This window comes from Pseudoalteromonas gelatinilytica (assembly GCF_001641615.1).
Classification (GTDB): Bacteria; Pseudomonadota; Gammaproteobacteria; order Enterobacterales; family Alteromonadaceae; genus Pseudoalteromonas; species Pseudoalteromonas gelatinilytica.
The window spans coordinates 275735-333405 of sequence record NZ_LRRU01000019.1 but is presented as its reverse complement, the minus strand read 5'-3'; the positions used below and the strand labels follow the sequence as shown (position 1 = coordinate 333405).

General features: G+C 42.8%; 40 protein-coding genes (2 of these 40 running past the window's edge). 19 read left to right on the top strand and 21 right to left on the bottom strand.

Features of this window, described 5'->3' with window-relative positions:
* Both NH153_RS11835 and NH153_RS11830 read right to left on the bottom strand, forming a co-directional pair.
* A protein-coding gene (locus NH153_RS11835) for an SMP-30/gluconolactonase/LRE family protein (RefSeq protein WP_063704058.1) crosses the window boundary here: on the bottom strand, positions 1-20 show its 5' end (the start). Its footprint begins 823 nt before the window's first position; the window shows 20 of its 843 coding nt (coding positions 1-20); it begins with the start codon at positions 18-20; its stop codon lies off the left edge, out of view.
* 11 nt (positions 21-31) lie between these two features.
* The gene (locus NH153_RS11830) at positions 32-439 is read right to left on the bottom strand and encodes a hypothetical protein (RefSeq protein ID WP_063704056.1); all 408 of its coding nucleotides are present in this window, start codon (positions 437-439) and stop codon (positions 32-34) included.
* A 185-nt stretch (positions 440-624) separates the two neighbouring features.
* Between NH153_RS11830 and NH153_RS11825 the strand changes: the two genes are divergently transcribed.
* The 3 genes from NH153_RS11825 to NH153_RS11815 all read left to right on the top strand — a co-directional run bounded on the left by NH153_RS11825 (position 625) and on the right by NH153_RS11815 (position 2374).
* Entirely contained in the window at positions 625-1128 is a 504-nt protein-coding gene (locus NH153_RS11825; protein ID WP_063704054.1) for a GNAT family N-acetyltransferase, read from the top strand.
* A 9-nt stretch (positions 1129-1137) separates the two neighbouring features.
* Positions 1138-1554, top strand: coding sequence for a hypothetical protein (locus tag NH153_RS11820; RefSeq protein WP_063704052.1), 417 nt, complete (start codon positions 1138-1140; stop codon positions 1552-1554).
* A gap of 124 nt (positions 1555-1678) precedes the next feature.
* Complete coding sequence (locus NH153_RS11815) at positions 1679-2374, top strand: class I SAM-dependent methyltransferase (RefSeq protein WP_063704050.1); 696 nt, start codon at positions 1679-1681, stop codon at positions 2372-2374.
* 1 nt (position 2375) lies between these two features.
* Here the strand turns inward: NH153_RS11815 and NH153_RS11810 are convergent, their stop codons facing one another.
* The 3 genes from NH153_RS11810 to NH153_RS11800 all read right to left on the bottom strand — a co-directional run bounded on the left by NH153_RS11810 (position 2376) and on the right by NH153_RS11800 (position 5338).
* Positions 2376-3278, bottom strand: coding sequence for a diguanylate cyclase (locus tag NH153_RS11810; protein WP_082874045.1), 903 nt, complete (start codon positions 3276-3278; stop codon positions 2376-2378).
* Between the two features lie 94 nt (positions 3279-3372).
* The gene (locus NH153_RS11805; protein ID WP_063704048.1) at positions 3373-4041 is read right to left on the bottom strand and encodes a response regulator transcription factor; all 669 of its coding nucleotides are present in this window, start codon (positions 4039-4041) and stop codon (positions 3373-3375) included.
* Positions 4034-5338, bottom strand: coding sequence for a DUF4118 domain-containing protein (locus NH153_RS11800; protein WP_063704045.1), 1305 nt, complete (start codon positions 5336-5338; stop codon positions 4034-4036). Before NH153_RS11800 ends, NH153_RS11805 begins: the two co-directional genes overlap by 8 nt.
* 177 nt (positions 5339-5515) lie before the next feature.
* Here NH153_RS11800 and NH153_RS11795 point away from each other — a divergent pair, with 177 nt between their 5' ends.
* Positions 5516-6175 (top strand): potassium channel family protein, encoded by a 660-nt coding sequence (locus tag NH153_RS11795; RefSeq protein WP_054553462.1) that lies wholly within the window; start codon positions 5516-5518, stop codon positions 6173-6175.
* Positions 6172-7539: a TrkH family potassium uptake protein gene (locus NH153_RS11790; protein ID WP_063704043.1), complete on the top strand. Its 1368-nt coding sequence runs from the start codon at positions 6172-6174 to the stop codon at positions 7537-7539. Before NH153_RS11795 ends, NH153_RS11790 begins: the two co-directional genes overlap by 4 nt.
* 51 nt (positions 7540-7590) lie before the next feature.
* Here NH153_RS11790 and NH153_RS11785 read toward each other — a convergent pair whose 3' ends face one another.
* The gene (locus NH153_RS11785) at positions 7591-9525 is read right to left on the bottom strand and encodes a RecQ family ATP-dependent DNA helicase (protein ID WP_063704041.1); all 1935 of its coding nucleotides are present in this window, start codon (positions 9523-9525) and stop codon (positions 7591-7593) included.
* A gap of 259 nt (positions 9526-9784) precedes the next feature.
* Between NH153_RS11785 and NH153_RS11780 the strand changes: the two genes are divergently transcribed.
* From NH153_RS11780 to NH153_RS11770, 3 genes are all read left to right on the top strand, one after another.
* Positions 9785-11089 carry an NAD(P)/FAD-dependent oxidoreductase gene (locus tag NH153_RS11780; protein ID WP_063704039.1) on the top strand — a complete coding sequence of 435 codons (1305 nt, stop codon included), beginning with the start codon at positions 9785-9787 and terminating at the stop codon, positions 11087-11089.
* Between the two features lie 461 nt (positions 11090-11550).
* Entirely contained in the window at positions 11551-13335 is a 1785-nt protein-coding gene (locus tag NH153_RS11775; RefSeq protein ID WP_063704037.1) for a hypothetical protein, read from the top strand.
* An 85-nt stretch (positions 13336-13420) separates the two neighbouring features.
* Entirely contained in the window at positions 13421-13993 is a 573-nt protein-coding gene (locus tag NH153_RS11770) for a manganese efflux pump MntP (protein WP_062564755.1), read from the top strand.
* Here NH153_RS11770 and NH153_RS11765 read toward each other — a convergent pair.
* Positions 13990-16437 (bottom strand): two-component system response regulator, encoded by a 2448-nt coding sequence (locus NH153_RS11765; RefSeq protein WP_063704035.1) that lies wholly within the window; start codon positions 16435-16437, stop codon positions 13990-13992. The two genes, NH153_RS11770 and NH153_RS11765, sit on opposite strands and share 4 nt — an antisense overlap.
* A 146-nt stretch (positions 16438-16583) precedes the next feature.
* Between NH153_RS11765 and NH153_RS11760 the strand changes: the two genes are divergently transcribed.
* The 3 genes from NH153_RS11760 (at position 16584) to NH153_RS11750 (ending at position 22741) form a co-directional block, all read left to right on the top strand.
* Positions 16584-17534 carry a GGDEF domain-containing response regulator gene (locus NH153_RS11760; RefSeq protein ID WP_240494367.1) on the top strand — a complete coding sequence of 317 codons (951 nt, stop codon included), beginning with the start codon at positions 16584-16586 and terminating at the stop codon, positions 17532-17534.
* Positions 17535-17586: 52 nt separating this feature from the next.
* The gene (locus NH153_RS11755) at positions 17587-21108 is read left to right on the top strand and encodes an ATP-binding protein (RefSeq protein WP_063704031.1); all 3522 of its coding nucleotides are present in this window, start codon (positions 17587-17589) and stop codon (positions 21106-21108) included.
* A 127-nt stretch (positions 21109-21235) separates the two neighbouring features.
* The gene (locus NH153_RS11750; protein WP_063704030.1) at positions 21236-22741 is read left to right on the top strand and encodes a phospholipase effector Tle1 domain-containing protein; all 1506 of its coding nucleotides are present in this window, start codon (positions 21236-21238) and stop codon (positions 22739-22741) included.
* Between the two features lies 1 nt (position 22742).
* Here NH153_RS11750 and NH153_RS11745 read toward each other — a convergent pair whose 3' ends face one another.
* The gene (locus NH153_RS11745; protein ID WP_063704027.1) at positions 22743-23495 is read right to left on the bottom strand and encodes a substrate-binding periplasmic protein; all 753 of its coding nucleotides are present in this window, start codon (positions 23493-23495) and stop codon (positions 22743-22745) included.
* A 664-nt stretch (positions 23496-24159) separates the two neighbouring features.
* Between NH153_RS11745 and NH153_RS11740 the strand changes: the two genes are divergently transcribed.
* Positions 24160-24420, top strand: a complete 261-nt coding sequence (locus NH153_RS11740) for a zinc ribbon domain-containing protein (RefSeq protein ID WP_063704025.1) — start codon at positions 24160-24162, stop codon at positions 24418-24420.
* Positions 24421-24802: 382 nt separating this feature from the next.
* On the opposite strand, the gene NH153_RS11730 is transcribed toward NH153_RS11740, so the two are convergent.
* From NH153_RS11730 to arfA, 4 genes are all read right to left on the bottom strand, one after another.
* Complete coding sequence (locus NH153_RS11730; protein WP_063704021.1) at positions 24803-27436, bottom strand: glycosyl hydrolase family 18 protein; 2634 nt, start codon at positions 27434-27436, stop codon at positions 24803-24805.
* 65 nt (positions 27437-27501) lie between these two features.
* Positions 27502-29109 carry a lytic polysaccharide monooxygenase gene (locus tag NH153_RS11725; RefSeq protein ID WP_063704019.1) on the bottom strand — a complete coding sequence of 536 codons (1608 nt, stop codon included), beginning with the start codon at positions 29107-29109 and terminating at the stop codon, positions 27502-27504.
* 52 nt (positions 29110-29161) lie between these two features.
* Positions 29162-32326: a glycosyl hydrolase family 18 protein gene (locus tag NH153_RS11720; protein ID WP_063704016.1), complete on the bottom strand. Its 3165-nt coding sequence runs from the start codon at positions 32324-32326 to the stop codon at positions 29162-29164.
* 464 nt (positions 32327-32790) lie between these two features.
* Complete coding sequence (arfA, locus tag NH153_RS11715; RefSeq protein WP_054563243.1) at positions 32791-32982, bottom strand: alternative ribosome rescue factor ArfA; 192 nt, start codon at positions 32980-32982, stop codon at positions 32791-32793.
* Positions 32983-33217: 235 nt separating this feature from the next.
* On the opposite strand from arfA, the gene NH153_RS11710 reads away from it, so the two are divergent.
* Both NH153_RS11710 and NH153_RS11705 read left to right on the top strand, forming a co-directional pair.
* Complete coding sequence (locus tag NH153_RS11710; RefSeq protein WP_063704014.1) at positions 33218-35089, top strand: monovalent cation:proton antiporter-2 (CPA2) family protein; 1872 nt, start codon at positions 33218-33220, stop codon at positions 35087-35089.
* A gap of 949 nt (positions 35090-36038) precedes the next feature.
* Positions 36039-36359, top strand: a complete 321-nt coding sequence (locus NH153_RS11705; RefSeq protein ID WP_063704012.1) for a hypothetical protein — start codon at positions 36039-36041, stop codon at positions 36357-36359.
* A gap of 298 nt (positions 36360-36657) precedes the next feature.
* Here the strand turns inward: NH153_RS11705 and NH153_RS11700 are convergent, their stop codons facing one another.
* The 3 genes from NH153_RS11700 to NH153_RS11690 form a co-directional block, all read right to left on the bottom strand.
* On the bottom strand, positions 36658-39201 hold the full coding sequence (locus NH153_RS11700; protein WP_063704010.1) for a TonB-dependent receptor plug domain-containing protein: 2544 nt from the start codon (positions 39199-39201) through the stop codon (positions 36658-36660).
* Positions 39202-39517: 316 nt separating this feature from the next.
* On the bottom strand, positions 39518-40168 hold the full coding sequence (locus NH153_RS11695; protein ID WP_063704008.1) for a UPF0149 family protein: 651 nt from the start codon (positions 40166-40168) through the stop codon (positions 39518-39520).
* 82 nt (positions 40169-40250) lie between these two features.
* Positions 40251-41225: a sensor histidine kinase gene (locus NH153_RS11690; RefSeq protein ID WP_082874044.1), complete on the bottom strand. Its 975-nt coding sequence runs from the start codon at positions 41223-41225 to the stop codon at positions 40251-40253.
* An 80-nt stretch (positions 41226-41305) separates the two neighbouring features.
* On the opposite strand from NH153_RS11690, the gene nosR reads away from it, so the two are divergent.
* Together nosR and hemH are read left to right on the top strand one after the other, a co-directional pair.
* Complete coding sequence (gene nosR, locus NH153_RS11685) at positions 41306-42613, top strand: response regulator c-di-GMP phosphodiesterase, NosR family (protein ID WP_063704006.1); 1308 nt, start codon at positions 41306-41308, stop codon at positions 42611-42613.
* A gap of 78 nt (positions 42614-42691) precedes the next feature.
* Positions 42692-43714, top strand: a complete 1023-nt coding sequence (gene hemH, locus NH153_RS11680) for a ferrochelatase (RefSeq protein WP_063704003.1) — start codon at positions 42692-42694, stop codon at positions 43712-43714.
* A gap of 44 nt (positions 43715-43758) precedes the next feature.
* Here the strand turns inward: hemH and NH153_RS11675 are convergent, their stop codons facing one another.
* Together NH153_RS11675 and NH153_RS11670 are read right to left on the bottom strand one after the other, a co-directional pair.
* Complete coding sequence (locus NH153_RS11675; protein ID WP_063704001.1) at positions 43759-44907, bottom strand: benzoate/H(+) symporter BenE family transporter; 1149 nt, start codon at positions 44905-44907, stop codon at positions 43759-43761.
* A 142-nt stretch (positions 44908-45049) separates the two neighbouring features.
* Complete coding sequence (locus NH153_RS11670) at positions 45050-45997, bottom strand: ATP-grasp domain-containing protein (RefSeq protein WP_063703998.1); 948 nt, start codon at positions 45995-45997, stop codon at positions 45050-45052.
* Positions 45998-46192: 195 nt separating this feature from the next.
* On the opposite strand from NH153_RS11670, the gene NH153_RS11665 reads away from it, so the two are divergent.
* The gene (locus tag NH153_RS11665; protein WP_063703995.1) at positions 46193-46729 is read left to right on the top strand and encodes a protease inhibitor BamI-like protein; all 537 of its coding nucleotides are present in this window, start codon (positions 46193-46195) and stop codon (positions 46727-46729) included.
* 594 nt (positions 46730-47323) lie between these two features.
* On the opposite strand, the gene NH153_RS11660 is transcribed toward NH153_RS11665, so the two are convergent.
* The 4 genes from NH153_RS11660 to NH153_RS11645 are packed head-to-tail and all read right to left on the bottom strand — an operon-like array spanning position 47324 to position 54043.
* Positions 47324-48517, bottom strand: coding sequence for an alkaline phosphatase family protein (locus tag NH153_RS11660; protein ID WP_063703993.1), 1194 nt, complete (start codon positions 48515-48517; stop codon positions 47324-47326).
* A gap of 12 nt (positions 48518-48529) precedes the next feature.
* The gene (locus NH153_RS11655; RefSeq protein ID WP_063703990.1) at positions 48530-50287 is read right to left on the bottom strand and encodes a hypothetical protein; all 1758 of its coding nucleotides are present in this window, start codon (positions 50285-50287) and stop codon (positions 48530-48532) included.
* A gap of 17 nt (positions 50288-50304) precedes the next feature.
* A complete protein-coding gene (locus NH153_RS11650) occupies positions 50305-52620 on the bottom strand; it encodes a PEGA domain-containing protein (RefSeq protein ID WP_063703988.1) in 2316 nt (771 codons plus the stop codon).
* Positions 52621-52630: 10 nt separating this feature from the next.
* Positions 52631-54043, bottom strand: coding sequence for a glycerophosphodiester phosphodiesterase (locus NH153_RS11645; protein WP_063703986.1), 1413 nt, complete (start codon positions 54041-54043; stop codon positions 52631-52633).
* Between the two features lie 218 nt (positions 54044-54261).
* On the opposite strand from NH153_RS11645, the gene dgt reads away from it, so the two are divergent.
* Positions 54262-55719, top strand: a complete 1458-nt coding sequence (gene dgt, locus NH153_RS11640) for a dGTPase (protein WP_054563229.1) — start codon at positions 54262-54264, stop codon at positions 55717-55719.
* Between the two features lie 187 nt (positions 55720-55906).
* Positions 55907-57671, top strand: the 5' portion of a protein-coding gene (locus tag NH153_RS11635) for a hypothetical protein (RefSeq protein ID WP_167350240.1). Its footprint extends 410 nt past the window's final position; only the first 1765 of its 2175 coding nucleotides appear in the window; it begins with the start codon at positions 55907-55909; its stop codon lies off the right edge, out of view.

The window sequence follows — 57671 nt, the reverse complement described above, 5'->3', positions numbered from 1 at the left end:
AGTGGCTTAAGTTGTTTCATCGGTCTTCCTTTTACTCATTTAAACTCGTGTATACCGCTAAAATCGGGTATTCGTTTTCACCAAAAGATAAGGTCAAAGAACGCTTTTCGCCATCATCTAACTTAATACCTTCGTCAAAGCTCTGAGGATGCACACGACGCCCATCGGCAAATAGCGCCATAATATGGTCAGCCTGAAGAATTCGCGATCCCGATGCTTTGTTTTCAATCGTCACAACCGCTAAACGGCGACCGCTTTCACTGCTCATTAATACACTATGGACAATGCTAAATTGACTTTGCTTAGGGTAGCGCTTGGCATCATTCTCAAATGAAAAAGCACTGCCAGAGAGCATGACCGGATCCACTGATAATACATCAGTATTAGCTTGCAAAGAGGTTACAAAAACCGCTGCAATCAATAGAAAAACACGCTTCATATCAATCCTTTTGATAAGCTTAAACTAGATTTAGCATACACCGTTCCTAAACGACTGCCAATAAAGCGAAGCGGCATAAATCGTTATTAAAGGTGATTAAAAGTAACATTTGCTAGTATCCATTCTCATTCTTTGCTATCAATAACAAAACCATAAAAACAACCATTTTAGGTACAGATGCAATTGTGATTTCACTTCGCGACTTTCAACAACAAGATGCTGAACAATTAATTTCAATTTTAAACGACACAAACGTCACTCAGTTTCTTTCAAATAAAATCCCGAGTCCATATACCGCAAGCGACGCAAACTGGTGGATCACTGAAGGCAGTAGGAGCGAGCTTATAAAAGCAATCACGTTGGATGATCAATTGATTGGGTGCGTGAGCGTGCTCCCTGGTGAATTTGAATTTAATCGCTCAGCCGAGTTAGGTTACTGGTTGGCAAAAGAGTATTGGCAACAAGGGATCACTGCAAAGGCAGCGACTATGCTACTCGAAACGGTATTTACTAAAACGAATATCGTCAGAGTGTTTGCGTATGTGTGTGAGGATAACCCCGCCTCAATAAAGTTATTACAAAAGCTAGGTTTCAAGCAAGATGCCATTTTAAAAAACGCGATGTTCAAGCAACAGCAATTCTTTAATGCACATCTTTTTTCATTGATAAAACCTCACAATAGAAACTAAAGGACGAGTATGAGTAAAGCGTTAAAAATACTTTGGCATAGCGGTGCTGCTATTTTTTGGGGGTTTAGCACCCTAGCGTTACTTATTTGGGGTATTTCAGCTATCACACCAAATTGGTGTGGTGATGAGCAATATGAAGTGTTCTTATCACCAGATAAAGACAAACAAGCCGTGGTTTCAGTCATAAACTGTGGTGCCACAACAAACTTTGAAACACTGATATCTATCAGTCACGTAGCGCAACCAAACGAGAAAACTATCTTGCTATCACTAGACGGACACCCAAGTAACACCAGCTACAAAGTTACCTGGACATCGAATAACGACATTGAGCTAACTGATTTTGAATTTGCAAAGTTATTATCGTTTCATAGTCGAAACACTGTTGGCGATATAGCTCAGTCTCACATTCACCCTAAAAATTAAGCAAATTAATATGCTTAAATCAACCTAACAAATGAATGCCCCATTAAGTAACTTTTAAAGTTATCTAAAATAAAGTAAGCTAACCACTTCTGTAACACTTAAAGTTACCTAATGAGTTTTTATTATGCAACAACACGAAGTCACCGCCTTATTTGATCAACAAGCAGCTAATTACGATTCACAATGGCAAAACATGGCGCCTATTAGCCAAGCCTTGTATTTTATGATGTCGCCTTTATTCAGCAAACTGCTAAGCAATGCGCATATTCTCTGCGTTGGAGCGGGTACCGGAAATGAAATTTTGCATTTAGCACAGGCATTTCCCGCATTTCGCTTCACCGCTGTTGAACCCTCGACTGAAATGATCAAAGTATGCAAACACAATTTAACGCAAGCAGGGGTTGCACATCGCTGCCAGTTTCATAATGGCTATGTAGATTCACTCAAAAACTTGATGCCCTTTGATGCAGCGACAGCCGTGTTAGTGTCGCAGTTTATTGTGGATGAACCTAAACGAGTGGCATTTTTTGCTGATATTCACAAACGTTTAAAACCAGGCGGGTTACTTGTCAGCGCAGACTTAAGTGCCAATCAAAGTGGCGAAACTTACCCAGAGCAGCTTAGTCACTGGTTAAGTGTGATGTCATCAGCCGCAGTAAGCCCTGAACAAATTGAAAGAGTAAAACTAGCTTATGAAAATGACGTTGCTTTAAGAGAGACTCACGTCATTGAAAACATCATTACCGAGTCAGGTTTTACAGGCGTTTACCCGTTTTATCAAGCAGGCCTAATAAAAGCATTCACTGGTGTTAAAGCGTAGTTTAAGCCACAGACACTCGATTGCGGCCTGACTTTTTAGCTTGATACATGGCTTGGTCGGCCCTTTCGATTGCTGCTTCGATATCGTCATCGGCATTTATCAACGCAACACCAAAAGAGCCTGTCACATTAATGTGTTTACCTTTGCCAATTTCAATTTTTAAAACTTCAACGCCAGCTCTTAATCGCTCAGAAAGTGATTTGGCACCTTCTAGCTCTGTTTGCGGTAAGCAGACTAAAAACTCTTCGCCGCCATAGCGATACAATTGGTCGTACTCTCTTAGATGAGATTTAATGCATTTAACAAGGGCTATTAATACCTTATCACCTGCAGCATGACCAAACTCATCATTCACTTGCTTAAAGTGATCAAGGTCGATCATTATCAGTGCGCAGCTCAGCGATTTACGTTTGCAAAGCTCATGCTCTTTTTGCAGGTTTTCAACTAAATTTGTTCGGTTCGATGCACCGGTTAAAGGGTCTCGGGTGTGCAGCAGTTCAGAGAATTCATCAATAAGGGTTTCAAATAATTCATGCAAGCTATCTAAATCGGCATGAAACTGGTCCAATAAATTAGCCGGAATAACAGACTTAGACTCTTTTAACGATAACAGGACCGTGGCACCTTGATGCATTTTTTTATGTGCACAAGCGATTTCTGAAAAATATGGATGAAGGTTTAGGGTCTGCTCGGGAAGCTTATTAAACCATTGCCCAAAGCGACAGAGGTTATGAGCATTATCTGCTAAGTCTTGTTCATTTGCGGGAGTATCTGCAATTAAGCATCTTAATACATTTTTATACCATGACTGATGCCACTCTATAGCTTGCTCAATTTCTGCAATCACGTCTTCAAGCTGGGTATTCGACAGTGAACTAATGCCTTGCCCAGTGTTTTGATGCATAGCCAATGAAAGATTTCCGCTTTATTATTTTATTTCCCAAAACAGTACCTAAGGTCTGTGACAAACACAACTTAAAGCGTTGTTAAGCGATAGTTTATTCAACTAAGCGGTAACCTACGGCAGGCTCGGTTAAGATATGTTTAGGACTCGCCGCATTTTGTTCAAGCTTTTGTCTTAACTGACCAATATGTACACGAACATATTCAGGGCGATTAATATACTGCTCGCCCCACACCTCAGATAAAATGGCGTTATGCGTTAACACCTTGTCTTTTTGCTGAAATAACAACAGCAAAATAGCGTACTCTTTTTTAGTTAGTTTAACTTCTTCAGCACCTTTACGGACCACGTGCTTATGCGGGTCGATGTGAATATCGCCACATTGCAACGTTAGGCTTGGTGTTGTTTGTGTGCGCAGAAGCACCCGAATACGCGCTAATAATTCGTTTGCGCTGAATGGTTTAGTTAGGTAATCGTTGGCGCCGTTATCAAGGGCGGTGACTTTTTCTGTTTCGCCATCCCGTGCAGAAAGTACTAATACCGGGAGCAGACTCCACTGCCTAAACTCCACCAGCCAATCTTGCCCATCCATATCGAGTAAGCCTAAATCAAGCAGCACTAAATCAAACTGCTGCTGGCTTAAAAGTGCAAACGCATCAAGCCCTTTGGCGCACACACTGACTTCATGTTCACTGGCTTTTAATAGTGTTTTTAAAAAACTTTGCAGAGGCGGTGAGTCCTCTAAAACCAAAATATTAGCCACGACTGTTACTCCAAATTAATTTAGCTGTTGCCTGCTTTGTCTGCTCATTGAGGGTTAATTCAAAGCGCCCCTGATGACATTTAGCAACCACATCGCAGATCACACTCCCTAAGCCAACGCCTTCATCTTGACTTGTCTCGTGCTTATTCGCAAAAGGGTTAGTTAACACAATTTGGTATTCGTCTTGTGTTTCAATAAATTGCATGTTCGCCGAACCATTTCCGTAACGAGCTGCGTTTTCGAGCATATTGGCAAAGGCAATTTCCAGTAGGGTTTCATCGCCAAAACAGATGCTTTGTTGCTGAGCTTCGATATGCAGTTTAAAGTTTTGTAGTTGTTGCTGACGGCGTGATTTAGCTTCGCTGATTAAGGTCAAAATGGGTAGTTTTTGCCATTTAATATTCTCAGCTAACTTATTCACTTTACTGAGCTCCATGACTTTATCAAAGTGCTGGTTAAGAATTTTACTTTGCTCATAAATATTAGCAGCTTGCTCTTTGATAACCTCAGAGCTTAGTTGGATATCATCATCAGCCAACATGCTTGATGCGCCCATAATGGTCGCTAATGGCGTGCGTAAGTCATGGGATAAACTCCGTAATAAGGTGTTTTTTGACCTCTCTAGCTCCGCCTGTACTTTTATCGCCGCAGATTGCTCGCGTAGTAAAGTTTTTTCTTGAACCTGATACAGTAAAGAGCACGCTGTATTCGCCAAAGCCTGTTGCTCTGCATTAAGTGATTTGGCAAACGCGATGCCGCCAAATTCAGCTTGTTGCTCATTTAAATAAATAAACTGCTTAGACGCTGTTAACTGCCAATCACACGCAACCTTTAAATGTGCGGCCATGGTTGTTAAAAACAGCTGCTTTTGTTCCTCAAGGCTATCGAGATCATTAAGCTTTTTAGCTAATTCATACAATAAGCGACTATTACTTGCATGGGCTTGCACATCGCGAACCTTGGTATTGAGCTCCCCGGCTAAGTGGCTTATCACTAAACCCACAATCAACATCACCAAAAAAGTGACCACATATTCAATATTTTCAATATGAAAAGTAAAATACGGCACCACATAAAACCAGTCCGTGCAGGCAACACTCACTAAGGTGGTAAGCGCTGCAACACGACGATTACTGCGCACCGCAACCCATGTCACCCACAGTAGCTGTAGCATCACAATATCGGTGGTTGTAAACAGTTCTCGAAACGGAAATATCGCAAGCACCACCACAAGTGGCATCAACACACTTAAAAATGCGGCTTTTAAATACTGTATTTTGAATACTGACTGCATCATCTTTTCACTTATTTTTTGTCCCTATTAGATTAAAGGGTTTTCAATTTTGTCACTATAAAGTTTTTATAAAGTTTTTTTATCTCGGCATAAAATCTTTATAAAGCTTTCAAGCTCTCTAAAGACTTCTGTTTTTTTGCCATTAGCATGTAGCGCGTACCCACAACAGCGAGAAAGACAATGGCTCAGTTTGCAGTAATCGGATTAGGACGTTTTGGCGTAACCGCCTGTTTAGAACTTTCAAAACAAGGTCATACAGTGTGTGCTGCCGATATTAGCGAAAGCACCGTTAATCATTATGCCGACCAACTCAGTTTTACTGTGGTGGTTGATGCCAGTGATGAAACACAATTAGCACGGCTCGATTTACCTAGTTGCCAAGCCGTATTGGTGGCCATAGGCGAGAATATTGAAGCCAGTATTTTATGTGTATTGCATTTAAAAAACTTAGGCGTAAAGCAAATTTGGGTAAAGGCCTGTACCAAAAGTCACCATCAAATACTAAGTAAACTCGGCGTTGACCGCATCATTCACCCTGAAGAAGAAATGGGCGTGAGGGTTGCACAAGCGCTTAACTACCCAATGGTTAATCAATATTTCCCGCTTAACCAATCCACATTTATTGTTGAACTAGGCATTGATCTGCAGCTTTCAGGTCGCAAAATTGGCTGGCTACTCAAAGAGCGTAATAGCGATATTAAACCACTCACACTACGACGTGATGATTACTTCAATACAGAGCTGACTAACGATACCGAACTGCGCCACGGCGATAGTTTGGTGCTCCTGGGCTCTAAAACTTACTTAACTAAATTAGCAAAACGGTTTCGTGCATTATGATTAACTGGCAAGCCAATGTTTACCCTAAACAATTTAGCGGTGTAAAGTGCCGTAAGCGGCAAAAAATAAACCCACCTTTAGTGCTCACTATCGGCTTTATTGTGTTAATTATGCTCGGCACGAGCTTGCTTATGCTGCCAATGGCAAGCACCCAACCGATCAGCTGGCTCGATGCATTATTTACGGCAACCTCTGCGGTTACAGTAACAGGGCTGGTGGTCATCGACACCGGTACTGATCTGACTGTACTTGGTCAAAGCGTGGTCATGTTGCTGATTCAAATAGGTGGCATTGGCTTTATGACCGTGGCGGTGATTTCAATTTTAAGTTTAGGAAAAACCCTAGGCTTACAGCAACGCTTACTCGCTAGCCGCGCTTTTGACACCAACGATTTAACCTCGGTGATCAAGGTTGCTAAGTATGTTTTAGTGTATTCATTAGTGATTGAGTCGGTAGCATTTTGCTTACTCTTTATTAGTTGGTTCGATGACTATGGCGCACTAAAAAGCGCCTATCACAGCCTGTTTTATACGATTTCGGCGTTCAATAATGCGGGCTTTGCGTTAAGTGGCGATAGCTTATCGGCATTCAAGGGCGATATAACCGTAAACGTAGTGATCACCGCTTTGTTTATCATCGGCGGTTTAGGGTTTACCGTACTGATTGATATCTACAAACAAAAGCGCTGGTCATTACTATCAACCAATACCCGCCTGGTGTTAATTGCCACCTTAGTGCTCAACTGCATCGCATTTATATTGATTTTTTTCTTTGAACACGCCAATCCTGCAACATTAGCGCCGCTATCAACGTCTGAGCAAATATTAACGGCTTGGTTTCAAGCGGTGACTCCTCGTACCGCAGGATTTAATACCCTACCAATTGATGGTTTGAGTCAAGATTCAACGCTTTTGACTATGCTGCTGATGGTAATTGGCGGTGGTTCAGTCAGTACGGCGAGCGGCATAAAACTAGGCACCTTTGTGATCCTAATTTTAGCGATGCGAAGCTATTTAAAACAGCAAACCACGGTCACCGTGTTTAACCGTCAACTGAGCGACAAGTTGGTGATCAAGGCATTAAGCGTCATGATACTGTACTTATTTATCGCTTTTACCAGCATTATGATCATCACCAAGCTTGAACAAGGGTCGTTACTAGATATCACCTTTGAGGCAATTTCGGCACTCAGTACCGTAGGCCTTTCGCGAGGTATAACTGGGGATTTAAGTGCGCCTAGTCAGCTCATCATCATACTATTGATGTTGATAGGTCGGGTTGGGCCATTAACCTTTGCTTATTGTTTTGCTCGCCAGCACAGCCAACCTTTGACCTACCCGACTACCAGTATTCAAATTGGTTAAGTATACAGTTTTGACACTTTTTAGTATTAAAACTGTACACCTAAAACCCTGCTACAACTGCTGTAGCAGGGCTTTAATGTCACTGTAGCGCTGCTGCTCGCAAAGGCCAAAACCTGAAAGCTGCCTGACTTTGTTGCGGGTAAATAAAGGCACGCTCATGCCCGCTAAAAAGCGGCACTGAGTATCGATGCTGACATCACTCACCCCTTTAGCGGCTAAGTGCTGTTTAAGCTCAGCAACTTTGCTGGCAATCACATTTTGCGCAGGCATTTGATGCACTAATGAATAACTAAGTTTTACCTGCTGGCCTCTACACACTGAACAATAGCCACATTGCTGGGGTGCATTTTGGTCATCAAAATAGCGAGCTAAGTTATAACTTAAGCAGCTATCTAGCTCAAAAAAGCGTACTAAAGTGGCGATACGTTTAATTTCAGCCTGTTCTTTTTCGATAAAATATTGATGGAGTTGCTGTGCTAAATCAGTGTGATTTATTACCGAGTTATTCACCTCATACACTTGCGTGATACGTTTAGTTTCAAGGGCAATATGACCTTTTTCGGCCAAATAATCGAGCGCTGCAACCACACGTTTTCTATCAACTTGAGTGGCACGGGTTAACGCATCAAAATTAAGTGTGCCCCAAATTTTCTTAAATTCGGTGTGTTTGAATACCTGTTGTAAAAACGCTTGTCGATCAGCATCAAACTGGCTAAGTAGCTCGTTTTGATCCGTTAAAAACTTATATTTAAAATCGGCGTAATAAGCATATAAAGGCGTAATAGCCCCTTGCATTTCTAACTGCACCAGTAAGGTTTTTAACGCTAAAGCACGAATATTACTTTCGCTCGATAAGCTGTACTCTTGCATTTCCCACTGGTTATTTGTTTGCTCGTTACGAATGTTATTGATGACATAGTCAATCCCACTTTGCTCGGGAGTGTCGGCATAAACGAAGTTCTCAACGGTATTTAAGCCATCAAGGTTTGCTAGGGTAAAACAGTTTGATGGCGCACCATCTCGCCCTGCGCGGCCAATCTCTTGGCTATAATTTTCAATCGATTTTGGCAAATCATAGTGGATCACAAAGCGAATATCAGACTTATCAACGCCCATCCCAAAAGCAATGGTTGCCACAACGATATTGATTTTACCCGCCATAAAATCATCTTGAATTTGCCAGCGTTTATCATCCTCAAGGCCTGCATGATAAGCCACCGCATTAAAGCCGGCTCTTGCCAAGCCTTCGGCCACTTGCTCAGCGGTATGTTGTAAGGTGACATAGACAATCCCAGCCCCTTGTTGGCTGGCTATGATACTTGCTAATTGCTGAGGTTTTTCTTGGCTTGCAACACTGAGCACTGATAAATCGAGGTTGCTTCGGTAAAAGCCAGTTTGCACCACACATTCTGGGGCAATAGCAAAACGCTCACACATATCGCGCTTTACTTTTTTAGTGGCGGTGGCGGTTAGTAGCAATACCAAGGGTATATTAAGCTCTTCACGATAGCGCGGCAGTTTTAAATAATCAGGCCTAAAATTGTGACCCCATTCAGATATACAGTGCGCTTCATCAACCACCAGCATCGAAATAGGCACTTGTTTAATAAATTCACGAAAGCGCTCATTCTTAAAACGCTCAACTGAGACCATTAAAATTTTCACCTTCCCTGATCGCACATCACTCATTACCGTATGGCTTTGCTCACTGGTTTGGCTTGAATCAAGGCTTGCCGCGTAAATACCTTTGCTATTTAAAAAGCTGATTTGATCTTTCATCAGCGCCAATAATGGCGATACCACTAAGGTCAAGTTGGGTAAGTGCAATGCGGTTAATTGATAACACAAAGATTTACCTGAGCCAGTTGGAAAAATTGCCAACGACGATTGCTGATTTAATAACTGCTCAATAGTTTGTTGCTGACCTTGGCGGAACTCATTAAAGCCAAAGTATTGATTCAACGAAGTGTGTAGTGGTGTAGTCATCCTGATCCCTCACTGTCATTTCCCTTTTCAGGTAATGATAGGTCTCTTACTGCGAATTAGCCATGTTAACCCGTTTAACTCAATCTCCCAAGACCGTTGATATAACTTAGCGCACTATATAGTTCTTAACTGGTACTGACAAAATCATCAAAAAGGCGCACAATGAGCACGTTGCCATGGGGTATTGAAGGATGGACTTGCAATACCTAAGCGCTTTTTCGCAAGAGTGTTTAGGTATTATACTTTTGAGGGCAACGTGATGATTAACCAACCTCCTAAAATCGTGATAGTCGGTGGTGGCGCTGGTGGCTTAGAGCTAGCAACACAATTAGGACACAAACTCGGGAAAAAACGCCAAGCAGAGATACTTTTAATCGATAAAAACCGCAGCCATATTTGGAAGCCGTTACTTCATGAAGTAGCGACAGGGTCGATTGATGCCGATTTAGACGGCGTTGTATACTCAGCTCATGCAGCAAAACATCATTATAATTTTCAACTCGGCAGCTTTTGCCACTTAGATCAAACCAACAAAACTATCACTTTAAGTGAGTTAAAAGACGAACTTGGCCACCGTATTTTACCTGAGCGCCAAGTCAGTTATGACTACCTTGTACTTGCCATTGGCAGTGTTAGTAACGACTTTAATACCCCAGGTGTTAACAAGCACTGTTTTTACCTTGATTCAAACCAACAAGCTGAGCGCTTTCAGCATGCTCTACTCGATAACTTCACCCGCTTACATCAAGATGACGACCCACAACATTCCTTAACCATTGCCATAGTGGGGGGTGGTGCAACCGGGGTTGAGCTGTCGGCAGAGCTTTATCATGTGTCAGACATGCTAAAAATGTATGGCCTTAATAAAATGACCGCTAAACGCTTACACATTGATTTAATTGAAGCAGGGCCGCGAATTTTACCCGCCTTACCCGAGCGCATTGCAAACTCGGCTAAACGAGAGCTGGTTAAATTAGGGGTAACAGTACGCGAAGGCACGCAAGTAAAAGAAGCCACAGAAAACAGCTTTATCACCAAAAACGATGAACATATAAAAGCCGATATCATGGTTTGGGCTGCGGGTGTAAAAGCCCCTGATTTCATTAAAGACATTGGTGTCTTTGAGCTTACCCGCAATAACCAAATTAAGGTGAACCAATATCTGCAAAGTAGCGTAAACAACGATATCTTTGTGATTGGTGATTGCAGTGCATTTACTCAAGAAGATGGCACACAAGTGCCACCCAGAGCGCAATCGGCCCATCAAATGGCGCAATGTGTTGAAAAAAACCTAATAGCTACACTCAAAGACCAACCACTCAGTGCCTTTACTTACAGTGATCATGGCTCTTTAGTTAACTTGTCACGCTACAGCACGGTAGGCAGTTTAATGGGCAACCTAACCAGTAATAGCTTTTTTATTGAGGGGAAAATAGCGCGATTTATGTATATTTCGCTCTATCGTATGCATCAACGTGCCATCCATGGCAGTGCAAAAACCTTTGCACTGTGGATCAGCGAAAAAGTACTACGCGTTGTTAGGCCAAAAATGAAACTGCATTAAGCTACAGCATAAAGCCGGCAAATTAGTTGTTTGTCGGCTATTTGTGCACTTCGTCCCCAAGTCATTGACATCAAAATATAAAGCCATACACTTCAGGCAAAATAAATCCATGGATTGAATATGAAAAAAGGTCACTAACCGTTTTTGCAGGGCTTTGTGCCTGTGGGACCTACCTGATATTAGATAAACCCACTCCCATCGAAGCGATAAGCAACAAAGTCTCGACATCTTCTGCTAATATCGCTGAACAAAAGAAAGCTACGAGTTTCTTTGAACCATCAAGCCAGCCAAATAGTAAAGCATCAGAGCTGGCTAAGCTCAAGCTAGCCAAACACCAGTGTAAGCAACAAAGTTTAAAAGCCACTCAAGCTGCAGCTGATCACAGTCAAATAGAGGCAGCGATTAAACAAGCATTAAAAGACGGCGACTCTCTTGAAGATATTTTAAGTTATTCAGAGCTTGTGAAAATATCTTACCGTTCATTTAATACCTTAGTTATTAACGCAATCAAAGAGAATGCAGAACAGCAATTTCAATATGCCTCATCTGTTAGCATACTAAAAAGCTGGCAAGGGCTTGAGGTCATTGATTATTTTGATGCAGATACAATCAATCAACTAACGGCAATTAATGGACCCCTTAGCCAAAATACAGGTTCAATGATGTTTAATGTTCCATTACCTGAGCAAGTAAACAAAACAGCATTGTACAAACTATTAGATAACAACGATGATTTTAATACCTATTTAAAAACACCATTTAAAATCGGTCCATCACGGCTCATTTCACCATCTATTTTGTTTCTTGCTAATGCTCATACGCTTAGTTTGACTGAGTTTGAAAACGCAATATCCAGCAAAGAGTTTACTGTTAACGATATCGCTGTGGCTTTAAAAAGCAACTTACCTAATGATTATTTAACAGCACTGATCTCTCAAACAGCACAGCTAGGCGGCTCGCCTACAGCAATGAGTGATGACTTTATAGATGAACAATTGTATTTAAACCTTGCTGATGTGGCTGTGAGTGAATTTAACGTACCAATTTTAAAGTTGTTAAGTGAACGAGGTATTGAGCCCACTAATCAGCCAAATGTATTTACAGCGATGGATATAGCCATTGTAAACCTAAAGGGCAGCTCAAATAGCGAAGTACAGCCACTAGAGAGCAAACACTTAGAAACACTAAGTTATCTAAATAATAAAGGTTATCGAGCTCACGGCGAGCTTGTGCGCGACACACCGAACGATAGGCTACTGATGCTTAAATCTTCATTTTTACCGAGTAGCCTTTTATTTGTTGGCGACCAAGTTGCTAATGATGCTTTTTCTCAGTTCAAAGATTTAAAGCTAATCCCAAATAACCAAGCATTTAAACGTAAAGAAAAAGATAACTCTGCAATATCAAAAGCACTCAGTGCCTATGAGAGACAAAAACAGCAAGCCAAAAAAATAACTCCTGAGTGTGAAACGATAGATCAGCGGATCAATTCACTAGAAGCGATAAAAACACGCTCTCAAGCACTCGAAGAATTAGAAGCGCTCGAAGCGCAACAAGGCTTACTAACTCCCGATACGCTTCAAGCAATCGACCCTGTGCAGGTTCATAATTGGCAATTCTTGCATTTAAATGATTATAAATATCAAGCCTCAACGCAGTATCAAACCTACAAAGAAGTACTTGTCGAAAAAGACTTTAATACTGTTGCAACGATTACCCAAACAGCAAAGCTCAGTACCCACCAGACAAATATGTTGCTTGCAGCAACAATAGAAAACGCTCAACAATTGACGTCTATTTGGCAAAACAGAGTCGCTCCAACTGCACCTGAAAATCTTTTTGTATTTACTAAGTTACCATTAGCACAATGGCAAACATTAGCCGATAGTGGCTTTGATTTTTCATTAAAAGACATGCAAAACAACGATATGTATTTTTATGCAAGCATGCATTCAAAAGAAGCAGTTAAGTTTTTAATGAGCCTTGCAGTTGCACATGATTTTTCTAAACCTGGGCTTGATATTCTCGACCAAGCACTGGAGCAAAGCTATAACACACAAACTCTTGCAGACTATATGCCAAGCGCATTAAAACTTGTTGACCAATATGAGCCTAACCACTTTCGTCGTGCCCAGCGTATAAAAGTTTTTGTCCCTGATGTTTATGAAGAGCTTATTAAACTTGAGCCAAAACTTGCACCCAAAGATGGCACTGTAATGAATAACTATCAGTACAGCGCTTATTAAGCTCCTTAGCTATTTGAGCCGTAAATTAACCTACCTGTTTACAGCTCATCCGCGTATAATGCCCACTTTTTGTGGGGCGCAAAAATTGAATATTATTACTCTAAGCGTTTTATCGCTTGCAATGTCGACTGATGCTTTTGCAGCTTCAATCACCAAAGGCAGTACGCTTAAAAATCCTCGCGTTCTGAGTGCAATCAAGCTTGGTTTATTGTTTGGCTGTATCGAAGCTATCGCACCGATTGTTGGCTGGCTAATTGGCAGTGCCGGTGCAGATTACGTTGAAGCCTTTGATCACTGGATTGCCTTTGTGTTGTTAGTGGGTTTGGGTGTTCATATGCTGCTTGAGAGTCGTAAAGAAGATGACGACGATGAAGAGGAACTTGCACCGAATACCAAGCGCTCTTTCATTGCCACATTACTAACCGCTGTTGGCACCAGTATCGATGCCATGACAGTCGGTATTAGCCTTGCTTTCATGAAAGTAAACATTTACTTAGCAGCCGCTATGATAGGCCTAGCAACCACAATTATGGTTACCATCGGCGCACTACTTGGTAACGTAATGAGTGGCTGGGTTGGCAAAAAGGCCGAAGCAATCGGCGGTGTTGCACTTATCTTTATCGGCTGTGGCATCCTATACAGCCACACCATGGCTTAACCTAATAGCTTATCAAACTCTTCTTTGGGCATGGGCTTATGAAAATAGTACCCTTGCCCAAGCTCGCAGCCTAAATCGATTAAACTATTTAAGTGCTGCTTTTCTTCAATACCTTCAGCCACTATTTGTAAATTCAAGGTATGCGCTAAACTAGTGATGGTTCTAACAATGTCCATACTTTGCGTATCAGTGAGCATATCTCTCACAAAAGATTGATCTATTTTGAGTACATCGACGGGGAAGAGTTTTAAATACGACAAACTTGAATAGCCCGTACCAAAGTCGTCTATGGCAATGGTTAACCCCAAGTCAGAGAGCTTATTAAGCATGATTTTTATTTCTTCAAAATCATGCATCAACGCACTTTCAGTTACTTCCAGCTCTAACAGTTCACTGGCAAGCCCCGCTTGTTCAATGGTATCAGCAACGAGATTACAAAAATTACCATCGGTAAACTGTTTTGCAGCAATATTTACGGCAACTTTTATATTATGGCCTTTATCAGCCCACTCTTTAGCAGCGATACAGCTTTGCTTAAGCACTGACTTACCTAGCGCATGAATCAAGCCTGTTTCTTCAGCAAGGGGTATAAAATCCAGTGGTGAAATAAGTTTATTGTCGTTATCTCTTAGTCGCACTAAGGCTTCTACACCAATGATTTTCCGGGTTGCGAGCGCTAGTTTCGGCTGATAAAACACCTCAATCTTATCTTGCTCAATAGCATGTCTTAAGAGCTTTTCAACGCTTTGACGCTGCTTAAATTGATACTCTAAGTCATCGGAGTAATAGCAAAAACGGTTACGTCCCTGCTCTTTCGCACGGTACATGGCTGCATCGGCATGAGTCATCATCTCTTCTGCTTGAGTAGAGTCCGCAGGGTTAACACTCACCCCCACGCTGACCGATAAAATATACTCTTGGCTATCAATACGAAACGGCTCATTCATGGTGTTAATAATATCGCTGGCAATGGCATCGACCACAGTAGTACTCTGCACGTCAGGTAATAAAATCACAAATTCATCACCGCCAATTCGGGCTAACGTGGTATTCAAATCGATGAGTGATTCAAGCCGTTTAGCCACATGCTTAATAATTAAATCGCCTTGATGATGACCTAGGGTGTCGTTTAAATATTTAAAGTGGTCGATATCAATCAGCATTAAGGCCACTTTTTTCTTCATACTGCGAGCAACTTTACATGCATGGGTGACCCTGTCATGCAATAACACCCGATTAGGCAAATCCGTTAGTAAATCATGATTTGCTAAATGACTCATTTTCACGGCCATCGCGATTGATTCACTGACATCATGAAACACGATAATACCGCCGATGATGTTACCTTCAATATCCCGTATTGGCGCAGCTGAATCTTCGACTCTATAAACTCGTCCATCAAGCCCGGTTAATTGACTATTTAACGCCATCGCCACAATGCGCTGCTCTTTTAAAGCAACAGAAATTGGATTGATAATTTTTTTGTTTGATGTGGCATCAGTGAGTTGCATTACCTCTTCAATATGGCGTCCTTTTGCTTCTTCAGCGTGCCAACCCGTTAATCGCTCAGCAATAGGGTTCATAAAGTTAATAATTGCATTATTATCTGTAGCTATTACGGCATCACCAATAGAATTAAGCATAACCCGTAAACGTTCTGACTCATTCGATAACAGTTTTTTTGTATGGGTAATTGAGGTGATGTCCGAAAGAGTAAGAATGACACCAACAACCTCTTGCTCTTTTATTCTTAAATTTATTTGCGCTCGAACATATTCAATTCTATTGCGAGGGCTAGGCAGCTGAATATTTAAAACTTCTTGCTCTATGCCCTCAGTTAAGCAGCGGTGAAAAGCCTCATACAATTCATCTGGTAATACATCTTTAGCGGAACAACCAAGCATTTGCTCGCTGGTTTTTGAAAACCAATGGCAGGTTTCATCATTACTAAAGAGGTTTTCCTCAGTATTTGACCAGTAAGATATATACACAGGTACTTGCGCAACGAGTGTCGAAATATCATTTTTTGCAGCCAGTATTTGCGCCTCTTGGTGTTTAAGCTTTAACTGGTTTTGTACTCTTAGGCGACAAATGTTCAAATCAACGGGTTTATGAATAAGATCAATTCCGCCGCTTGCAAAACTCTGATATTCAAAAATTTGCTCATTATGCGAGGTGACAAAAATCACATGACTTTGTGCGGTTCTTGGGTTGTTTTTAAGCTTTTGACATACTTCAAAGCCATTCATACCAGGCATTTCAATGTCGAGCAAAATCACATCGGGCTGAAAGAAAGCAGCTTTCTCAATTGCTTGTGTGCCATTATCGCAACAAACAATCTCACCAAGGTCACTTAATGACTCGGCCATTATCATCAAACTAGTCGGCTCATCATCAACAACAAGCACTTTGCTGTGTGAATGATCATGATGAGAAAAAAGCATACCCATCGCCTCTGTAAATAGTACTTAAAAAAACTCTAGTCCTATCTCAGCAGACACGCCAACATAAAAAATAATTTTTTAATTCTTAAGTTGTAGAAAATCCCAAAATCCGGTCTATGCTTTATTCATCGCGTGGAGGGAATAGTTTGCAGCCGGTAGCTAGTAGCACAGATTTAAAGCTTAATGATTCTGTTATTTTGATTGTTGATGATGAACCAATTAATACAACCGTAATAGAAAGTTTGCTCGCGCCCTTCTATAAAACTCACACCACAGATTGCGGTGAAAACGTGCTGCACCTGTGCGAAACCCTTAAGCCAGATTTAATACTGCTTGATGTGATGCTTGGCTCTATGAGCGGCCTAGATGTTTGCAAGCTATTAAAAAAACACACCCAGTACAACGATATACCGGTGATTTTTATTACCGCTATTATGGATCAAGATGACCAAAATAGGTGCTGGCAAGCAGGCGCCGTCGATTTTGTCTCAAAACCGGTTTATGGCGTCACATTACATAATCGCGTAAAAGCACATTTGACCTTAAAAAAACAAGCCGATTTACTCAAAAGTCTTTGTGAGCACGACAGCCTAACAGGTTTAAACAACCGACGATTTTTACAAAACACCCTTGATCAAAACATTCGTTTAGCCGTCAGAAACGATAAAGCCCTTTCGGTATTAATGCTCGATATTGATTACTTTAAACAGTACAACGACTCTCTTGGTCATCAACAAGGTGACGAATGCCTAAAACGTGTTGCTGATGAAATCAAAAAAAGTGTTAACCGCCCAACCGATACTACTATTCGTTATGGCGGTGAAGAATTTTTATGTGTATTGCCAGACACCGATATTCAAGGGGCACAATTTATTGCCCATAAGCTTTTGGCAAACATTCGTGAACTAAACATTGAACACCCACATGCAACCTCTGGAGTACTCTCTATTAGTATTGGTAGCGCAACATTTTCTGGGCATGAAGCCATCGACACTGACGAGCTAATTCGCTGTGCCGACAAAGCGCTCTATCAAGCCAAGCATCAAGGGAGAAACCGCTGTGTTTGCATACTTGCTGAACCCAGTTTTAGTTTTTAAGCTTAGTCAAACCTTACTACCGACTCACGTTTTCGGTATGGAGGGCTAAACAATGGATTACGAAGTATTACACCAGAAAAAAGCGACAACCTCTGAAGGACGCTTTTTAGTGCCATTAGCGATTGCTTTTATCGGCGCCATTATGTGCTCAGCAATTTTCTTTTTCGAACTACAACTTCATAAAAATATTAATAACAGCGTTGCAGAGAGACTGAGAGAATCGAGCGCTACTGTAGATGTGCAAGTCCATGAAAAAATAAATAAATATAAAAACGATTTACAGTTTTTATATTCCACTCCACCTATAGCAGGACTTGCCAGAGCTGCAGCAAATGGTGGTAACGACCCCCTTGATAGCACCACCTCAAAGCAATGGAAAAAACGTTTAGAAACGATATTTGTCGCGTTTTTACAATCCAACGCTGAGTTCGAGCAATTACGTATCATCAGTACGCAACAAGCAGGACAAGAACTGATCAGAGTAGACAGAGCTGCAGGTGGCATAGTTGTAAAAGCCGATAGTCAGTTACAGGATAAAAGTGGCCGTGACTATTATCAGCAAAGTTCGCAATTACCACAGGGTGATATGTATTTATCTGCAATAACACTCAACCGAGAATATGGAAAGCTCGACTATCCTTATAAACCTATGCTACGTATTGCCTTACCCATTTTTGATGAAAATATGCAGCGCTATGGGCTGATTATTGCAAACATTAACACCTCTCACCTATTTGCATCTCTTAATGCGATGGTACAAGCACCAAACTCATTGATCCTAACAGACAGCGAAGGCTACTTTTTAGTACACCCAAATGAAGACTTACGCTTTAGTCGCGACTTAGCGCCAAACAAACGTTGGGACTCAGTGTATAAATCTGAACCCGCCTATCTAGAAAATATACTCAGCATTAGCTCTAACCTTGCAAGCGGGCAACAATACGAAGCATTAAGTAAACGCATTCCATTTACTGGAGATTTAGAAACCGGGTTTATAGATGCCCACATTATGCTACCTCACTCTGAAATTAATGCGATGGAGCGCGAGCAAAGGATCAGCACCTATGTTTTTTTGCTGGGTGTTTCTGCTTTTTTAGTGTTTGTGCTTGGATTTTTGCATCGAAATTTAAAGCGTAACCGCGAGCTTGCCGAGGCAAGAGCGGTGTCTTCAGCCATTATTAGCGGTTCAAAAGATGCCATTATTGCGGTCAGTGATATTGGTCTTGTGTCTAGTTGGAATAAAGCGGCCACTGAATTGTTTGGTTTTCAGAGGGAGCAAGTATTAGGGGCAGATATAAACAAGTTGAATCTATTTTCAAATATTAATATCAAAGAAATCTGCAGCTCCCTTAAAACCAATAGAAAACAACATGAAATTGAAGTCGACTATCAGTTAACCAATCAACAAACGACCCATTTAGCACTCGCTTTTTCAGCTATTTTTAATGATCATCATCAGCACAACGGCACAGCCATCCTCATTCGCGACACGACCGTAGAAAAAATTGCTAATGACAAAATTAAGCAAATTAATAACGAGCTCGAAATTAAAGTTGCACAAAGAACTGCCCAGCTAGAAAAAGCCAGCCAAGTTAAGAGCGCTTTTATATCCAATATCAGCCATGAAATGCGTACTCCCTTAAACGGCATTATCGGCACACTCAATTTAATTAAACGAGAGTCATTAAGTAACCAACAGCAACATTATTTAGAAATGACCGAGGTAAGCGTTAATAGCTTAAATGTACTCATTAATGACATTCTTGATTTATCAAAAATTGAGGCTGGCAAACTCGACTTAGACCAAAAAGCCTTTAACCCCATCAAGTTTTTTGAGAGCTTAAGTGGCAGTATGGCTGTTAAAGCCCAAGAGAAAAACCTTGAATTTATTTTAGATATTGCCGATGTTGAGTACAGCTCGATTGTTACTGACCCTCATCGCTACTCACAAGTGCTTACCAATTTAATAAATAACGCGATCAAATTTACTAAAACGGGCTTTATAAAATTTACCGCCGCGAGTAAGCGACTTAGCGATGATAACGTTGAGCTATGCTGCACAATTCAAGATACCGGCATTGGTATTGCGCCTGAAAACCAAAATAAATTGTTTAGTGCTTTTACCCAAGCCGATAACAGTGTGGCCGCACAATATGGGGGCACTGGGCTTGGTTTATCGATATGTAAGCAACTAGCTAGTTTACTGAATGGACACATATCCTTTGAATCAACCGAAGGTAAAGGCAGTACCTTCACATTTACCATTCAATTAGACAGCCAACATGTAGAAAAACGCCAACCAAGCAGTCGCTTAAAAGACAGCGTGTTTGCAGTGTCAGTCAAACAACCAGAGCTTGAACGAAGCCTAACAAAACTCATCTCTCACTGCGGTGGACAGCTCACGAATGTTGACCTAGAAAGCTTTGAAATTAACGATAACATGCCCTTTGATACGCTGATTTTAGAGCCAGGCAACCCGTTACTCGCAAAACTTGATAGCTATAGTGAAAACACTTACGACCATAATCTGCCCTTTAAATTAGTAGTGCTTATAAACCCAACTGAGCCACCACCACAGGCTAAATACTGTGCCTTTACGCGGTTATCTAAACCTGTGCTTATCTCTGAGTTTTTACTCAAACTGGCTGATGAACGACTCATCCAAGAGCAGCAAGCTCAAGACACAACACCACTTCGTCGCGAGACTGATACACAAATTCACATAGATGTTGATATTGCTGGAGCAAAAGTGCTCATTGTTGATGATAATGATATTAATGCCGCAGTCGCCAAAGGCACGTTAATGAGCTTGGCACTGCGCTTTGAAATGGCATCTAATGGTAAGCAAGCCATTGAAATATTAGCAAATGCAGCAGATGACGACCCATTCAATTGTGTTTTGATGGATTGCCAAATGCCAATTTTAAATGGCTATGATGCTGCGGCACAAATACGTCAAGGGGCTGGTGGAGAGCACCATAGCGACATTCCTATTATCGCCATGACTGCCAATGCTATGCTTGGCGAGCGTAAAAAGTGCTTAAATGCAGGTATGAACGACTACATCACAAAACCAATCAGTGCCGATAAGCTCATCACCACTACAGCGAAATGGGTTGCATCAACGTACCCTAAACATCATGCCGTACCAAAAACGATTGCTGTGCCTGAGGTAAATCAGTCGCCGGCTATAAATCAAGGAGAATTAATCGATGAAGAAAAACAGCATTGGAATCGCGAAGCAGCCCTTGGCCGCTTAATGAATAACGAAGTGCTATTAAATAAAGTAAGTAAGATGTTTTTAGAAAGCTCACATAAAAAAATAACGCTACTAACACAAGCAATCAAAGACAAAGACTACCATGCGATTGCAACCACCAGCCATGCTCTAAAAGGGACCTGTGGCGATGTGGGTGCAGCCAAATTGCACCAGCACTTTACTGAACTAGAGGTACTGGCCGCAAGTAAGGGCAATACGCTAAAAGATATTCAACTTAAGCTACTCGAAATCGAAAAAGACTACGAGATTTTGTTAGAAATTTTACAAAAGCATACCGTAGCCAGGGTCGGCTAATTTTATTGAGAGCAAATAAATGGGCTTTGAAAATCAAAGCCCATTTTTCATTAAAGCGCCGCATATTTGTCTTCTAATTTTCATAAAGTGGGAGTATGTTTATACAAACCACTAAAGGAATGACGCTATGACCGCTAAAACGCTGATTTTCAACTTTGATGGCACAGGCAGCGAACCTCGTGATGCTGAACAATTCAGCGCTGCACACTTCAAAGAAGACGCCAGTATTTCTAATATTCTTAAACTTCATTTATTGTTTGGCGGCGCACTCAATAGCGAACCCGAAACACCCTTTCCTACTCAACTTAGCTTTTATTATCAAGGCATAGGCACCCAAGGTAGCCGCTTTCGACGTTTATTCAATCAAGCCCTTGCACCAAGAGGTGATGATGTTGCCAGCATTCTAAATCGTGCTATGAGCGACTTTAAAAGCTATTACACAGTGGGTGATAAAATACTACTGACTGGTTTTAGCCGCGGTGCAGCTCTTGCAAGGCGCTTTGCCAAATGTTTAGAGCCACTTATTAGTGATGATGTTTACTTATGTGTATTTGATACCGTTGCATCAATTGGTTTTTCAAAAGTAACAAAAGCAACCCGCGGTGCTGAGCACGTTATTTTTGAAAACTACACACTTGCAAGCAATATAAAATCAGCCCTTCATTGCGTCGCACTTGATGAAAAGCGCCGAGCATTTGAACCCACACTTATTAATAGTGCACCGCATGTGCAAGAAGTATGGTTTGCGGGCGCCCATTCAGATGTGGGTGGTGGCTATTATCGTGATGGTTTAGCCGACATTTGCCTACGCTATGCGATTGAGTGGCTGATTGAACAAACCGTCGTGCTAAACTTACTTACCAGTGCTGATATCAATTACAACACCCTGCTCCCAGCAGAGCATCGTAACCTCATTGCCCAAGATGATGTAACCGTTACCCCAGATCCGCTGGCACTGAGTCATCAGCAAAACTATTTTTGGTTTAACCCGTTGTTTAAACTGGTAGATCGCGAATGCTGTGTACTGGTTGATAACGAACAAAGCACGCTCGCGCCAACCATTCATTACACAGTCGCAGAGCGCATTAATCGCTTAACAAGCTATCGCCCAGAGTCGTTAAAGAGCCTTCATTACGACGTACTGTATAATGACGAAACTCGCTTAAGCTTTAAGGGCTTAAGTCCACATATTGCGCTTGATAAACAAAATATGACGGTGCTGAGCATAGACGAAAGTAAAGATGTGTTTGTGTATGGCGCCGAAAAGTACAACCACACAGGCTTAATGTTAGAGCAAGGTGGTACTTACCGATTTACGCCTTATCCTGAGCAAACTTGGTATGACGACGGCATTAGTTGCGGCCCTGCGGGCTGGCACCGTGACAATATCCAACTTGGGGTAAAAGAAATCCCAATGGCCGTGCTTGAACCGTTTAGACGTTTACCCCACGCACAATGGTTTGCGTTGATTGGCGCTATTGATAACAACGACGATCATTTGTTTGAAATTGCTGAAGGTGCCGATATTCGTATTGCTAAATCAGGCGAGTTTTGCCCGTTTGCTAACGACTTAAACCGCTTTTATGGGGCGAATGCGGGACGGATTAAACTGCGGGTGACTCGTTTAGGATAATTTAATGTTTAACATAGCGAGCGATGATCTCAGTTATCGCTTGCTGGTTGTTTAAAATTGCTGAGTTAATAGCCGCTCTGTCTTCTGCTAACAGGGTTGTTTCACTCAGCATAAAATAAACGCTGTCATTATTGACAATATACGGATGCAGCTCGATACCCTGCTGATTATTTTTTTGAATTAAATATAAACCAGCTAGTTCATCATCAACAAAAAAATCGACCCGCCTAGCAACTAGCATAGCGAGACGCTGACGCAAAGATGACACAGTAACGAGTTGTTCTTTATATTTTGCGTCTTCTTTCAAATGAGTGAAGTCAGGGCCAAAGTAACTACCACTGTTAGTTAAAATAACTTGCTGATGTTCGAGCAGCCCTTGTAAGTCTAAAGATTCTAAGCGGCCATGCGGGTACCAAAACAAGCGCATTACTTCATTACGGTATGGCTCTGAAAAGAAACTAAAAGAGTCACGCTCGGTGCTATAGCTTGCCGCGGGTAGTAAATCAACTTTACCGTGCTTAAGCTCTGCAAAGCCCCGTTTAGATGAAGGCATAACAACGTATTTAGCGCAAAACCCTGCCTCTTTTAGCACTAAATTAACCACATCAATATCAATGCCGGTGAGCTTACCATTTTGCGTAAAAGCATAAGGTGCCCACTGCTGACTAATCCCCACTTTTAGGGTTTTATCGCAGCTAAAAGCCGAGTTACTCAATACAGCAACAACAAGTAAAAACAGCGCTTTTAACCCCATTAACCCACCTTAGTTTAAATACTTACAAATCATATTATTCAAGTATGGTTGATAATACCTGAAAGACCAATGTGTGAAGTGGGAAACGGAAAGTTAGCGAGTTTCAAGGGGAAAGAGTAAAGTTAAGAGATACGAGATTCGAGGTGCGAGATACGAGGTAGCAGCGATTTTACATCGCGCCCTAGAACCCAAAACCTAGCGCCTAATGTTTCTCCCGTAGGACTGGCTTTAGCCGGGAAATGTTTTAAGTTAGCGAGCCTCAAGGGGAAAGAGTAAAGTTAAGAGATACGAGGTAGCAGCGATTTTACATCGCGTCCTAGAACCCAAAACCTAGCGCCTATGTTTTCCCCCGTAGGCGTGAAACTTGTTTCGCGCGTCTGAAAGCTGACCGCTCTCATTTATGTTTGATTCGGCACAAAAGTACCTCCTACAAGGCTTAAATCGCTGAGAAGAACACTCGACCTAACCAACCCCACAGGCTCGACAGAAATCTAACATCTGACGTCTAACAATTAAAAGCCAGCTATTTTACATCGCGGTATGGCTACTTGTTTCGATTAGCTACAAACACAATTGTATGATAAAAAGGTACACCCAAAAAAGGACCATTCTCTTTTTCTTTTATGGGTTGTCTTAAATTTCTCAATTAATAAATAGGTTACAGATGTCATTTATTTCAAAGCTAGGCAAAGGCCTTAAAGGTGCTGTGAATGCAGTAAAATCAGACGAATACCAAGTAAACAACGTAAAAGCAAAATGCATTCATTGTGGGCATCATCACTTCGAGCTAGGTCAGGCGCAATTAAATACCGCAGGCATGACGTTTTTGAATTTAGATTGGGCGAATGACAGCGCATCCTTGTTATCGTGCAAAAAGTGCGGCTTCATCATGTGGTTCGCTGTTGAGCCAAAGAAAACAGTTTAATTGTTGGCGAGTTACAAGCATGTAGCAGCGATTTTACATCACGTCCTAGAACCCAGAACCTAGCGCCTTATGTTTTCATTCGTAGACGTTAAACTTGTTTCGCGCGTCTGAAGATAGGTAATTTGAAAAGGTTTACATGGATTATGTTTTATTCTATTCGGCACTAAAGCACCTCCTACAAGGCTTAAATCGCTGAGAAGAACACTCGACCTGACCAACCCCAGAGGTCGACTGACCGCTGAAGGCTGAAAGCTGACAGCTTCTTTCCCCTTTCCCCTCGCTAACTTTACTCTTTCTAACTTCCCCCACAAAAAAGCAGCCATAAGGCTGCTTTGAAGGGAAATCACATTTTAATGATGGGCATTAAATGTGGTTATTACACTTAAAGTGCTTTCCATACATCCGCGACACCTGGCTCGTCTCCTTGAGTCCACCATTTCGCTTCGTATTTATTACCTTGGTAAGTGACTTGGTCGCCACCGTTGTAGATACCCGCCGCTTGCCAGACAACATCACCATTTCCGTCGGTCGGTTGTGAACTTGCTTCCCATGGGCCGCCTAAATCAGGGCGCTCACCTTGTGTCCACCACTTAGCGGTGTACTCTACGCCGTTATAAATCACCGTATCACCACCAACATAAGTAGCTGCTGCATCCCATGTGGTTTCACCATCTGGCGGAGTTGTTGTGCCAGAATCTGTAACGGTGACATTAAAGCTCACTGCTGTAGCAGTTTGACCATCGCTTACCGAAACCGACACAACATAACTTGTATCTGCATCAACGCTGCCCGCTTGTAAACTCACATCAGCACCAGAGCCTACTAACGTTAAGCCTGCTGGCACTGTCCAGCTGTATGAAAGCGTATCGCCATCAGCATCAGATGCCGAAACAGCCACGTCCACACTCGCGTCTTCTGCCACTGTTTTATCAGTAATTGCCGCAACAACTGGTGCTTGGTTCTCGCCTGTCGTTGGTGCTACAACATTCACTGTAACGTTACGGCTTACACTTGCCTCGCCATCGCTCACACTCACAGCAACTGTGTATTGCGTATCAGCAGTCACTGATGGCGCAGTAATAACAAGGGTATTTGAATTTTCACCGCTTACTGTTAATGCGCTGTCAGCTGTCCAGTTAAAGCTTAGTGGATCGTTATCTGCGTCAGTTGCCGATGCAGTCACAGATACACTTTCGCCCGCATTAACAGATACGGAGCTTGATACAGATAGCACGGGCGCTCTATTGCTAGGCTCAGTGACTGTGCCGCCAAGTGCCTCGTGCATGGCATTAAGAATATCGCCATTATCAGCATCAATTTCCCATGCAAATAGGCCACCTAGGTTATATTGATTAACATAAGCACCTTTTGCCAAAACTGAACGACGGTTATCGTATGTAATTAATTTACCGTTGCTACGATTCCATACATAAGCAGCTTCGGCTTGTTCGTCATAACCTGTTTCAAACCCATTGATGCCATTTTCAGCAGCGCCCAACATGTAAGTTTTGATGCCTTTATAATCAATAACACCGTCTTCCCATACGCCTTGCGCTGTAGTGCCTTTAAGTTTGCCATTACCAGGGGCTGTCATTGGGTTATCAGCGATAGTCGCGTTTTCTGGATAAACCCCTTCCCAGCCACGGCCATACATAGCAGTACCCACCACGATTTTCTTCGATGGTACGTTTTGCGCGAGTAGAGTTTGCACTGCATTATCAGTTGTATAAGCAGGGCCTTTATATGGAACGCCTTCTTCATCAACACCTGTGCCATCACACTGACCAACACGGAAATGCGATGAACAATAAAGCGCAGCCTGATGGCCCGTTACATTGCTCCATGCACCATAATAGTCGTAGCTCATTAAGAAAATGTAATCCATATATTGCTGAGCTTGTGAGTAGTCGACATCTTCAATTTTGTCGTAACCTGCACCAATCGCTGATGTTAACTCATACTCACGACCGGTCTCTGCTTCAAGCTTATCAAGCATCGCGCGCAGCTCTTGCATTAACGCAACGTATGCTGGGCCGTCAGCAACTGGGTCGCCTAAGTTTGGATTAGCACCCTGACCACCGGGGTATTCCCAGTCAATATCAACACCGTCGTAGAACTTCCACGTTCTTAAAAACTCTTCCATTGATGCCACAAACGTGTCGCGGTTTGCTTTATCGGTAAAGTAAGCAAATGGGTCTGATAAAGTCCAACCACCCACTGATGGTAAGATTTTCAGATCAGGAAAACGCTGCTTTAACGCCATTAACTGCGAATACGTACCACGAATTGGGTCATTACTATCAACACCTGGTAGCGCTTTTTGAATCGCTGCCCATGGGTCGTGGATCACAACTTCAAAGTCTTGCGAGCCTGCACACGCCGTATTTAGCGCGTTTTTAGGACCGCCTGTTAATGAGTCATTAGGTCCACAAATTGGAATAAACCCATACAAGATATGACTTAGGTTTTGCGCTGGTATATTGGTTACGTCGAAATCGCGACCATAAATACCCCATTCAACAAAGTAGGCACCGGTTACAAGGCCATCTTTAGTGCCAATATCTTGGTTATTTGGATCATAATCCATCGGCAATGGCGCTAAGTGACCGCCATCTGTATCGGCAATAACAATTGGCTTACCTTCACTGCGCGCACAGGTGGTACCGCCTTCACATAGTTCTACATATAATGTGTGACGACCTGCTTTATCATACGGGAAGCTAATAACACCACTTTTAGTGCCTGCTGCCAGCGAGCCTTCATTAACCAACATATCATCGAAGTACACTTTATAGCTGTCGCCGCCATCACCACTCCATGCGTTCCATTCAATGCTGATAGTGACTTCATCAACGCGGTTCACCAAGCTCTTGTATGAGCCTGTACCTTCAAGATCAACCTCAACAAATGAGTACTCTTGTGGCTCCCAAATAATGGTTGGTGTTGAAGGTGCTGCATTCGCTGCACTTGCAAAGAGTGCAACACCAATGGCTGCGCTTAATTGTTTTATATTCATGATTCTCTCTTATCTGTTTTTATATAGCGTTACGCTGTTATTGATAAAGTTTGAACTACAAAACTTTAGATTTCTGTCCATACTTGGCTGGCACCCGGTACATCTCCTTGGGTCCACCACTGCGCTCGATAGCGCTGTCCTTGATAGGTTACTTCGTCGCCGCCTTGATAGGCTTTGCCGCTGTTCCACTCGATTGATGCACTGCCAGATTCAAGCTGCCATGCATCACTACTGTCTGGTTGTGCGCCTTGGTTCCACCATTTCGCGCTGTAAACGCCGCCGTTGAAACTCACTTTATCGCCCGTGTTGTATTGGCTTGTGCTATTCCAAGCAGGCACGCTCGGATCAACTGGATCAGGGTCGACCACAGTGCTATTAAGCACAGTCACGGTAAAACTTACTTGGCTTGTGAGCTCGCCATCTGACACCGATACACTTACGGTGTAGCTTGTATCAGCATCGACAGCGGGGGCGTTTAGCGTGATGTTGGCATCATTACCCGTAAAGCTCAGTGGTGCCGGTACATCCCAGCTATAAGTTAAGGTGCTTTGCTGATCATCAAAGGCGTGCAGGTGTATCGCGGTGCTGCTCTCTTCTTCAACTTGAAGGTCATCTGGTTGATGAATTATCGGCGCGGTATTGTCAGGAGCCGCTTGTATGCTTAGTGCAAAGCTGTAGTTTGCATTCGTTGTAAAGACCTGATTAATCAATAAATCAGACGCATCAAAGGCAATATCTCCGGTGCTATTTTGCACGCCAATATTAACTAAGTGCGCGTAATTAAGGTTTAACAGCGCCGCAAATTCAGCCTGCCAATTAGCTTGATTATCAGCTGTGATCTGCATTTGTTGAGTAAGTAACTCTTGGCCATTTTCATCAAATAACCGAGCTGACACACTACCACCAACCTCAGCGTCTTGTCCTTGACGAACAAAGTAGCTGATTGCTGTCCAATCGGTTGGCTCTGTTGGGGTCGCATCGCTAACGATATTGATATCGCTACAGTTGTAGAAGCCTTCGCCACCGGCATCATCTCGTTGCCAACGCGTATATAATATGGCATCGCCACTGCGCCCTTGTGGAATAGACACGCTCATTTCATAGTAACGGTCGTTGTTAGCATCAATGCTAAAATCAAGATTGCCGTACTCTTCAACAAGCTCTAGGTCATCCCAAGTAAGCACTTGAGTCGCACTATCAAAGCCCGGTTTTGTTAAGTAAAACTGCCAAAAACTCGGGTTATGCGGCGTACTTGCTAAAAAGCGCACTAAAATATCGCCATTTGCATTAGGAATAACCTCACTGCGTTGCCAATGCGCTGAAGGTAGATCCATACCGCGTTTTTCTGGGTCGCCTGCGGCACATAATCGGCCATCAGGTACACTTTGTTTTACTGCTTCAAGGTCTGTGTAGTTAACCGTATTTGCCGAGTATTCAATGTCTTGCACAAACTGCACATGTCCTGCTTCAACAAACGCTGCGCGACAAGCAAGATTAGGGATCCCTGTGCCATCAGCAGGCCACCAGTACCCGCCATCAGCATTACAAAATGCTTGGCGTGCCTTCGGGCTTTCTAAGAATCCGTGGGCATTCACATGGCTTGATGCACAGGCAATCAGCATGCTGGTTGCCACTGCCGATAAAGACAATGCCTTTGATTTCATTACTTTCATTGTTGTTCTCGCTGTAGAAATGCGGAGCAAAGTCCTTGCTCCGCTTAGTTGGTTAAAGCGTGCAACTCACCGTCCAGTCAGCAGATGTGCCTGGCTCTGTGCTCGTCCACCACTTTGCTTCGTAAATCACGTTGTTGTGATTCATTAGGTCGCCGCCAACAGCATGGCTTGGATTACCAGCCCAATCAGTTTGCGGCCAATTTGGATACACAGGGATGCTTGCTACATCAACACCATTACAGCTTCCCTCGCCACCCGTATCACCACCGGTGTCACCGCCAGTATCACCACTGCCAGCAGTGCCATCTGGTAGCATTGGGTATTCGTATTTGAAGGCGTAGGTTTTGCCATTTTTCTCAATCGTGAAGTTAGATGGGCCCGTAATTGGCATGTAGTACATAACTTGTGCCTCAACGGTTTCACCTGTGTTAAATGACTTTTCGATACCGCCCCACTCATTCACTAAGGTGATTGAAAAACGATGGAACTCATTTTCAAAGCCGCCGATATTATCCCCAGCTGCATTCGAGCCATTCGCTTCAACAGCCATGCCGAGCTTTTCTTGTGCATTCCAATTTGATTTGAAAATTGCAGAGGTAGAAACAGGCACATCAAAGCTGATTTTCGCGCCGCTTAAGTCGATATCTGAGTTATTCGTGAATGCGAATGTAGGTGAAATTGGGTAGTTATCATCACCAATTGGGAAGTCTTTCACTGTAAAGCTTACGTCAACCGCTTCGCTTGGCAGGGTAAAATCGACATTGCCTTGATGAGTGTTGTAAGCCACACCACTTTGGTTAAATTTATCATAAGCAAGTGTGGTTAAGCTTGAGCCCATGAAGTACTCACCTTTCGCTGAGTCATAATCATAGTCACCAGCAAGTTCCCAGAACATGATGCCGCCAAGGCCATTGTTGATAACATAATCAACTTTGGTTGCCATTGATTGCTCATCTTCAATTGATAAGAAAACCTTTTTCTCTGCATTCCAAAGCCATGGAGCAACTGCTACATCATCGTAAAAACGTGTATAAGTACCTGTTAACACATCATCTGCATCGGTTTCTGGCGTTAGACCATAGATTTCAAGGTAAGAAGGGTTAATGCCGTTTTCGAGATTTTTCGCATGCCATAGTGGGTTCGAACCTGCTGGCATTTCTTCACCCACATCGTTCTTATCGTGCCATAGGTTATCTATGCCAAGTGCACCATTACCGCATTGGTTTTTCTCACCAACGCCAGTCCCTTTCGCACATTTTGATTGATCTGGCAGCGCTGCTTGGCCCCATAAACCATTAGTACCACCCAACACATCTTTAAAGCCACGGGTGTAATATGGAATACCAATATTGATTCGACCCGCAGAAACCGCGCCGCGGAAATAACGCACAGCCCAATCCGTATTTAAGTAACCAATTCCTTCAAACTCAGCGGTGGTATAAACGCCCCATTGCGCTAATTCAGAATCAAGACCGGTATCAAACAAGGCTGCGTTGTGGCCTACATGTGAATTCCATGCACCATGTAAGTCATAAGACATAATGTTAACGTAATCGAGATACTTCACGCTTTGGAATGTTTCCATACCACGTAATAAGTAACCTGAAGATGGCGAAGCAATCGTTAACAAATAATGCTTACCTGCCTTTTCACCTGCAATATCAAGTTCTTCACGTAGTTTTTGCATCAATACACGATACGAGGCGTTAAGGCCTGCGCGACGCGCATTAGAAATAGGAAAATCATCAGGGTGGCCTGAGTCATTCATTGACGATGGGTATTCGTAATCAATATCGACACCATCAAAACCGTAGGTTTCAATAAACTCAACGGCACTTTTCGCAAAGGCATCAATTCCCGCTTGGTTCACAGAGCCATCGGCATTGGTTGTCATCGTGTAGAAACCACCGCTGTTTACGCGAGTACCGTCTTCACCAAAATAACCACCGGTTTCAGCCCAGCCACCTACAGAGATTAAGGTTTTTACATCTGGGTGTTGTTTTTTGAATTTATTGAGTAAGTTAAAGTGACCTGTGTAACTAAAGCTTGGATCCATTTCAGCGCCTGTTACGCCCGGCCAAGTCATGTTTGTCGCTGGGTTGCCAGCAGCATTTGGATCACCAATCGAGACCTTGTTATTGCCATCAACATGCGCAAAGGCATAGTTAATATGGGTGATCTTGTCCCAAGGAATATCATTCACTAAGTAGCTTGGCTGACCATTGGCACCATTTCGCCAACTCGTAAAATAACCAATAACGCGGCGAGGATGATCAGCGCCCATTTTCTCGCGGCCATTTGTATCATACACACTACAGTATGGGGTATTCACACCCGGTGTTTGGTATAAGCCTTGCGGTTTACAATCGCTACCAGGTTCTGTTGCTTCAACAACATTCACAACTTTGCTTTGTGTACCCGTCGCGCCTTCGTTATCGGTCACCGTTAAGGTAAATGAAAATTGCCCAAGTGCAGGTGCTTGCCACGTATAACTTGAAGAAGCTGCACTTGCTTGATGAACTTCAGTGCTGTTTTCAGTTAGCGATAACGCAGTTACTTGGCCATCGCTATCAGTGCCAGAAAGCGCAAATACCACACTGTCACCCACCGTTACTTGTGAGGGCAGTGAGCTAAATTCAATGCTTGCCACCGGCGCTTGGTTAACCGGCTCAACGTCATCAGACACACTCACTGAATGTGCAACCGCTGTTGAGGTTAGCCCTAAATCATCCGTTGCGACCGCGCTTATCACATGGCTGCCTTGGGTTGCTTGCCAGCTCGCTGAATAAGGTGCGCTTGTCACTACACTCAGCGATGTACCATCAACAAAAAACTCAACACTTGCCACGCTGCCATCAGGGTCAGCGGCGACAGCGCTTATGACAACGCTGTCACTAGTGGTAAATAAAGAACCCTCTGCGGGTGTTAAGCTGCTAATTTGAGGTGCTTGATTCTCATTGACAACGCTGTCACAAACACCCAATAAACGCCACTCTTGATCGACACCAGAAGTCTCCACAGGGTTGGTTTGCGTCCACCACTTCGCTTCATAAGCGCTACCTCGTGCCTGAACCTGATCACCACCAACATGAGTTTGCCCTTGTTGCCACACTTCTAAGTTGCTGCAATCAATCGCAGCCTGTGCTGTAAAGCCGTATAAACCTAGTGACAGCGCACTCAGTTTAAAGGCATTTTTTATTAATTTATGCGAGCTCATTCGCTCCCTCCGCCCAAAGTTTTAATAACATTTATTTTACAAATCCAACTTTAAAGTAACACAAAGCGCTATTACGTCAAGCTTGCATTTACCTATAAAGGGTAAAATAAACACACTTTTTGATGTTTGCTTCACTCAAAAACACTAAAAAAGAATTAATTATTTTTATCAAAAAGCAAAAACGAGAGTGATTCTACCGAGTAAAAATGAACATAAAATTAACAATATTTTAACCACGCAAAGCGCGGCGCTTCTAGTCTGTATAAAAAACAAGCAGCAATTGTATGAGGGTAGACGATAATAATTATCGTATCGATTATGGGTATATAACGAATAAATTAGTTTTCAGGTAAAAATTTCTATAAAAATTGAGTGAAAATTATTCTTAACACGAATTTTAGTCATAAAAAAAGCAAACACTCAGTGTTTGCTTTTCACAAAAATCCTATTTGATCACAACTTAATTAAGCAGCGATTAAATAGGACTCTCGTCCTGCATGTTTTGCCTTACGTTGATATGCACCTTTACCTTTTTTAGGCTTCTCTACTTTTGCTGTGAACAGCTTAGATGTCACCATTGCGGCGTACACATTATCGTTAATGACACCGCGACCAGTATCAACTTGGCCTTGGGTGCGTTGTTTCTTTTTGCTCATTTTTTGCTCCTATTAAACGTGTTGCGAGTATATACCTAGCCTAGCGCTACGCAAGCGATTTTTAAGAAAAAAACGATGATTTTTTACCCCTTATTTTGTCTTACTCTTTTTGACTAAACACCATGCCTTGTTGTCATTTTACTGACTAAATTCGTATTTTGATTGCATTCACTACCTAACTGCTGGCAAAACTAGCGAAAACAACCATAGTTAATTAAAAACAAACAGGATTACGATGACTGACTTTCTCTTAATCGCCTATATTTTCCTTATTGCAGGCATTATCGCCGTGCCTATTGCCAGCAAGTTTGGGCTTGGCTCAGTACTTGGCTACTTACTCGCAGGTATTGTTATTGGGCCAACACTAACATTTTTAAATGTTGATGTGATTGCCATCCAGCATTTTGCTGAGTTTGGTGTGGTAATGATGCTGTTTATTGTTGGCTTAGAACTTGAACCCAAAGCGCTTTGGTCAATGCGAAAACAGCTTATTGGCCTTGGTGGCGGACAAGTGATTTTATCAGCTGCCGCGTTTACTGGGATTGGTTTAGCATTTGGCCATGCTTGGCAAACAGCACTTACAATAGGCTTAATTTTATCGCTTTCATCGACTGCGATTGTACTGCAAACGCTTTCAGAGCGCGGGCTATTAAAATCAGATGGCGGCCAAGCCTCATTTAGCGTATTACTCACCCAAGATATAGCCGTTATTCCTATGCTTGCGTTTATTCCCTTGCTTGCTTTACCTGAATTAGCACCCGCCATTGCAGATACAGCCCATGCAAGCGAAGACGGTCATGGTGGTTTGAGTTTGGTAGCAAACCTTGAGAGCTGGCAAGCAGCGCTGGTTACTTTAGGTATGATTGCGCTCGTCGTTTTTGGCGGTAACTACTTAACCGCCCCCATTTTTAGATTTGTCGCACAAGCACGGCTTCGTGAGCTCTTCACCGCAACTGCTTTATTCTTCGTGATTGGCATCGCTTTAATGATGTCATTAGTTGGCTTATCACCCGCGCTTGGCACCTTTTTAGCGGGTGTTGTGCTTGCAAATTCACCTTATAAACATGAGCTCGAAAGTAATATCGATCCCTTCAAAGGACTATTACTTGGATTATTCTTTATCACCGTTGGCGCAAGTATCAATTTTCAATTACTCGCAGATAACCTTGCTACCATCGTGCTATTAACCGGCGCACTGATTGTAACTAAAACAGTTGTGTTATTAATTTTAGGTCGTATTTTTGGCCTTAGAGGCGCCTCACTCTTGTTGCTAGCACTGGGGCTGGCACAAGCTGGTGAGTTTGGTTTTGTACTACTTGCTTACAGTGTGTCTAATAATGTTTTAGCCGCTGCCGTTGCCGACCAACTATTACTGGTTGTGACCTTATCAATGCTGCTTTCGCCGGGGCTATTTATTCTCTATCAACGTGTGATAGCACCACGCTTTATTTGTGAGCAAGCCAAACGAGATGAAGAAGAGTTCCCTGATGATAGCCATGTGATCATCGCAGGCTCAGGCAGAATGGGTGGACTTGTTGACCGTATTTTACAAGCTGGCGGCTATAAAACCACCGTGATTGATTACAACTACAAGCAGCTAGAAGCCCTTGAGCGTGTTGGTATTCGTAACTTTTTTGGTGATGCCACTCGACCAGATCTACTCAGTGCTGCAGGCATTGAAGATGCAAAATTGCTGGTTGTTGCGCTTGATGATGCCGAACAAATCACTAAATTAGTTCGTTATGCGATGCAAAATTACCCGCATTTACATGTGGTTGCCCGCGCTGTAGACCGCCATCATGTATACGATTTATGGGCTTACGGATGTCGAGATATTATTCGCGAAACTTACGACAGCACCATGCGTATGGGCCGTTCAGCCTTTGAAGCACTAGGTATTGAGCGAGAAAAAGCCCAAGAGATGGTCGATATTTTCAGTGAGTTTGATAAAGAAATGCTAAGAGAAGCTGCCGATGTCTACGAAATCGGCGTGCCATTCGAAGAGAACCATGCCTATATCGAACGTATCACCAAATTATTCGATGAAAAAGAACCCGTAATAAAACAACAAATGCGCGAGATATGCGAGCGAGTTAAAAGGGACTAGGGGCGAGATCCGAGGGGCTAGGTGCTAGGTTCGAGGTTCGAGGTTCGAGGTTCGAGGTTCGAGGTTCGAGGTTCGAGGTTCGAGGTTCGAGGTTCGAGGTTCGAGAATAAACGCGATATAAAATCGCTGCAACAAATTTGATGCGTTCGTAGGAATGGCTTCAGCCATGAACTCTCAAACACCACACAAATGCAAAACGATTAGACGTAGGCGTGAAACTTGTTTCGCGCGCCATGCAAGCATAACGCCTACGTAGCAGCGGCTTTATTCCGCGCCATTGATGCGAGTTGCGAGGTGCGAGTTGCGAGTTGCGAGGTGCGAGTTGCGAGTTGCGAGTTGCGAGGTGCGAGAATAAACGCGATATAAAATCGCTGCTACGAATTTGATGTCGTTTGTAGGAATGGCTTCAGCCATGAACTCTCAAACACCACACCTATGTAAAACGATTAGACGTAGGCGTGAAATTTATTTCGCGCGCCATGCAAGCATAACGCCTACGTAGCAGCGGCTTTATGGCTCGACATTGGTGATGGATGCTAGGTGCGAGTTGCTAGGTGCGAGATGCGAGTTACGAGATGCGAGTTGCGAGTTGCGAGGTGCGAGATGCGAGTTACGATGTGTGAGAATAAACGCGATATAAAATCGCTGCAACAAATTTGATGTCGTTTGTAGGAATGGCTTCAGCCATGAACTCTCAAACACCACACAAATGTAAAACTACTCGACGTAGGCGTGAAATTTATTTCGCGCGCCATGCAAGCATAACGCCTGCGAAGCAGCGGCTTTATGCCGCGCCATTGGTGAGGGATGCGAGATACGAGAATAACGCGATATAAAATCGCTGCTACAGGCTCGTATCTCGAAACTCGCAAACTTTCCCCTTGCAACTTTACTCTCGTAACTTACCGAAATATAAGGTATTAAATAATGTAATAAGGAGTATTACAGTATGGAAACGCTTAATAAAAAGGAAAAGCTGCTATCTATTTTGTTCGGATTGGCAGCAACTATTAATTTAACTGTCGGTATTTATTTGCTTGTATTACAAGGCCTAGACTGGTTTGAGTTCATTAGTTGTCTAGCAATTTCACTTATAATTTTAGCGGGTAGCTTAAACCCAAAGCTATTCTTTAAACCGGTAAAAAAATTATTTTCACCAAACTTCACTTTAGAGCCAATAATAAACTCGACTATCTACTACACAATTATAATTACAAGTTTGATTTTATTATTTGGGAGCATCCTACTAGAAAAATTTTGGAGTGCTTAAATGCAGATGAAAACTCAAAAAAGCGAAATAAAACGCGATATAAAATCGCTGCTACAGACTCGCATCTCATGTCTCGTTTCTCGTATCTCGTATCTCGTATCTCGCATCCCATGTCTCGCATCTCGTGTCTCGCACCTCGAAACTCGCTAACTTTCCCCTTTACTCTCGCTAACTTTCCCCTTTCAACTCTCTAATTAAAGACAGCTGTCATTAATTAGAGCGACAAATGTCGGATACTACAATTAAGCAAAAAAATAGCGCCGTTAGGCGCTATTTAAGTTTCATATCAACTTAGGAATTAAAAACTAAAACTTAGTTTTGCGTAGTAGGTCATACCATCAAAACCATAAGGTAGCGCACGAACAGGGTATTTGAATGCTTTATTCGTAATAAAATCAAGCGCTTCATCTTCGCCTAGCTCGTCTGGCGTTACATCAAAGATATTATCAATACCCGCCGATAGCATGAGTTCGTCAGTTAGCTGATAGCCCACGTTAACATCCACTAATACTGCTGACTCTACCGTGCTTGTGTCTTTAAACTCACCGGTAGGTGATAACTCATCAGGCAAGCCAATGTGGTCATTACCAAAGTACTTAACGTCTGTTTCACCATAGTAGTTAAAGCGTAGCATGCTGTTGAAATCGCCACGATCGTATTCAAACGTTAGTGTTGCACGCTCACCTGGTTGACCGTCTGTTAAGAAACTACGCTGTAAATCATCAAGGGCGATTGACTCAGGAACACCTTCTGGCGCATTCACATCATCAATTTCAGTTTCGTTAATGTTACCCGCAAAGGTTGCTGAGAAATTACCGTCGTACAAATCGGTGCGGTACGAAGCAATAATATCAACCCCTTTGGTGGTTGAATCAACTGAGTTTGAGAAGTAGTTAGCTTGCTGTGCTCCTGTTGCATTAAGCGCGGCCACGGCCTCGGCACTAAATGAAACATCGTCCGCCGACATTAAGCTACCAAGTGTAATTCTGTCTTTAATAGCAACATGGTAAAAATCAACGGTTAGCGATAAATCGCTAGTTACGTTGTAAACAAAGCCTGCACTTAAGTTTTCTGAGCTTTCAAGGCCAAGGCTATCGACGCCAAGTGCTGATGGAAAATCAGAGCCCGCTGTTGCTGTGAATGATTGCAATAACACGCCACCAGCACCTAAGTTTGTGGTGTAGGCTGTATAGGCACTTTGTTGCAGTGATGGTGCTCTAAAGCCAGAAGAAATCGCACCACGCACGGCAAAGTCATCGGTAATTTCATAGCGCGTTGCTAGCTTACCAATGATGTCATCACCTGCATCAGAGAAGTCTTCATAACGAAGCGCTGTACTTACTTGCCATGCGTCCGTGATCAGCGTTTCGGCATTTACATAAAATGCATAGCTGTGACGGCTCTCTTTGTTTGACGCTTCAGGGCGTAAACCGTTATAAGCTTGGAAACCACACTCAGCGAATACGCTGCTGTCGTTTACCGCAGGGTATGAGGTATCTGAATTAGCTAAACCACATGCATAAGAGGCTTCTTCGCCCGGCACGATTTCATAATTTTCTTTACGGTACTCAGCACCCACAGATACGTATAATGGCTCGCTGCGACCAATATCTACAATACCATTAAGGTCTGCATTAACGGTTGTTTGATCAAATCTAAAGCCACCTGAGTATCCGCCTGAAGGGCCCGCATTAGCAGCAATATCAGCATCACTTGCATCTGGGTTATTCGCCACATATTCAGCAGCATACGACGCATTTAGAGTATTTTTTGAAGTGAAATCATAGCTATTTTCACCATATACGGCAGATACGTCATAGCTCCAATCTGGAGTTAACTCACCGCGCAGACCAAGTGAAAACGAAATATCTTCGGCTTCGTTATCGATACGAGGTAAAAAGCCATCGCCATATACTTGCACCACGTTCTTCGCTGCTTGGTCAAAGTTACGGTAAAAACCATTACCAAGCGCAGTACGGTTTGAGTATCCGCCAAATGAGTAAAGTTCGGTCTCACCAAATGGTAACGCCATGTTATAGAACACAGAGGTAAATTCGCTATCAGCATTACCCTGTCCCCAACGAACTTCGTCAGACAGCGTACCGGCTGGTACATCAACTGAGCCACCAGTATCACGCTCTGCGCGGTTGGTGCCATCAGCATCACGATATTCTAAAGAAAAGTTAATGAAGCCGCCTTCATCACCTAAATCAAAGCCACGGTTTAAACCCATTGAAATAGTGTCACCATCGCCTTCACCTGTGCTACCTGCTTGCACATAGCCCGTTGTAACACCCGTTGAATCGTTTAACGATAAGTTGATAACACCGGCTATCGCATCAGAACCATATTGCGCAGCAGCACCATCACGAAGTACTTCAACGCCTTTTAAAGCGGTAAGCGGAATCGCGTTCATATCGGTACCTGCAGCTCCGGCACCTACAGTACCATTTAAGCCAAAAATAGATTGGTTGTGACGGCGTTTACCATTGATAAGTACTAATGTTTGGTCTGGCTGTAAACCACGTAGAGTCGCAGGTCTAAATAAGTCAGAGCCATCTGACACTTGCGTACGAGAAAAGTTAAATGAAGGAGCCGTCGCTTGCAGACTTTGGCCCAGTTCAGTGAAACCACCTTTGTTTAAGTCGTCAGCATCAATCAAATCAACCGGCGATGTTGATTCGGTAGCCGTACGATTGGCAACTCGTGAGCCTAATACAGAGATTTGTTCGATGTTTTTATCTGCTTTAGCAGCAGATGCTTGCTCTGCTGCCTGCACTGAAGTCGCAGAAACAGCCACACTAACCGCAACGGCCAGCATACTTAAAGAATGTGTTGTCATGTGTATCCTGTTGATATTCAGGCTTTCCTTAAAACAAAAAGACGCCCCTTTTGGAGAAATTAAGAAAAGCACTAAGCACGTGTTGTTGATTTTAGAAATCACGATTTTTGAAAGTTAACTCAAGCCTGCGAGTTAACTCTTGCAAAACATCCTATCAACAAATACACAAAATGAAAGAAAAATCAGGTACGACTTAGGTATAAATTTTTCCATTTGTAGTATTAATGGAATTTTTACGGTTGGAATTATTCGTTTTTCAGTAGAAACAAGCAAAATAATGCAACTATCAGCTTATCTCTACTGAGGAGGAAAATGTTTACTGATCTTGCTCAAGCATCGCCAGCTTTTCATCTTCAAGCATTAACGCCATAGTGGCAATCTCAGATAAGCTCTCGTCTAGCGCATTAAAGAAGGTAACAAACCCTTCGCCTAGTTTTTCTGGTTCAGGATGATTTGCCAGCGCCTGATCCCACATTGCAAACGTGATTAGTAAATCGAGTGTTGCTTCAAAATTATCAATAAACAACTGACCATCTTCGCTTTCGTTTTCTTGCTGATCATCAGCCTTGAGTAAAAATTGTAAATCGCTGTGCCAAATATCTTGGTTCACGATATACGCCGCAATGTAACCGCTACAAAAGTCTTGCAATGCTTGACTTGGCTCATTGCTGTTAACTTCATTTGGGTATAATTCGGCTAAGATTTTCTTTTGTTCAACTTGTGCTTCGGTTACGTTATCGAGCAGTTCAATCATTGCATCGCGCGGCTCTGATTCAGTCATTAAGGTGTTGAATACCGCTTCATCATTATCGGCTATATAATTTGCTAACTCTGACTCACCAAAAAACTCTGAGCAGGCTAACAAACCAGACATATAGCCAATCACTTGATCTAAACTAACTTGATTAGTTTCGCTTTGACTAGCGAGGTAATTTTTAAATACATCCGAACTTTGTTGGTTAAGCATATTGAGCCTTTACATGTTGTTTTGGTAAGGGTGTATTCCTACCCTAGCGAATTCACAAATTTTTGCAACAACTGAAATGCTGTCAGCTAGTTACAGTTTTTCTGACCTGACTTTGTACCGGGAACACGCAGCTAATTCGTGTGCCCATTCCTTCTGTACTTTGAATATCAATCCGACCTTGGTGCTCATGCACTATGGCATACACCATGGTCATGCCCATACCGGTGCCTTCTCCCACGGGTTTAGTGGTGTAAAAGGGATCGTATATTTTTGCAATGGTTTCTTCTGACATACCGGCGCCATTGTCTTCAACATCGATATAAATATGCTGTTCAAGCTCATACACAGCAACAGATATTTCAGCTTTTGCGCTTAAATTATCACAAGCTTGTTTGGCATTAATTAAGATATTAACGATTACTTGGCTTATGGCGGGTAAGTTACACCAACTTTGTGATATCGGGCTGTATTGGGTATGTAAATGGCAATTACGAAGTTGATTGGCAAGTAGTTTAACGGCGCTTTTTACTGCCTCGGTCATATCGGCAAATTGCTTGTCGTGACTTTTAGGCCGCGAAAAATCCAGTAAATTAGCCACAATTTTGCTTATCCTTTGTAGCCCTTGCGACGTGTCGCTTATTAATTCAGGTAAATCATCAGCCACAAAGCGAAACGAGTGCACTTTATTAAGCTCTGTTAACTGCCTACAAAACGCAGCCTTATTGGTATCACTACAGGCAAATTCATCACATACAGCAAGTAATTCGCTAAAGTAATTACAGTAGGTTTTTAAACAATCCACATTACTGATGCTATAAGCAAGCGGGTTATTTATTTCATGGGCAACCCCAGCGCAAAGTGTGCCTAACGTGGCCATTTTTTCGGCTTGAATGAACATAGCTTGATGATGCTCTAAGTCAGCAATTTTTTGTTCAAGCTCACTGTTTAATGCCACTAGAATACGGCTTTTATCAGCGAGCAATTGTTCAGCTTCTTCTCTGGCCGCTTTTTCTAACAAATAGGCTTGCTTAAAGTCATCCATTTTCGTCTCAAACATTGTTTGTCTCTTTTAAAACCTAGCACAAGGCTTGATTTAAGGCTATGTTATTGATTAACGATGATTCACTCTAAAACTGTATGGCAGAACAAGTTAGCAAACAACATATTCAGGTTTTATGCATCGATGATGACGAAATCGTGCTGCGCACATTGTTACGCTTATTAGCAGCGAACAACATCACGGCAAAAGCCTGCTCAGATCCACTCGAAGGGCTAAAAGTTTTGGCCACTTTTAGCTTCGATGTGATCATTTGCGACATGCGAATGCCAAACATGGATGGCGCCGACTTCTTTGCGCAAGCACTTAATATTGACCCAGAACCACACCGAATTTTGCTAACCGGTTACTCAGATATCGACAACACCATTGCAGCGGTCAATAAAGGTAAAATTCATGCCTATATTCAAAAGCCTTGGCAGAACGAGTTGCTGCTGCGCAACATTAGTGATGGCATAGAAAAAACCTCATTAAAGCGCCAAAACAAGCAGTTAGAGCAAAAAATAAAAGCGCAAAACAGCCAGTTAAAAGAGCTAAACAACAACCTTGAGCAAATGGTAGAAAAGCGCACTCTACAAATTCGAAAAGTGCTCAAACAACTTGAAGAAGTCAACGAGCGTGAAAAACACGAACACCGTGCCACGTTCGAAATTTTATATAACTTTATTAATGCCAACCCTTACCTGGATGGTATGCAAGCGCAAAACATCGCCGCTACCAGCAAGCAAATTGCAGAACAACTTGGCTTAGACAAACAACATATCGATATGGCTGAAATGGCAGGTTACCTTGCACAAATTGGCTTGCTCGCCATGGAGCCTGAGCTGTATAAAAAACCAACCAGGGAACTCACAGAAAATCAAAAAAAGATTTTTTACACCCACCCAAGTACCGCTCAGCTGATGCTCATGCCAGCGACCCATTTACATGATGTCTCTGAGGCTATTTATTACCAGTTTGAACACTACAATGGCTCAGGCACGCCGAAGGGCTTAAAGGGCAAAGAAATACCAATTACGGCGATGATTTTAGCGGTAGCCCGCGATTTCTGGCAGGCAATTGCGCACATCACAGTGCAAGATAACAGCCGTTACGAAAGCGCACTTGATCAGTTACGGCTATACAGCGGCACTCACTATCACCCAAAAATTTTAGAAGTATTAGATAGCATTAAAATAAGCTGTGCCAGCGATCAAAAAGTCGGCACCATGAAAATTATCACGGCTCAAGATCTTAAAAACGGCATGGTACTTGGGCACGCACTAAGAAGCTACGACGGTATTTTGCTATTACCAAAAGGCCATGTGTTTGGCGCAAAATCAATTGCAAAACTGCAGCAACTTGAAGCAAGAAAACCGAATCCTTTCAGGATCATGATCAAAAATTAGCGAATAAAGTGATCACATAATCAGCTTACTTCGTTACAATGTGATTTATATTACGATTACTTCATATAGGAGCACTCAGTGTCGCGATTTTCCGCCATTACCGATAAGCCTCATGACGGCCGATTCAACAAAAAAACGGGCATTTTACTGACTAACTTAGGGAGCCCAGACGCCCCTACTACCGCGGCACTTAGAACTTATTTACGCGAGTTTTTATCAGACCCTCGAATTGTCGAGATCCCACGTTTTATTTGGATGATCATCCTTTATTGCTTTGTACTTACGTTACGCCCAAAACGCTCAGCAGCACTTTATAAAAGCATCTGGACTGAAAACGGCTCTCCACTTACGCATATTACCCGAGAGCAAAGCAAAAAATTGGCAGCCCTTCTAAAAGACAAAGGACACCATGACACTGAAGTGGTTATGGCCATGCGCTACGGTAATCCTTCGATTGAAGCAGGCCTTGAAGAGCTGCGCGAAAAAGGCATCACTCGCGTGATTGTGCTGCCAATGTACCCGCAATATTCAAGCACCACGATTGGTTCAACGTTCGATGCGGTATCGAATGTTCTTCGTAAGTGGCGCTGGGTGCCAGAGCTGCACTTTATTAATGGCTATCACGACAACCCGACATACATTGATGCCCTAGCTGCTAGCATTAGCGAAGATCTAAATGCCCATGGCATGCCGCAAAAGTTGGTGTTTTCGTACCATGGTACACCCAAATTGTTTTTAGATAACGGCGATCCATACTATTGTTTTTGTATGCAAACCACCCGTTTAGTGGCAGAGAAACTTGGCTTTGAGAAAGACTTTGCTGTAACAACCTTCCAAAGCCGTTTTGGTAAAGCTGAATGGTTGAAGCCATACACAGATGCGACCCTTGAAAGCTACCCTGCTGAAGGAATTAAAGACGTTGCAATTCTAAGCCCTGCATTTAGTGCCGACTGTTTAGAAACGTTAGAAGAACTCGAAGGCGAAAACCGCGAAAACTTTGAACATGCTGGCGGTGAAAAGTACCGTTACATTCCTGCATTGAATACCCGCGATGACCATATCAATGCGATGTTTGAAGTGATAAAACCATTACTTAAATAACGAAAGGCCCTAGTTAGGGCCTTTTTTAATATTGAAGCGTGTCATTAATCCTTACGTGTCATAACCAAAGTCACCGTGCCAGCAACAATCCCCCAAAACGCAGAACCGACCGAGAATAAGGTTAGGTTAGAGGCTGTGACCAAAAAGGTCACGATCGCAGCTTCGGTATAATACGCCTCAGTTAATGCTTGTTGTAAGCTACTCGCAATGGTGGCAAAGAGCGCAATGCCTGCCAACGCCAAAATCAATGCCTGTGGCAAACTTGCGACCAAGCCAACTAGCGTTGCCGCGAGGAGTGCCATAATAATGTAAAACACGCCACCAGCAATGCTTGCCCAATAACGTTTGCTTGGATCTTTATCAGCCTCAGGGCTCATACAAATGGCAGCGGTGATAGCCGCTAGGTTAATGGCATAGCCACCAAAAGGCGCAATAAACACATTTAGTAGCCCGGTTACATTTAGCGCTGCAGACACCGGAGCTTTGTAGTGATGCGCTTTTAAAACAGCAATACCCGGTAAGTTTTGCGACGTCATGGTGACAATAAACAGCGGCAAACCAACACTTATCATGGCGTTTAAGTCAAACTCAGGCGCAATGTAAGCAAACTCGCTCATTTTCCACTGCCAGCTAGAGGTATCAATCTGCCCAGTCACACCAGCCATTAAAAAGCCTGCAACAACCACTGCAAGCATAGCAAAGCGAGGAAAATAGCGCTTTCCACATAAATAAACAGCCACCATTAAACCAATGACTAAAGGTAGCTCATTCATAAAGTTGAACACATCAATACCAAAATTCACCAGCACGCCTGCAAGCATGGCACAAGCCAATTGGCTTGGGATCTTGTTCATCATTTTTTCGAACACGCCGGTAATACCAGACAAAAACACCAGCGCCGCAGAGAACATAAACGCGCCAACAGCTTGGTTTAAGCTATACCCTTGGGCACTTGAAATAAGCAGTGCCGCTCCAGTTGTTGACCACGCGATAAGAATGGGAACTTTGTAATAATAAGACAACGCAATTGAGCTAACGCCCATCGCAAGACCAAGCATTAACACCCAGCTGGCAACTAAATCAGGTGTGCCACCTAACACCATAACAACCTGATAAATAAGCGCGATTGAACTGGTAAAGCCAATAATAACGGCCACTAACCCCGCAGTTGCTCGACTGATGAGCTGACTCATGTACACACACTCCTTGGCAATTAAAAATCTACCATATCCTATGATTTGCCAGATGGCACTGTACACTTTTGTAGTATTTTAAGATTTATTTACTATACAGATGACACAAAAAAGGCGTGTTATAAACACGCCTTTGTAAAGTTTAAACAGCCTCTAAACAAGGCTCCTCGGCCACTTCTGGCTTATCAAAAATGCCTAAACGAATGCGAATGAAGTGTAAAATTTCTTTAGCGACATCAATACCCAACGCACCTTCTAAGCCTTCAAAGCCTGGGCTTGAGTTTGCTTCACAAATTTTAAAGTGCTGCTCATCAAACAATAAATCAATGCCAGCCACATCAAGGTTAAGTACGTTTGCAGTTTGGGTTGCAAGCCATTCGATTTCTGGCGTGATAGGAAATGACTTACCTGTGCCACCTGCACTGACGTTGGCTTTAAAGTTTTTACCCTGTGAGTTACGCTCCATACATGCAACAGCACGGCCACCGATAGTAAGTACTCGCAAATCACGTCCATGACTCGACTTAACAAACTGCTGTAAAATGATGTTTGCTTGTGGGTTTGCCGCCTCTATCAGCTGCATTAAGTCATCAAACTCTTCTTTTGATTTTGATAAGAACACGCCACTGCCCTGCGAGCCCGATAACGTTTTAATAACCACAGGAAAGCCAATCTGCTTTTCAACCAAATCAATATTCACCGGAAACTTAACCAACATGGTATTCGGCGTTGGTAAATTACATTCAGCTAGAATTTGCTGTGCAAACAGTTTGTCTTTCACTGTTTCGATTGATTGCGAGCTATTAACACAGTAAACGCCTAAACGCTCAAGGTGGCGAATAATCGCCAGCGCAAAATAGGTTGTACTTGCACCCATGCGAGGAATAACAAAGTCTGGTAGCTCAACAGATTGGCCATCAATTAAAATACTTTTACCGTCTTCACGGGTAATAGTGAGATCAAATTGATCAGGCGAATAAACTTGTAAATCTATGCCCTCTTCTTTGGCTGCAGCAAGTAAGCGCTCAACTTCATAGGTTTCTTGCTTTAACAAGCCTTGGCTATCTTTATAAATGATCCACCCGCGCATAGTCGGTACCTCTAGTCTTGGAGTTTCGGTGACAAAAAAACGCGGATTATGCTCAGCATTCAGAGCTGAGTAAAACAAATTAATTTTATCGTGACGATGACAAAAACCACTACTTAGAGATTAACTATTGACCGAGTTGTTAACTTGAGGTAAAAACCAACAATGAGTTAACATAAAACCCCGTAAGAGAAACGTGTGAACAGGACGCTTGCATTAATCTTCATTCTGCCACTTACAGCATTTGCACTGAATGAATGGCACATTCAAAGTGATGGTTTTAAAACAAAACCCAGCACACAGCAGTTTGTTGCCTCTTACAAAGCAGAAGCCGACCAAATAGCCCCACAACCCATTGTGAACTTAACTGCGCCGCTTAATCAGTTATCTAACCGCGCCCACGATTATCTATATAAACAAGGTCGATTGCCTGACCAATTAGCAAACACCGCATTCAGCGAATTTGATTTAGACACCCTAAAAACCCTACAACCCGGCGATCACTTTATTTTAGTGATCGATGAATACCTCAGTTATACCGTCGAAATTAGTAACATTATCGAAGCCAGCAATGGCGATAGAAGTGTATTTGGCAAGGTCAATGATCATGCTAAAGCAGGCCATCAAGCCGTGATGACCCTCACAGAAAACACCCTACAAGGCCAATTTGACGCCGGTAAGCAAAGCTACAAGTTTCAAAGCCATGGTGAGTACGGGTGGGTAACGAAGTTGTAGGTGAGGAGGTACGAGTTGCTAGCTACGAGTTGCTAGTTTCAAGGGGAAAGGGGAAAGTTAGCGAGTTTCGAGATACGAGGAACGAGATGCGAGATACGAGTTTCGAGTCTGTAGCAGTGATTTTACATCGCGTCCTAGAGTCTGAATCCTAGCACCAATTGTTTCCCCGTAGGACTGGCTTTAGCCGGGAATGGTTTGAGTAAGTGACGAGATACGAGGTGCGAGATAGGAGTCTGTAGCAGCCATTTTACATCGCGTCCTAGCGCCTAGTACCTAGCGCCCAGCTCCTAGAACCGAATGTCTTAATTCGTAGGCGTGAAACTTGTTTCGCGCGTCTGATAGCTGATTGCTCTCATTTATGTTTGATTCGGCACTAAAGTACCTCCTACAAGAGCTCCTACAAGGCTTAAATCGCTGAGAAGAACACACGACCTAATCAACCCCACTGTTCGACTGACATCTAATATCTGACCTCTAACGACTAAAAGCCAGCGATTTTACATCGCGTCCTAGCGCCTAGAACCTAGTGCCTAGCGCCTTTCCCCTTTCCCCTAGCAACTTTCCCCTAGAAACTTTCCCCTCACTAACTCACACCTACTCCTCAATCGCGGGCCACAAACTTTCACCGTCGCTGTCGATTGGGCTTAAAATCTCAAGGCCTAGAATTTTGGCGATCAGCGGGTACACATCTAAATTACTTACTTCGTCTAAACGCAGGCCTTGTTTAAAGGCGGGGCCGGTGGCGATAAAGGTTGCGGCCATATCTTCGCTATAAGCGTAACCATGAGTGCCTAAATAACCGGCCATTTTGCTGTCGGTAAACACTCGAGGGGCGTCGGTTTGTAAAATAATATCGCCAACGCGTGGGCCTTTATCGTAGTGATAATCACGCTTTTGCTGCTCGCTTAGCACGATATAACGACCATCAGCAGCATTAGCGAGCTTTTTACTGAATCCGCTGATGTCTGCTTTGCTATCTGGTTTTGCATAATATAAAACCCGAGGACCGGTGTTTTGCACCATGAAGTTTTCATCTTGCGGCAAGCTATCAATTTTAATGCTAAGGCTTGGATCAACAGAAGCCATACCGTGATCAGACACAATCACTAAGTTAATGTTTTCATCAAGCGCTTTTAAACGGCTCGATAAATCAGCCATTAAACTATCGAGCTTTTGCACTGCGTCATACGTCTCTTTGGCATCAGGGCCAAACTCGTGCCCCATGCTATCAACCAGCGAAAAGTAGCTAACCACTAAACGCGGGCGCTGCGCTTTTGGTAAGCTCAACCACTGAATAATTTGATCAACACGCTTTTGGTAGTCGCTGTGTTTTGAATAATGATAAAAGTAATCAGGCAGCATGCCATTAAAGCGCGCATCTGATTCAGGCCAAAAATAAGTGGCGGCTTTTAAGCCTTGCATTTGTGCAAGGTTCCAAAGCGGAATGCCATTCACCCAAGTGCTATCGTCTTTCCCTTTACCCATTTTGTAGCAGTCGTTACGCTCAGTATCACAAAAGCGGTTCTCGACAATGCCATGATTAACAGGCAATAAGCCGGTAATAATCGACAAATGATTCGGGAAGGTTTTGGTCGGATAAACAGGGCGCATTTTGTTTGCTCTCACGCCCTGTTCACTGATTGCTTTTAAGTGCTTTGCATGGTGTTTTTCAATGTAATCCCAGCGAAAGCCATCTATCGAAATAAGCACGACCGATTGCTCTTGCCCCGCTTTTACTAGGGAGCTGAACGCTAATAAACCCGCTAAAACTAATTGCCAAATACGCATGCGAAACCCTTTTTAGTTCAATTTGTTAATTTGCTCAGAAACTTTATCAAACTGTTTTGAAAATTTTGTGATCATGCTTTCTAGCTTTTTCACACTACGTTTTAAACGTGAGCCGTTTATTTGGCTATAAATAAAGCCCCAAACGCCTGTAACCACACTTAACACAATAAACACAGCAACGGGTAGGCCATCTAAGTGTTCAACCACTTGCGGGTAATTATTGAGTAAATCAATGCCAGCATCTGGCACAAGTGTATTTACTAATGGGTAAAAATCTTGGGCATCAAAGTACCACGCTAGCCCTACTGACGTAAGACCAAGCAATACCATACGGTTAAAACCATGCACCATGCCAAAGTTTCTGACAGAAGAATTGTTGTACTTAATGTCTTTACTCACATTAACCGCATACTCACGGTAATACTTGGAGTAACGCTTGGTATCAACACTGCTGAAGGCGTAATACACCCAATCACCAATATCGACAGAGCCTAGTAAATCTTCACCCGCTTTAAAAATAAATGGCTCACCCGATGCGGTTTCGAGCATGATTTCACCTTTTAAAGTGGTGCTACGATTACGATAAACCTCAACGCGCTCTTTTACATCGCTACCAACATACATGCCACCTCGATAGGTGGTTGTGGTTTCTGTGGTGGTCACGGTTTGGCGGGTTTCATTAGCATGTGCGCTTTGCTCTTTTTCTAATACTTTGCCAAGCACTGCACGGTGATGAATAGTGCCTTTTTCGTTACGTGCCCAAACATTTTTATGCACATAATCGTTTTCATAAGCAAGGCTATACTCATCCATAATGGCATGCTCAAGCTGGGCAATACTGGTTGGTTTTGTTATGCTTGGCTCTAACGCTTTTTGAATGCTAATGGCTTGCTCATCATCTTTTGCAAGTGATTGTTCTTTTTCAGCAATCGCTTCAACGTGTTGCTTAGCGCCACAGCAATAACAATGCGCAGCATCTTGGCTAATACGCTGCTGGCAAGAGATACAAATAACATCTGACTTACTCGGCGTTCTTGCCAGCATGTTATAACCCAATTGATTTAGGGTGGTCGATAGCATCACATCTGTTGCTGCTAAAATCGCATCATACTTTGCTTCTTGTTTGGCTTTAGCTTTTTTATGGTAGTTGTGCTCTGCCATAAATACCCCTATTGCCACAGGCAATGACGCAAGTAGCGCAGGCAAAAACTCAAGCTTTGCAGCAAACAACATGATTAAGAATGTAATAACACTTAGCACCAGCCACAGTATGGTTCCGCCAGTGTAGTTTCGGCTAATGGTTTTGTCCCAGCTGCGATATTGTTGGTCAGCAAAATGCACAATCACAACTGGCATAAAGCGGTCATTTTTAACTACCCGCCTAGCATTGCCATCAGCAATGCGATAATTAAGCGTTAACGGTGTTTCTTGAAATGCGGTGATCACATTACCCTTTTGTAGGTTCGCAATCACATCTTTTTCTGCATCAACACTAAATTCATGAATAATGCCGTCTTTGTCTTCAACTTCTAACCACCAATAACCATATAGCATGTTGTCGTTATTGGTTTTATAGCGGCGCTTATAGTAATACATTGATTTCACAACGCCTGTGATCGTACTCGCTTGTGGCGCATAGTTTTTTACATCAACCAGCAAGTCAGGGCTGAGTTCTTCAACCGTGTGCATTTGTCTTTTTTGCTCAAGAGCTTCTCCACAATCACAACAGTGAAGATCGGTGGCATACACCGTAGTTTGGCAATGTTGCATTTTCATTCCTTGCTTAATTAATTGCTTAAATCAATGGTTAATGTTTGTTCGCCAGCATCTACTTGGTGCCAACGTCGATACGTTTTATACCCAGGCGCCGACACTTGAATATCATAAGCGCCAGTTTTTAATGTCATGCCGGGGCGATATTTAGGGCCGATATTCATAATGCGAATAGTGGCGTTCGCCGGGTTTGTAGTAATGGTAAGTTTAGTTTTTTGCTCAACCAGATATTGTCTACGCTGTTGTTGCTCTTCAGTTAAGTTGGCATCGCCGTGGCGCAAAATATCAACCTTAGCTAAAGCATGACTCATTGGGCTAAAGCTCTCGTAAATATGTAGCTTTTCTTCAAACGCTAACCCCAAAGGATGCAACAGAGGCTGCGCATGCAAGGTCCAACGAATCGCATAACTAAATACCGGATTGCTTGACTCATCGACCTTGTCTAAAAAGTAGTTAACAGGGCTTTGGTCGTCTTCGGTAAAGGTGTTATGCACAAACATTACTGGCACTACCAAAATCAGCGCGGGCATAATTAGCTTTTGCAAAGCAGATACACCAGTCGTTGGCTGCTTTTCTTGCTTAGGTTTAATCAATTGCCACAGTTTTAACGGCAGTTTGCTAAAGGTTAAGCAAATCAAAAACAGTGACAACGACATCGAAATAGGCGGAATAATCACCGAACGCAATGCTTGTTTACCGTATTCGGCATACTCGCCACCATCAGCAAATTTACCTTCTGAGCTATTGAGCATGGCAAGGTATTTGTCGGTGCGTTTTGCAATGTTTGGATCAAGCACCTTGTCTTTAAAGTTCTTTTTGTTCCAATCAGCGCGAATGTTTTTCACATATAAATCGCCCATTCTATCGGCAATTTTTGCTTGAATTTGCGGGTGTAACTGAAACGCAACCCAGCTTAAGTTTGGCTCTAAACTCATGCCGCGTTTGCGCATTTCGCTTTGCCAATGCGCATTTGCTTCGCTGGTTACTTTTGTAGCTACAGCATTGGCAAATGCTTGGCGTTGATCCACATTCCAGTTGCTATCAAGCTCTAGCCCTTTGCTCGCAAAATGTGCTCTAAGCTTCTTTTGCGTTGTTTCGTGAGCACGAAACGCCATTAAGTTTTCGATTGTAAATGGATAGCCCGTTTCACTCACAAACATCTTATGAAAGTTTGGATGTTGTAAAAAACGCAGCTGATAGTGATCAGGGTCATCGGTGTATTTGTAGCGCTTATCTTTAAAGCCGCCATCGCCACCGGTTGCTAAACTAGCAGCTTGTAGTGCGGTATAAACACCACCAGTGAGCACCCCCATCAAAATCGTGCCAGCAGCATTTTCAGCAACCGAAACATCTTCTTCAATAAGCCAGTAATCAGGCTCAATGTAGCCAATACCCGCTTTTAAAATAGTGCTTCGGTAGTCTGCTGCTTCGCGTTCATAACAACGATTGCGACGGTCTTTTTCACTGCTTTTGTCATAACGCTCACGGCATTTGGCAATGCTGTGGTGGTAATCATAAATCTTCGGGCCATACTTTTGTGCGCGCGCTGACGCTTTTGCAATATGGGCTTTTTGCGCTTGTTGGTATTTGCTCCAGCCACTATTGATCTCTTGTTCAACTTGCTGCCAATAACCTTGCTCGCGCTCACCGATACTTGCCAAAGTGCTGTTGTACTTTTTACTGCCATCAGCATAAGCTTTGTATTTAACCACCAGCTCATCATATAACTGGCTGTAGTTTTTATAATGTTTATCAAAATCTTGATACGCTTTTTTCTGTACAAACGCAGCAATAATCTTTCGCTTATCTTGCTCTAGGTTGTCTGAAAGGGCGGCATCGCTATACAGTAAACCACCAAACAGCGCCAAAAAGGTCAGGTTTTCTGAGCTATGTAATTGCTCAGGGTTGTAATCAAGATCATTCACTTTAATTGAGTTAATCGCCAGTGCATCTCTAAGTGCTGCACTGTAGGTAGCAAACTGGCGCTGCTCTGCGGTTGAAGGCTCAATTAAAGTTTTTTCAATGGCATACTTTTGGCCAAAAAACACCACCGGCCAAACTAAGCACAATAAAGCGATAAACGAGATAATGCCACGGCCTACTTTGGCAACCATGGCTTTAGGTAAAAAGTCAGCTAACAGCAGTGCAACACCTACTCCAGATACAGCTCGGCCATAAATTTCGAGGTGTTCAAGGTCTTCAGCAGAAGGCGTTCCTAAACCGACTAAAGAGACTAACTGGGCATTAAAAATTGCCTCGGGTATTAAATATAAAGTAGCTAAAACAAGTAGCAAACAGCGCCACCAAAACGGCTTTATTAAATCAGTCATAGTCTTGTTCTTATTGTTTTTTACGCAGTTCTAGTTCAACAGCAGGATCTGTTTCTAGGCTAAAATCTTCATCGGCTTGGCGAGTCCCTATTTCTAAATTAGGTGCTGAAGGAGCCGATGTTACTTTGGGAATATAAGTCTGTGCTTGGGTTGACTTAAGTGTGCCGCCCACCGCTGGATAAAGCTGGTTCCCTTTATAAGCATACAGCTCATCAAGGCGTTCTAAATCAAGGTCTGCGGGCATGCTGGCAATTAACTTAGCGTCTGCTTCATCGCTAAAAAACGGCTGCATTTTTGGTAATTCGAATACAGAACAAAAGCCATAAACGGTGTCATCCATGATCACAGAATCAGGGCGAAGTGAGCGTGACTGCGCTAATAAGCTGCGCTCATGGTAGTCGTGGCCGTTAATAGAATAAGTGGCAATCATAATACCGCGCGCTTTAGCGACTGGTTTTAAGCGTGCTGCACTTTGCTTGTAATGACGAATATCAAGCACATAACCAAAATTACGTTTGAGCTGCTTGGCTAATTTATCGAGCTTAACTGGGCTGTCGTAACGTTTTTCACGATGATGGCGATTACCTAGTGCTTGTAGGCTCTCAAGTTCTTCTTTGTTACGCTCGTAAATGGGGTCACTACCCGCACCACGCTTAAGATCGCTTGCTAACTTATTCATCGAGGCTTTTGCCGGTGATTGAATAAATGCCAAGTAAATATCCGGGTTAATGTCACGCATACGGGTCAGGTTGCGCATTTCTAAACTGCTAAAAAAGTAGTTACCGCCGCCAACAAATTCATACGCTAAGTAATCAAGCATTTTTAAATCATTTACTGAGGCATTTGATTTTATTTCTATATTCAATTTTTGATGAGGTTTGCGATAGCGCGCAAACGTGGCAGCAAGCTCTCTGAATGAAGGTGGCATATCATCGGTAAGTAACCCGGTATCTTGGTTACGATGACGTAAATAACCCCACTCTTTTTTATAGCTCATCGACTCAATTTTGCGGCGCTGGTTATCAACGGTGCCAGTTTCTCGACCAGTACGGGCATCATGATGCACAACCCACACATCGTCACGGGTAATTCGCACATCAATTTCAACAACATCAAAGTTGTTGTCGATGGCATCTATCACCGCGTTAAGTGAGTTTTCGGCATAGCGAATTGAGCCGCGGTGGCTTTGCAAATTAAAGTTACTGCATTGCCTTGTCGAAAGGTAATTAATATTGCCGAGTTGGCTTTCATAAAAACCTCTTGCACGCAGTGCATCCTGTTTGGCCTTAATGGCATTTTTTTCGGCCACCGTTAAGGTGTTTTCAGCGCTTGGCTCAGGGGTACTTTTACAAGCAGTTAAACCAATACAACACAGAAGAATACTGGCTAGTAGCCGTGGTTTTTGAGACAAAATTTGCATCATTGCTATACAGCCAAAAGGCTTTCCTTTCTAATTCAAGATAATGAAGAAGTGCGTAAAACTGAATAATATATGAATAAAGGTCTCGATTTAAAGTAATAACTTTAATAAAAATGAATATTTTAATTTAAGATACAAGCTGTTAGATTTAATTTAATAAATGGCAAAATGTTGCTAACAAAACGCAAAAGCCCGATTTTACCGCTTTGTGGGAATATAAAATGATCGATTTTGGTAAAAAAATAACGCCTGCGCGCGAAATGCGCTCTACCAATAATTTACACACTGCGCTTGAAAGTGATCGGGGCCGCATTATTAACAGTGCTGCAATTCGCCGTTTGCAACAAAAAACCCAAGTTTTTCCACTCGAACGTAATGCTGCAGTGCGCTCAAGGCTGACCCACTCGCTTGAAGTACAACAAGTGGGCCGGTTTATTGTGCAAACCATTTTTAATAAGCTTAGTGATGCAAAACAAAAAGAATATGGCCTTGCTGGGCTTGAGCGCCCGCTAGAAAGCCTAGTAGAAATGGCGTGCCTAATGCACGACATAGGCAACCCACCGTTTGGTCACTTTGGCGAAGCAGCCATCAACCAATGGTTTGATAAACACTTAGACGCACTGACTCCTGAGCGCTGTAAAGGCATTGGTATTAGTGTGATCTTTAAACACCTAGCCCAAGACATAAAAAGTTTTGAAGGGAATGCCCAAGGTATTCGCATAATTCATTCATTACTTTCTCTAAACTTAACCTACAGCCAAAGTGCCGGAATTTTAAAATATACACGCCCGGCCAGCATGGCGAAAATAGACAGCCCGCAAGATAAAAACTACTTGATGAAAAAAGTGGGTTATTACTTCAGCGAAAAGCCGTTTATTGAAGCGCTGCAAACTGAACTCGAAATTGAGCAATACTGCCGTCATCCTGCTAGCTACATTATGGAGGCCGCTGACGATATATCGTATTGTTTGGCCGATATTGAAGATGCGGTAGAAAAAGGCATTATTAGTGTTGAGTCGCTTTGCGAAAAGCTAAAAGAGCAATACACCCGCACACTCACAAACCTAACCATAGACGATACCAAACACAGCGACTTTGCCGAAAAAGCCATTGATTATGCGTTAAGTAAAGCGCAAGAGCAGCCGTACAATTTTAACAGCGAATTTTTTATCTACCTGCGCGTGACCTTGCTACACCCATTAGTAAGCTACGCAGCAGAGCGGTTTATTAATAATATTGAAGCCATTTACCACGGTGATTTTAATCAGGCTTTATTAGAAGATCGCAGTCACCTGCACGCCGTTACGCTCACCTTAAAACAAGTGGCATTAAAGCATGTATTTTGCCACAAAGAAGTAGAGCGTTTAGAGCTACAGGGTTACCGTATAATTAGCGGTTTACTTGACTGCTATAAACCTTTACTAGCCCTTGATGCTGATGCTTTTAAACGCGTGTTAAAAGGCGATCAAAACTATTTAATTGAAACTCGTCTGGTTAAAAAACTTTCGAATAAACATTTAAATAGCTACCAAAAAGCCATTGATGCCCTAAAAGCAGAACCGGATCATTTTGCCGCTTACGAGTTCTATTATCGCTGCCGCTTAATTCAAGATTACATAAGCGGAATGACTGACCAATTTGCTTACGACGAATACCGTGCGCTCATGGTAATTGATTAACCACTACGAATACGCTTAATTTGTTAACCAAATGTGGATAAATTACTCGTCTCAGCTTAGAATTAATTAACTGTTAGGTCATCGACTAAACCTTACTGGTCCGGAACTTATGCCAATTATAAAAACAACTTTTCTCTTATTACTCCTAAGCTTAAGCTTTACGAGTAAAGCGCAGTACAACGAAGCCATGTGTATTTTGTTAAAACAGCAAATGCATGAATACCGCTTTAACACCAGCAATAAAAACTATCGCTCAGCTGCCAGAAACTATGAGAAAAACTGCAAAAATCCAACGCCAGTAAACAATGCCGCTGCTTTCGAAAAACTAGAACAACAAACACAAGAAACAGCACCAGTAAATTCAGCCACTGCGGCTAATCCTGCTGTGCACTCTGGCGCAATTCCAGCAGAGCCAGAAGAAGTTATTGCACCTGTTGCTGAGCAAACGTCTGAACTTATCGAACAACCAATGCCGCAAATGGAGCCGGAAGTTCAGCAGCCAGAGCAAACTGAGATGCCTGGGAAAGTTGACAGAATTACGATTTCAGATGCACCAAAACCTCAGGCTGAACCGGCTTCAAGCCCTGCAGTTCAAGAGCAAGTTGTTGAGGTTGAAACCCAAAGTGCTGACGCTGAAATAGCTGTGGCTGAAAAACCAGCAGACCCAGCACCACAAGCAGAACCAGCACCGAAATCTTTGCCAACACCAGCACCTATTCCAGATCCTATACCAGAACCTATTCCGGCAAATAATGATGGCTCTTCAAGTTCATTACTCATGCCAAGCTTAATTGTGTTGTTGGTATTACTTGTTGCAGGCTTAGTGATTGTGCGTATTCGCCAAAGCAAAAAAGCTGACGCAAATTCAGAACTTGAACAAAGTTTATTACAAGCAAAAGCCCTTAAAGCTGCCGCAGAAGCGCAAGCTGCCGCAGAAAAAGAAGCTGATGAACTCAAAGCAGCAACAGCAGCAGTGCTTGCCGAAGAACAAGAGCACCCACATGAAGACAGCTACCCACTCGCCGATGAGACATTTACTGCAACCGAAACAGATAATAATGACGAGCTTTCTGAGCTTATGCATTTTAGTGCTCAGCGTGACAAAGAAGAGCAAGAATCTGAGAGTTCATCTGAACAAGCAGATGAAGAATTTGCTAACGCCCATCAATTTAATGATCTAGAACTTGGTTACGACGAAAAAAATACAATTGACGCTGATGACGACTTCTTAGATGAGCAACGCGGCCTTGAGCAAGAGCTCAAACTAGCAAGCCTTGCTTCATCCTATAGCATCAACGAAGACGCGGAGCCACAAGCCGAAGAGGTTGAGCTAGACGAACCTGAATTAGAAGAACCGAGTTATACCGCTTCTTCATCGTTTGGTTTTGATGAATACACAACGAAAGAGCTCGTTGCTGACGATGAGCCACCAATGACAGAGCCTGAGCCATTTGAGGCTGCTGAAATCGATGAGCTGGAGCAGCCAGAAATTGAAGAGCCAAGCTTTACGAGTTCATCATCATTCGGCTTTGATGAATACGCAACAAAAGAGCCAATCGCTGACGATGAGCCAGTGTTAGCTGAAATCGAAGAACTTGAAAAGCCGGAAATTGATGAGCTGGAGCAGCCAGAAATTGAAGAACCAAGCTTTATGAGTTCGTCATCATTCGGCTTTGATGAATACGCAACTAAAGAGCCTATTGCTGACGATGAGCCTGTTTTAGCTGAAATCGAAGAACTTGAAAAGCCTGAAATCGATGAGCTTGATAAACCTGACATAGATAAACTTGAGAAGCCTGAAATTGAAGAGCTAAGCTTCACGAGTTCGTCATCATTCGGCTTTGATGAATACACAACAAAAGAGCCTATTACTGAGGATGAACCGTATAAAGATGAAGTGCCTGAATATGACTTATCGTCATTGATGAGTGATGATTTATCGTTTGCTGATC

What these genes read in the sequence shown, in the direction of transcription:
- NH153_RS11765 (WP_063704035.1), bottom strand. Translation starts at nt 16,437, where the DNA reads ATGCTTTTTTCTCATCATGATCATTCACACAGCAAAGTGCTTGTTGTT.
- NH153_RS11740 (WP_063704025.1), top strand. Translation starts at nt 24,160, where the DNA reads ATGTCATTTATTTCAAAGCTAGGCAAAGGCCTTAAAGGTGCTGTGAAT.
- NH153_RS11705 (WP_063704012.1), top strand. Translation starts at nt 36,039, where the DNA reads ATGGAAACGCTTAATAAAAAGGAAAAGCTGCTATCTATTTTGTTCGGA.
- NH153_RS11700 (WP_063704010.1), bottom strand. Translation starts at nt 39,201, where the DNA reads ATGACAACACATTCTTTAAGTATGCTGGCCGTTGCGGTTAGTGTGGCT.
- NH153_RS11660 (WP_063703993.1), bottom strand. Translation starts at nt 48,517, where the DNA reads ATGCGTATTTGGCAATTAGTTTTAGCGGGTTTATTAGCGTTCAGCTCC.
- NH153_RS11820 (WP_063704052.1), top strand. Translation starts at nt 1,138, where the DNA reads ATGAGTAAAGCGTTAAAAATACTTTGGCATAGCGGTGCTGCTATTTTT.
- NH153_RS11790 (WP_063704043.1), top strand. Translation starts at nt 6,172, where the DNA reads ATGATTAACTGGCAAGCCAATGTTTACCCTAAACAATTTAGCGGTGTA.
- NH153_RS11795 (WP_054553462.1), top strand. Translation starts at nt 5,516, where the DNA reads ATGGCTCAGTTTGCAGTAATCGGATTAGGACGTTTTGGCGTAACCGCC.
- NH153_RS11800 (WP_063704045.1), bottom strand. Translation starts at nt 5,338, where the DNA reads ATGATGCAGTCAGTATTCAAAATACAGTATTTAAAAGCCGCATTTTTA.
- NH153_RS11810 (WP_082874045.1), bottom strand. Translation starts at nt 3,278, where the DNA reads ATGCATCAAAACACTGGGCAAGGCATTAGTTCACTGTCGAATACCCAG.
- NH153_RS11675 (WP_063704001.1), bottom strand. Translation starts at nt 44,907, where the DNA reads ATGAGTCAGCTCATCAGTCGAGCAACTGCGGGGTTAGTGGCCGTTATT.
- NH153_RS11750 (WP_063704030.1), top strand. Translation starts at nt 21,236, where the DNA reads ATGACCGCTAAAACGCTGATTTTCAACTTTGATGGCACAGGCAGCGAA.
- NH153_RS11710 (WP_063704014.1), top strand. Translation starts at nt 33,218, where the DNA reads ATGACTGACTTTCTCTTAATCGCCTATATTTTCCTTATTGCAGGCATT.
- NH153_RS11785 (WP_063704041.1), bottom strand. Translation starts at nt 9,525, where the DNA reads ATGACTACACCACTACACACTTCGTTGAATCAATACTTTGGCTTTAAT.
- NH153_RS11830 (WP_063704056.1), bottom strand. Translation starts at nt 439, where the DNA reads ATGAAGCGTGTTTTTCTATTGATTGCAGCGGTTTTTGTAACCTCTTTG.
- NH153_RS11645 (WP_063703986.1), bottom strand. Translation starts at nt 54,043, where the DNA reads ATGATGCAAATTTTGTCTCAAAAACCACGGCTACTAGCCAGTATTCTT.
- NH153_RS11815 (WP_063704050.1), top strand. Translation starts at nt 1,679, where the DNA reads ATGCAACAACACGAAGTCACCGCCTTATTTGATCAACAAGCAGCTAAT.
- dgt (WP_054563229.1), top strand. Translation starts at nt 54,262, where the DNA reads ATGATCGATTTTGGTAAAAAAATAACGCCTGCGCGCGAAATGCGCTCT.
- nosR (WP_063704006.1), top strand. Translation starts at nt 41,306, where the DNA reads ATGGCAGAACAAGTTAGCAAACAACATATTCAGGTTTTATGCATCGAT.
- NH153_RS11755 (WP_063704031.1), top strand. Translation starts at nt 17,587, where the DNA reads ATGGATTACGAAGTATTACACCAGAAAAAAGCGACAACCTCTGAAGGA.
- NH153_RS11730 (WP_063704021.1), bottom strand. Translation starts at nt 27,436, where the DNA reads ATGAATATAAAACAATTAAGCGCAGCCATTGGTGTTGCACTCTTTGCA.
- NH153_RS11655 (WP_063703990.1), bottom strand. Translation starts at nt 50,287, where the DNA reads ATGCAACATTGCCAAACTACGGTGTATGCCACCGATCTTCACTGTTGT.
- NH153_RS11650 (WP_063703988.1), bottom strand. Translation starts at nt 52,620, where the DNA reads ATGACTGATTTAATAAAGCCGTTTTGGTGGCGCTGTTTGCTACTTGTT.
- NH153_RS11745 (WP_063704027.1), bottom strand. Translation starts at nt 23,495, where the DNA reads ATGGGGTTAAAAGCGCTGTTTTTACTTGTTGTTGCTGTATTGAGTAAC.
- NH153_RS11670 (WP_063703998.1), bottom strand. Translation starts at nt 45,997, where the DNA reads ATGCGCGGGTGGATCATTTATAAAGATAGCCAAGGCTTGTTAAAGCAA.
- arfA (WP_054563243.1), bottom strand. Translation starts at nt 32,982, where the DNA reads ATGAGCAAAAAGAAACAACGCACCCAAGGCCAAGTTGATACTGGTCGC.
- NH153_RS11725 (WP_063704019.1), bottom strand. Translation starts at nt 29,109, where the DNA reads ATGAAAGTAATGAAATCAAAGGCATTGTCTTTATCGGCAGTGGCAACC.
- NH153_RS11720 (WP_063704016.1), bottom strand. Translation starts at nt 32,326, where the DNA reads ATGAGCTCGCATAAATTAATAAAAAATGCCTTTAAACTGAGTGCGCTG.
- NH153_RS11780 (WP_063704039.1), top strand. Translation starts at nt 9,785, where the DNA reads ATGATTAACCAACCTCCTAAAATCGTGATAGTCGGTGGTGGCGCTGGT.
- NH153_RS11690 (WP_082874044.1), bottom strand. Translation starts at nt 41,225, where the DNA reads ATGTTTGAGACGAAAATGGATGACTTTAAGCAAGCCTATTTGTTAGAA.
- NH153_RS11695 (WP_063704008.1), bottom strand. Translation starts at nt 40,168, where the DNA reads ATGCTTAACCAACAAAGTTCGGATGTATTTAAAAATTACCTCGCTAGT.